Genomic DNA, 57,671 nt, shown 5'->3' with positions numbered 1-57,671 from the left:
AATGCACATCGTCTTCCAGCACGGCATCCAGGCCCAGTTTATTGCCCAACATGGCGCGGTATTTCTGCATGAACTTGGTTTCATAGGCTTCTAGTTCGGCCACCAACTGCTCAGTGTTGGGGAAGAGCGGCGCGAGGGCGCTGGCCAGGCACCCCAAATTCCACTGCCCAATGCCCGGCTGTTGTCCGAAGGCGTACCGCCGGCCCGGCAAATCTGTGGTATTGGGCGTGAACTGGGTGTCATAGTTATCTACAAATGAAAACGGACCGTAATCAATGGTGAGGCCCAGAATGGACATGTTATCAGTGTTCATGACGCCATGCACAAAGCCCACGCGCATCCATTCCACCATCAAATGCGCCGTGCGGTCCACCACCTCCCGGAACCAGACAATCACCCGGTCCTCGCCTTGGATGTGCGGATAATAGTTAGTGATGGTCCAGTCCACCAGTTGGCGCAGGTTGTCAATTTCCTGCCGGGCGGCGGGCATCTCAAAACTCCCGAACCGCAGAAAACTGGGCGCCACCCGCATGACAATAGCGCCCGGCTCGAACTCGGGGTTGCCGTTGTAGAACATGTCGCGCATGACCTGGTCGCCGGTAGAAACTAAACTAAGCGCCCGCGTGGTAGGAATCCCCAGGTAATGCATGGCTTCGCTCATCAAATATTCCCGCACGCTGGACCGCAGCACCGCCCGGCCATCTGCCCTCCTGGAATACGCCGTGGGGCCCGCGCCTTTCAGTTGCAGTTCGTACGTCTTGCCGTCGGGCGCTGGCCACTCACCCAAGGTAATCGCGCGACCATCGCCCAACTGCCCGGCCCAATTCCCGAACTGGTGCCCGGCGTAGCAGGCGGCGTAGGGGTACATAGTTTCGGTGACCAGGTTGCCGCCCAGAATGTCAATCTCGGCCTGCGTGGCTGGCTTCTGAATGCGCAGTTCCTGCGCCAGTTCCTCTGACCAGGCCAACAATTTGGGCGCTTTCACGGGCGTAGGCGCGGCCTTGCTGTAAAAGACACCGGGCGTCTGCCTGGGTTTCACATCCCCGCTGTCATCGCCGGGAAACTGGGTCACAAACTCTTTCTTATATTCTTTGGACTGTAAACTTTCCATGGGTTTCTCAATTGCCGAAAGGTTTCTTGCTGTGTAATAGAATTAAAATGCCCTTGCCAAGGCACTCTCCCCTATACGGAAAACCTTTTTTGCGGTGCGTCAAAAATTCTTGGTTCTTGCACGTACGGGAATTCAAAGGTAGGAATTGGGGAATGATGTGGGGTGGGAAATGCGGAAGACTCTTCCTCACTGGTGGGAAATTAGCTGAGGATGCATGTTAACTTCCTTTGCCCTTTCCCAAGGTGGAATATCTGAAATGCCAGGGCTAAAGGAAGCAATGCGTGGGAGACAAGGCGGTGCCTGGTCTCTACATCTGCAAAACCAGTTTCGGGTCCATTTCCAATTTAGGGCCAAAAAACAGAATTGGCGCAGACACTCGTAGGAGCTGCGCACACTACGAGGTCTTTTGAGCATCAGCAGTCTGGTCCTCCACCGTAGAGACAAGGCACTGCCTGGTCTCTACAACCAGCAACAGAATTCCAGTTTAGCCCCCAATTCCAAAACAGAGCCCGAAAACGCAACTTATAGTAAGGCTCCCCTCCTGTTTTAGGAGGGGTTGGGGGTGGTCACCATTTCCAGCCTTTCGATCGAGCGCCTAAGCAGGTTCCGTCGCCTTCAGGCGGGTGCCGAAGGCACCAGGGAGCTGATACAGCGCGAGAGGGGAAGGCGGGGCCTCGCGGCCGTGAGCGCTCGGAGCCCTGCTATGGAAAGAGCCGTCTTGTGAGGCAATGGATCAGCCGTGATTTGGAAGGAAGGCAAACTGCATGCAAAGAAATAGCAACTGGAACTGCCATCTTGGTTGTTGGTGAGAACACCAACAACGGCGAAACGTCGAAGTTATCTGTATGCACAACTCTGTAAATTGCGAAGAAGGAAAGCAGGAGTCTTCGTTAGAACCTTCAGTAGATTCGCTCGCTCTCTTCGGCTCTCCCCTCAAGAATGCTCAGGATGACCGTGATAATACTACACTACAAACTCCGGGTGAATCATGTTCTCAAATGAATAAATCTCGTCCCATTTACTCTGCGGAATTAGGGCGCGCTCCAGCACCACAATGGCATGGATGGATTTGCCCGTGGCCAGCGCTTCCTTGGCAATCTCCGAGCAGGTTTCATAACCTAAAATGGGGTTTAAAGCCGTGACAATGCCTATGCTGTTCATGACCATGGTGCGGCAGATCTCTACGTTGGCGGTGATGCCGTCAACGCATTTCTCGCGGAGCGTGTTCACCGCGTTGGTCATGTATTGCAGGGAGGTGAACAAACTGAAGGCGATGACCGGCTCCATCACGTTCAACTGCAATTGCCCGGCCTCAGCGGCCATGCCAATGGTCACATCGGCGCCCATCACGTAGAAGGCGGCCTGGTTTACTACTTCCGGAATCACGGGGTTCACCTTGCCCGGCATAATAGAAGAGCCGGGCTGCATGGCGGGCAGGTTGATTTCCCGCAAACCGGTGCGCGGACCCGAAGACAACAAACGCAAATCATTGCAGAGTTTGGAGATTTTGAGCGCACTCCGCTTGATCATAGCGGACAGCTGAATGTAGGTTCCCATGTCTGAGGTGGCCTCAATGAGGTTGGGTGCCAGCGTGATGGGCATTCCGGAGATATCGGCTAAATATTTGGTGCAGAGCAGTGGGTAGCCTTCGGGGGCGTTGATGCTGGTACCAATGGCGGTGCCGCCCATGTTGCATTCGCAGAGTTTGCGCTGAGCCTCGCGCAGCCGCAGAATGTCATCGCCAATGGTGTGCGCCATGGCCTGAAACTCCTGCCCCAACGACATGGGCACCGCGTCCTGCAGTTGCGTTCGGCCCATTTTGAGCACCTCGGCAAATTCACGGCCTTTTTTGGCGAAGGCTTTTTTAAGACCTGCCAGAGCCGTCAGGTAAAAGTCGGTTTTGAGGTGCAGGGCCATCATGAGCGCCGTGGGGTAGGCATCATTGGTGCTCTGCGCGAAGTTGACGTGGTTGTTGGGGTGCAAAAACTGGTACTCGCCCTTCTGGTGGCCCAGGTATTCCAGGCCAATATTGGCGATGACCTCGTTGGCGTTCATGTTCACCGAGGTCCCCGCCCCACCCTGAATCAAATCTGTCACAAATTGGTCCTGGTACTTACCGGCAATGAGCTCGTCGCAGGCGAAGATGATGGCCTCTGCAATGCGCGGCTCCAGCACTTTCAAATCTCGGTTGGCCATGGCGGCGGCCTTCTTCACGTAGGCAAAGGCCTGAATGAACAGCGGCTCCGTGGCCTGGGTAATGCCCGTGATCTGGAAATTCTCGGTGGCCCGCAGCGTCTGAATGCCGTAGTACACGTTGTTGGAGATTTCCCGTTCGCCTAAAAAGTCGTGCTCAATTCTGAAGGTGGTGTTCATACGCTGCGCCTGTTTGAATGGGTAGATGAAAGTGTTGCCCTACCTCTTACCGTTTTTATACGGACTAGGTTTTTCTACCGAGATGTTCGTGAATTTTCAGAAAAGTGAAGGCTGGATTTTTGGTCTGGATGAAATGAATGGTTGTGGCGAATTTTTAAAATGTAGGGGCGTATCGCATACGCCCTTTCGGTGGCTAACATAATTTCGTTTTAAATGAAATTAATAAGTGAAGATCTGCGCAAGTAATTACAAGAACGCGCCGGGCGTATGCGATACGCCCCTACATTCAAAATGCGCGACTAAGCCTTAGGATTTTTGGTAGTGGTTTACAATGTATGATGCTTTGATTTTTGGTTGTTTCGGTAGTTGAACATTAGGTTTAAGCTCGCATCATGGTTCTCCTTTTTCTTGGAGAAGCAGGTCGTTTTCCTGACCAGCCTCCTGTTCCTGGCCCTGAGGCAGGTATTTACCCCTTCTATATTTTTTGTGTAAGCCTTGCCCACCTTGTGTTTCTCTGTAGGTATCACCTGGGCGAAGGCTCTCCAATGGTCGGTGCAGTATTCTCCAATGTGTGCTTTCTCCAGCTTCTTGAGCAGCTTCCTCACAGTTGCTGCGCTCCTGGGGCCGCAACTGTAAGCCAAAACCTCATCCGTCTCGGGGCAGTAGGCATACAAAAGCCAGTACTTCCCTTTCCTGCGCCTGCCCACGTAGCTCCAGACCTCGTCTATCTGCACCGACTCGTAGCAGCGCCGCGCCGGTGCGATGCTGAGTCGGCTGCCTTGCCGGCACAGGTTGTCCAGTATGCACTTGCGGCTCACCCCCAGCAGCGCCTCTATGTCGCGGATGCCGTTGTTGCGCTCCAAAAGCCGCACCATTAGCTGCTTTGTGGCCGGATCGGCGCCTTTGTACTGGTACGTGGCCTGGAACTGCTTTCTGCAGCTGTGGCATAGCAGGTTCTGGGCACCGTTCTTTTTCTTTCCGTTTTTTACTACCTTACTGCTCTGGCAGTGGGGACAGTTTATTTTGATGAGGACTTCGAACATTCCATCATCTTAAACAACTCACTGTCAGCTTTTATCCCATCATACTTTCTAAACCACTACCGGATTTTTAACTTAGGGAAGGAGATATCATCGAAATAAAATTGAATTTATCTGCGTTGCTCGTTGCTTCGTTTTTAAAGCATTCATTTAGTTCTGCTCTAAAAAACCTAACACCCGTTTTCGGGCTCATTTCTGGAAACGAAGCCGAAAACGGGAAGTAAAAATCTGGAACGCTAACGTATTCCTTACCTTTACCAAGCCAAACGCTGGCCGCGCATACGCCTTACAAAAAGCAGACGTTGTTTCAGAAAACGCCACCAATCGGCTACCAAAACCGTTGACTTATCTATGGAGTACTTTGTTGAGAAAGATTCAATTGTGCGGCAGATCTGGGGCAAAGGCGATACCATTCTCTTCATTTTTGCCGGTTCCTCAGCCGAGTTCGCGCTCAACAAAGCTGTGGACTGGCTCTATTTCACCGGCCGCCTGCCCGCTGACCCGCTGGGCCGGCTTTTCTCTACTGTAGCGTACGCCCGGCAGATTGTGTTCTCCACCACAGAAAAAGCCAACAAAGCCATTGACGCCATGGCCCACATTCACGCCGCCGTAGAGGCCAAACGTGGCGCGGCCATCCCTGACTGGGCCTACCGCGATGTGTTGTTCATGCTTATTGACTACTCCATCAGGGCCTATGAAGTACTGGAGCGCACGCTCACGGAGCAGGAGAAAGCCGAGGTCTTTGAGGTCTTTTACCGCGTGGGTCACCGCATGGGCGTTCAAGGCCTGCCCCTCACCTACCCGGCTTGGTGCACCATGCGCGAAGAGCATTTAGCGCAAGACCTGGCCCGCAGCAAATACACCGCAGATTTGTTCCGGCAATACAAGAAACACCTGGGCACACTCCGCTACAAACTGCTGCTGGAGGCGCAGGTGTTGGTGGTGCCAGATTTGGTGAAAAAGCTGTTGGGCTTTAGGCAGTTTTCCCTGGTTACGCCGCTGCTGCAGACCTACAAAGTGAGCCGCGCGTTTAAGCTGGACTGGTTTCTGAAGTCCATCATTCTGCCCTCGGCGTACAAAAAAGAAATCAAAGACCTGGACGTACACCCCGCTTAATTCCCGTTTTAGGGCTCATTTCTGGAAATGGAGCCGAAAACAGGAATTCGTTAAGTGGCCACTTTTGAAAATGGCCATCAGAAGTTTCAGGTAAAAACCGTTATTTCGGGTTGGCCAATTTGTGCAGTACATGAACCACACGTTCCCCTTTGAGTCGAAGATCAGCCTGGACCAGCGCAAAGCCCAGCTGCAGCAGGAACCGTTGTTGGTGTGGTTCACGGGCTTGTCGGGCTCAGGCAAAACCACGCTGGCGGTGCGGCTGGCGCATTACCTTTTCAGCCAGGTTGGTACTAACTTCCGGAGAAAATAAGTAAAAATTTATACCTCTTTTGTTTTTGGCTCCGTTTCAGGAAATGAGCCCGAAAACGGGAATCACTTGCCAATTCTAGCAACCAAAGACCAAGCTCCCCCAACTGGAGATGAAAGAAATTCAGGATATTTTAGTGGCGTTCTCCCAGCACCAACGGGACAAGAAACAGACCGCGCTGGCCACTGTGGTACACGTGGAAGGCTCCTCGTACCGCCAACCCGGCGCCCGCATGCTGGTCTCAGAAGACGGCCAGCTGACCGGGGCCATCAGCGGCGGCTGTCTGGAAGGCGATGCCCTGCGCAAAGCCCGCCTCGCCATGACCCAAGGCCAAAACCTGCTGGTCACCTACGACACCACTGATGATGACGACGCCAAACTAGGCGTGGGCCTGGGCTGCAACGGCATCATCCATATCTTGATTGAACCCATTCTGGAGACAAACCCCGTCAACCCCATCCAACTCCTTAAGCAAGCAGTTGCCCATCGGCAGACGGCCGTGTTGCTCACGCTCTTCAACTGGCAAGACCGAAAACTTCCGCAGCCCGGCACCTGTCTGTTGGCCACGGCTCAAGAAATTCTAACGGCTGGTCTACCGGCTGCCATAGAACCGTACGCCCAGCTAAAAGCGCAGCAAGCGTTGGCCTCTGGGAAATCAAGCATGCAGCAATTTGAGGGGCTTTCTGGGTTTGTAGAGGTGCTGCAGCCTGCCATTTCTCTGGTGATTTGCGGCGCGGGGAACGATGTATTGCCCTTGGTACACATGGCCAACGTGCTGGGCTGGCCCACCACTGTGGTAGATGGCCGCGCTAATTACGCCACCCATGCCCGGTTCCCCAGCGCCAGTCATGTGCTGGTGGCCAAGCCCGAGCAGGTGTTGGAACAAGTGCCCCTGGACAACCGAACCGCCGTGCTGCTCATGACGCATAATTACAACTATGACCTGGCCATGCTTAGGGAGTTGCTACCTTTAGAAATACCTTATATTGGCGTGTTGGGGCCCAAGAAGAAGCTAGACCGCTTGCTAACAGAACTGCAGGAAACCGGCCTGGAAATCACGCAGGAGATGCAACAGAAACTGTTCGGGCCTACGGGGTTGGAGCTGGGCGCTGAGACCTCAGAAGAAATTGCCCTGTCTGTGCTGGCCGAAATAAAAGCAGTGTTGGCCCAGGCCAAAGGCGGATTCCTGCGGGAGAAAAATGCACCCATCCATGCCAAAGAACCTGCACTTCCCCAACATGACTGAAACCGGTATTTTGATTCTGGCAGCGGGGGCCTCGTTCAGGCTGGGCCAACCCAAACAAAACCTGGTCTACCAGGGCCAGACGCTGTTGGAACGAACCATTGAAACGGCAACACAAGCTACTCTTGGCCCAATAGTAGTGGTTTTAGGCGCAAATTCCCAGCAGATTCAATCTGACCTCACCCTTGCCGGCGTAACCGTCACCCATAACCCTCACTGGGAAATGGGCATGGCTTCTTCGCTTAAGGTTGGCTTGTCACTACTTCTGGAGCAACATTTAACGGTAAGCCAAGTGCTTATTTTGCTCTGCGACCAACCTTTGATAACCCCCCAACTTCTGCGCGAAATGGTGCAGAACGCGGCGGCAACCCCAAAACCCATCATTGCCTGTGCATACCGTGATACCGTGGGCGTGCCCGTGCTCTTCAAACAATCATTTTTCATTCACCTGAAAACCCTCACTGGTCAGGAAGGTGCGAAAAAGCTGTTGAAGCAATTTCCTGACCAGGTGCTGGCCCTTCCGTTTGAACCCGCCGCCGTGGACATTGACACCCTAGCCGATTACCAGGCCTTGCAAAACAATTGAACATAAAATCCCGGCTAAAAAAAAGACCAACTGTAGTGACGCAATACGTTGCATCTGGCGTGCACCCTTGTTCCAAGTAAACATGTTTCTTGCGCATGACAAATTTCAAGTTCCATTGAAACAAGACGCAAGGTATTGCGTCTCTACATTCGTAGAATCTTCTCTACATAATTTACCTCCCCGTTTTCGGGCTCATTTCTGGAAATGAGCCCGAAAACGGGGAGGCAGGCATTTACTTTTTCGCGGCGCGGGGCATAAATCTTTTCAATCTCGCTTTCTTCACCAACTCTCCTAAAAAGGCTTCGTAGAAATAAGGCTAGCAGAGAAATTCTCTTAGTCGGCAACAAAAGTGGGCGTGAAGGCGCAGGTGCGTGAGGTTTGGTTTGCCGCCAGCAGTTTGTTTTACCAGTTCCCCTCCAGTCTCTATGCAAGAAGAAAATCCCCGAGGAAGCGCCCACGGCCACCGGCCCACGCTTCCGGAACACAAACCTGTCACGCTCAGGGTCAACGGTACGGCCCATCAACTTTCACTCGCGCCCTGGACCTCGTTGCTAGACGCTCTTCGGGAAAACCTGCACCTCACCGGCACCAAAAAAGGCTGCGACCACGGCCAATGCGGCGCCTGCACGGTGCTGGTAGACGGCAAGCGCATCAATTCCTGCCTCACGCTGGCAATTATGCAGGAAAACACCGACATCACCACCGTAGAAGGCTTGGCCACCAACGGCCAGTTGCACCCCGTGCAGCAAGGTTTTATTGACCATGACGCGTTCCAGTGCGGCTACTGTACCCCCGGCCAAATCTGTTCAGTGGTTGGGTTGGTGAACGAAGGCAAAGCGAAATCCATAGACGATATCAAAGACCTGATGAGCGGGAACATTTGCCGCTGCGGTGCTTATGTGAACATTCTCAAAGTGGCGCAGGAAGCGCTGGAAAGGGCCAAAACTACATGAGACCGTTTACTTACGCGCAATCCCAAACAGCCGATGAAGCTGTCAAAGAAGTGACCACCACTCCCGAGGCCAAGTACATAGCCGGCGGCACCAACCTGCTGGACCTTATGAAAATTGATGTCATGCGTCCGGGGCATTTGGTCAATGTCAACCACCTGGAACATACAGAGATTAATGAAACTCCGGAAGGTGGGCTTAAGTTGGGCGCCATGGCCCGTAACGCAGATACCGCTTACCATGAACTGGTGGAAACGCGTTATCCCTTGCTGTCACATGCTATTTTGGCGGGCGCTTCGGCGCAGATTAGGAACATGGCCTCCAACGGCGGAAACCTGCTGCAACGCACGCGCTGCTATTACTTTTATGACACGCAAACGCCCTGCAACAAACGCGAACCCGGCTCTGGCTGCTCGGCTATCAAAGGCTATAACCGCGATTTAGCCATTCTGGGCACCAGCGAACAGTGCATCGCCACGCACCCCTCAGACATGGCCGTGGCCCTGACCGCCTTAGATGCCACCGTGCGCGTGACCGGTAAAAACGGACATCGGGCTATTCCTATTCTGGAGTTTCACCGCCTGCCCGGCAATACGCCGCACCTGGACACCAACTTACAACCCGACGAACTGATCACGCATATTGAACTGCCGGCTAACAACTTCGCGCAGCATTATAGTTATCTGAAACTGCGGGACCGGGCGTCGTATGCGTTTGCCTTGGTGTCGGTGGCGGCGGTGTTGGAGTTGGAAGAAGGCGAAATCAAGGAAGTACGCGTGGCCGTGGGCGGCGTGGCCCATAAACCCTGGCGAAAACCAGAGGCAGAGGCGCAACTGAAAGGCCAGCCTCCCACTGCTGAGAATTTCCAGAAACTGGCCGAGGCTTATTTAGAAGGCGCCAAAGGCTACGGCGACAATACGTTTAAAATTGAACTGGCCAAACGCGCCATTGTACGGGCATTACTAGACGCCACAGAAAGGGGGGTAAACGCATGACAGCATCTTCACACCACATAGGAAAACCGGCCAACCGCGTAGATGGCTTAGCCAAAGTGACCGGTCAGGCCAAGTACACCGCCGAGCATGACGTCCCAAATCTAGCTTATGGTGTAGTCATTAACAGCGCCATCGCCAAAGGCAAAATCACCAGAATAGATACCTCCGCGGCCCTGGCATTGGATGGCGTATTGCAGGTTTTTACCCATGAAAACCGGCCCGGCTACTCCTGGTTTGACAGCCATTACCAAGACGAGGATTCGCCGCCCGGGGCACCGTTCCGGCCTTTGAAAAGCGCTGATATCCACTTTAGCATGCAACCCATTGCCCTGGTGGTGGCCAAGACCTTTGAATTGGCGCGCTATGCCGCCCTGTTGGTACATGTAGAATATGAAGCCGAAGCGCATGACACCAATTTTGAAGCGAACCTGCCCAAGGCCTATAAACCCAAGCAGTACAAATCCACGCCCCCACCAGACCCACGCGGTGATGCAGAAAAAGGCTTGGCCCAGGCTGATGTAATGCTTCAAGAAACGTACACGCATAGCGCCGAGCACCATAACCCCATGGAAATGCACGCGGCCATTGCCATTTGGAACCCAGACGGCAGCCTGAAGGTGTATGACAAAATTCAGGGTGTGCAGAACAGCCAGAAATACCTGTCCAACGCCTTTGGAGTGCCGCAGGAGAAGGTGCAGGTGCTGTCTGAGTACGTGGGCGGCGGGTTTGGCTCCGGGCTTCGGCCGCAGTACCAGTTGTTTCTGGCGGTCATGGCGGCGCGGGAATTGAACGTGCCCGTAAAAGTGGTGTTGACCCGGCAGCAGATGTTCTCGTTCGGGCATCGGCCCAAAACTACCCAACACTTTGCCCTGGGCGCCTCCAAAGGCGGCAAATTACAGGCCGTGAAACAAGACGTATTTGCGGAGACTTCCAGATTTGAGGATTACAGCGAAGACGTGGTCATCTGGCCCGGAATTCTCTACCACAGCGACAACATAGAACTTAGCCATAAACTAGTGGCCCTGGACGTGTACACGCCCCTGGACATGCGCGCGCCCGGCGGCACCACCGGTATTTACGCCCTGGAAAGCGCCATAGATGAAATGGCGCACCAACTGCAACTGGACCCGCTCGAGTTCCGGCGCATAAATTACACAGACCGGGACCTCAACGAAGACAAGCCCTTCACCAGCAAAACCCTTCAGGAATGCTACCGCCAGGGAGCCGAAAAATTTGGGTGGGCCAAACGTTCGCCTGCGCCACGCTCCATGAAAAAAGGCCGACAACTCATTGGCTGGGGCATGGCGCAAGGCGCCTGGGAAGCCAAACAGCAGGAAGCCTCGGCCAGCGCCAAACTTTCCATAGATGGTAAACTGACCGTAAGTTCGGCTACCGCCGATATTGGCACGGGCACGTACACGGTCATGTGCCAGATTGCCGCCGAAACCCTGGGCCTTCCGCTAGAGTCGGTTACCTTCAAATTAGGTGATTCGGCGCTGCCTAAATCACCCCTGGAAGGCGGTTCCTGGACGGTTTCCAGCGTGGGTTCTGCGGTGAAACTGGTCTGCGAGAAACTGCAGGAAGAACTTCTGAAGCTCACGCAAAAACTACCTGATTCACCCTTGAAAAATGCCAAACCGGAAGACGTAACGTTCAAAGACGGCCAAATTCAACTAAAAGCAGATGCTGGCAAAACCGTCTCCTTCGCAGATGCGCTCCAGCAAAACGGCGGAAAATCCCTGGAAGCCGAAGCCACGCAGAAACCCGACAAAGAGCAGAAGCAATACGTAAGCTACGCGCACGCCGTGACCTTTGCCGAAGTACTGGTAGACGAAGACCTGGGTACCGTGAAAGTGACGCGCATTGTGTCGGCTATAGACGGAGGCCGCATCATCAACCCCAAAACGGCCCGCAGCCAGATTTTAGGAGGCGTGGTTTGGGGCATTGGCGTGGCGCTGGAGGAACACTCGGTGATGGATAACCATCTGGGGCGCTTCATGAACCATGACCTGGACAAATACCACCTGCCCGTCTTAGCCGACATTCCGGAAACCGAGGTGATCTTTGTGGAGACCGAAGACAGCATTGTGAACCCGCTGGGTGCCAAAGGCCTGGGCGAGATTGGCATTGTGAGCGTGGCCCCGGCCATTGCCAACGCCGTTTTCCATGCCACAGGCAAAAGGGTTCGGGATTTACCCATTACCTTAGATAAACTCCTGTAGCCGTTTTGGGGCTCATTTCTAGAAATGAGCCCCAAAACGCATTTGGAATTACATGCAACTTTTGCCTGCCTCCTGAAAGAACCGTAGCTTTAAGTCTTTCGCAAAAATTTACACGCAGAAATGCGGACCCAACGTTAACTGTTAGAGCTTGTTTAAAATTTGATTTTGCAAGCGAAAATTGGGAGCGAAAGGTTCTGGCGAAGCGTTTTTTGAGCAGCATAGCAGCGCTATGGTGAGAAAAAAAGGCAAAGACAAGTTCTTTTGATACCAGTTTGCAGCGCGAAAGACAAGTTTAAACATGCTCCCAAGATGAACATCTTATTATTTGGCATTACCCGTGACATAGTGGGCCAACAGCAACTTTCTGTACCTTCCGCTGAGATTCCGGCTACGGTGCATGAACTGAAAATATGGCTTGTTAAGCAGTACCCGGCCTTGCAGAATTTGAGTTCCCTGGCGGTGGCGGTGAACAATGAATATGCGCAGCTGGAAGATACCATTCCGGCCGGTGCGGAGATTGCCTTGATTCCGCCGGTGAGCGGTGGTTAAGACTTGGTTCGTTTTTAAGTTATTACGTTATCATCGGCTTTAAAAAAACACATGCACATTTCCATTGTTGAACAGGTAGACCTCAATCAAGCCTACCAACTGCTGCAGCATGACGGCGCGGGCGGCGTGAACTTGTTTGTAGGCACGGTGCGCAACCACGCGCAGGGCAAACAAGTAACCAAGCTGGTGTTTGAGGCCTACGTGCCAATGGCCCTGAAGGAAATGCAGAAAATTGCCGAGGCCGCGCAGCAGAAATGGCCCCTGGATGGTTTGGTGATGCAGCACGCCGTGGGCGAAAAAGGCATTGGCGAACCGGTGGTGATCATTGGTACCAGTTCGGCGCACCGCGAGGCGTCTTTTGCCGCCTGCCGTTTTCTGATTGACGAACTGAAGAAGACCGTGCCCATCTGGAAGAAAGAATATTACCAGGACAACAGCGTCTGGGTCAACGCGCATCCGTAACAGCAGCAGAAGAGAAATGGGACTATTGATTGATAAATACGGACGGGAATTAACCTATCTGCGGCTGAGTGTGACGGACCGCTGCAATTTCAGGTGCTATTACTGCATGCCCGAGGAAGGCATGAAATTCGTGCACCGCAGCCATTTACTTTCCTTTGATGAAATGTACCAGTTGGCTTCGCTGTTCTGCAGTTTGGGCATTTCCAAAATCAGAATCACCGGCGGCGAGCCGTTTGTACGGACGGGCATTATTCCGTTTCTGCGCAAGCTTAGCCAGTTGCCCGGCCTTGACGAAATCACCATCACCAGCAACGGCACCCTGCAACAGCGGCACATTCAGGCACTCCGCGAAATGGGCATCTCCAAAATCAACATCAGCCTTGATTCCCTGGACCCGGACCGCTTTTTCCACATAACCCGCCGCGACAGTTTTGCCACCGTGATGTCTGGTATACATGATTTAATGGACGCAGGATTCGACGTAAAATTGAACTGTGTGGTAGCCGAAAACAAGAATATTGAAGACATTCTGCCCTTCGTGGCGCTCACCAAAGACTACCCGCTGGCGGTGCGCTTTCTGGAGGAAATGCCTTTCAACGGGCAAGAAACCTTTACCGGCGCGCAATGGACCTACCGTGAGATTTACGAGCACATTTCCTCCGCGCATCCAGAGATTGAGAAACTGCCCAGCGAAGCTTCGTCCACGTCGGTCAACTATAAAATACCGGGCTACAAAGGCTCCTTTGGCATCATACCTTCGTTCAGCAGAACGTTCTGTGGCACCTGCAACCGCATCAGGTTATCGGCTACCGGTGAGTTGCGCACGTGCTTGTACGGTCCGCCGGTGACCAACTTGAAAGACGTGTTGCGGGCCGGTGCGAACGTAGAGACGTTAACCCAGGAAATTCTGGCCGCCGTGGCCAACCGCGCCAAAGACGGGTTCGCCGCGGAGGCGGGCAACACCGTCAGTCTGCATGAATCCATGTCGGTGCTGGGCGGCTAGGCAGTTGAAAAATTTCCGTTTTTGGCTTCGTTTTCAGAAATGAGCCCGAAAACGCACTTCTAATTTCATGAATTGAATGAGCATTCTTTCGCATATCAATGACCAGGGGCAACCCGCCATGGTAGATGTCTCTGAGAAAACGGTCACCACCAGAACGGCGGTGGCGCAAGGCTTGGTGGAGTTCCCGGCCGAGGTTTTCGCGCAGCTTTCGCAAGATGGTTTTCTTACCAAAAAAGGCGCAGTGCTGCAGACGGCTATCATTGCCGGGGTGATGGCGGCCAAGAAAACGTCAGACCTAATTCCGCTGTGTCACCCGTTGGCCTTGAACGCCATTAACCTGGATATTGCCCCATCCGCCACCATTGAAAACACCCTGGAAATCACCTGCACCGTGCGCTGCGAAGGCAAGACTGGCGTGGAGATGGAAGCGCTCACGGGCGTTTCTGGCGCGGCCCTCACTATTTATGACATGTGCAAAGCGCTCACGCATGACATCTCTATCTCGCAGATTACTTTACTGAAAAAGACCGGAGGCAAAAGTGACATCATCAGAAGCTAAACCACCCCTGTACGGCCTGGTGCTCAGCGGCGGCAAAAGCGAGCGCATGGGCCAGGACAAAAGCCTGCTGCCCTACCACGGCCTTCCCCAGCGCGACCATGCGCTGCAGTTATTGGGTATCGTCTGCGATAAGGTATTTTTAAGTCTTAGGCCCGGTCAACAGGAAAATCAAAACAGCAAGACAGCTTCTATTCTAGATTCACAGGAAGGGTTGCGCGGACCTTTGAACGGTATTTTGAGCGCCATGCAACAACACCCGCAAGCGGCCTGGCTGGTCTTGGCCTGTGATTTACCTTTGGTGACTGCTGCAACTTTAAAGAAATTAATTCAACACCGAAACCCTGAAAAAATAGCCACCGCCTACGCAGTGAACGGTTCTGATTTGCCCGAGCCTTTGGTGGCTATATGGGAACCTACGGCGTATGCACTAGCCTTGGCTTTCACCCAAACCGGCAAAACCTGTCCGCGCAAGTTTTTGTTAGGCCAGGACATTCAACTGGTGCACCCGGCCCACGATGAAGAACTGTTCAACGCCAATTTCCCGGAAGACGCCACCTATGCCAAAGCCAAACTAACCCATGACGCTTAACCCAAGATACAGCCGCCAGGTGCAGTTGCCCGGTTTTGGTGCCGAAGCCCAGCAAAAGCTCCAGCACGCCCGCGTGTTGGTGGTAGGCGCTGGCGGATTGGGCGTGCCGGTGTTGCAATACTTGGCAGGCATGGGCGTGGGCACCCTGGGATTTCTGGACAGCGACGTGGTGAGCCTGAACAACCTGCATCGCCAGGTCTTGTATGCTGAAGCCGATGTAGGACAACCAAAAGTAGCCGCCGCTGCTAAAAGGTTGGCTCAGTTGAACTCCGGCATCACGCTACTGCCTTTGCACCTGCAACTCAGCCCAGAAAATGCCCTGGAAATCATAGCAGCGTATGACGTGGTGGTAGACGCCACCGATAATTTTGAGGCCCGCTACCTGATCAATGATGCTTGTGTTATTCTGAAGAAACCGTTTGTGTACGGCGCGCTGCACCAGTTTGAAGGCCAGGTGAGCGTGTTCAATTACCAGGGCGGCCCCACCTACCGTTGCCTTTTCCCTTCGCCCCCGGCTGCGCATGAAATTCCGGACTGCAACACTGCCGGCGTGCTGGGCGTGGTGCCAAGTATAATTGGATCTCTGCAGGCGCTGGAGGCAGTGAAAATCCTAACAGGGGTGGGTGAAACCTTGTCGGGCATTTTGCTGGTGTATGATTTCCTGCGGAACACGCAGTTTAAAATGAAACTGACTGCCAATCCCGCCAACCGGAACATTACCCAATTGCAAGCGTCCTATTCTGGAGTTGCCTGTGCCGTTGTGCATATTGTATCTGCTCAAGATCTAAACCAATGGATCCAGGAAAACCGGGAATTGTTATTGCTGGATGTTCGGGAAAAAACCGAATTTGCTCAAGGGCATTTGCCGCAAGCACTCTCCGTGCCGCTCTCAGAATTTGAAGCCCATTTGCCCACGTTGCCGGCGCAGTTGCCCGTAGTGACCATCTGCCAGAAAGGAGCCCGAAGCCAGAAAGCCGCCGCCCTTCTGCTAGAAAAATTCCCTGCACGGGAAGTCTACAGCCTGACCGGCGGCATGGACCAATGGGCACAACACAAATCGCACGTCCCCGCATGACCACCGGCTGGAGCCAGTTGCTATGGATTGGGTTGGCGTTTTTCGCCATTGCGGCTTTGTATTCCTCGGTGGGGTTTGGCGGCGGCTCTAGTTATTTGGCCTTGCTGGCGCTGGTGCTGCCTAATTTCCTGGAAGTGAAAACCACGGCCTTGCTCTGTAATTTGGTAGTGGTGAGTGGCAGCACGTATTTGTATCTGAAACAGGGCTTGGTAGACTGGAAACAGTTTCTGCCCTTGGCCTTGTGCAGTGTGCCCGCCGCTTTTCTGGGCGCCACCATTCCGCTGACCCAACACACGTTTTTCATCTCCTTAGGCTTGGTGCTAGCTTTGTCTGGTTTGCTGTTGTTCTTACCTTTCTTCCGAAAAACCACCGCAGAAACGCAACCGATTATCAGAAAAAGGCCGTACGTGCTTTCGTTTTTACTAGGCGGCGGAAGCGGATTTATGTCGGGTTTGGTGGGCATTGGCGGCGGAATTCTACTGGCCCCGTTTCTGCATCTGTTGCGCTGGGATGCGCCTAAGAAAATCGCCGCCCTGGCCTCCTTTTTCATTCTGTTGAACTCTATATCTGGTTTGGCGGGCCTGGCGTTTGCCGGCAAGTTTGCGGTTTCGCCCATCACCACCCCTATTTTACTGCTGGCCGTGCTGGTGGGCGGACAATTGGGTGCGCGGCTCAGTTTAAACCTCTTGCCTGCCCCGGCCATTAAAGGAATTACCGGGTTGCTGGTGTTCTATATTGGTTTCAAGCTGGTGGTGCGGTATACTTGGGGCCTAGAAGTGTAGCCTATGATTTCCGTTGAAGAAGCCCTCCGCCTGGTACTGGCGCATTGTCCCACGCCCACCACAGAATTTATTCTCTTAGCAGAAGCCACGGGCAGAACATTGGCCCAGGACGTGTTCGCCGACCGGGATTTACCACCGTTTGACCGCGTGACCATGGACGGCATTGCCGTGCAGGCAGAAATATTTCAGCAGGGAATTCGGGAATTTACCGTGGCCGGCGTGCAGGCGGCGGGCGCTCCTGCCCTTTCGTTGCAAGATTCTAGCCATTGCCTGGAAGTCATGACGGGCGCCGTGCTTCCGGGCAATACCAATGCGGTGGTTCCCTATGAGCAGTGTGACATTAAGGATGGAACTGCCACCGTTCACGCCCTTGAAGTCAGGCTTGGCCAGAACATTCACCGGCAGGGCACAGACGCTACCGCCGGTGACACGTTGGTCAAAAAAGGAAACAGTATCACGCCGGCGGTGGTGGGAATTTTGGCATCGGTGGGGTTGGCGGAGGTAGAAGCTTTGCGCCAGCCTACAATTGCCATCTGCTCTACCGGAGATGAATTGGTAGACGTAGATCAAACCCCGCTACCGCACCAAATCAGAAAATCAAATGTGCACATGCTGGCGGCTGAACTTCAGGCTGAGAATATAAAAACCAACCTTTTCCATCTGCCAGATGAGCCCGAGGCCATGTTTACGGCGCTGCGGGAAATTCTGAAATCGCATGAGGTTTTGCTGCTGTCGGGCGCGGTGTCTAAGGGCAAGTTTGATTTTCTGCCGCAGGTCTTAGCTCGGTTGCAACTGAATTTGGTGTTCCATTCCATCGCGCAGAAGCCGGGCAAGCCTATGTTGTTTGGCACCTTGCCCGACGGTAAAACGGTGTTTGGTTTTCCGGGCAATCCGGTGTCTACGTTTGTGTGCTACCAATTGTATTTCAGGCCGTGGCTGCAGCAGCACCAAGGGTTACCGGCAAAGAAAGCGACTGGCGTGCTGGCGGAGTCCATTTCCTTCAAGCCCAACCTCACCTACCACGTGCCCGTGACCCTTTCCCTGGAAAACGGAATGCTCAACGCAAGGCCCATCCAAGGTTCCGGCTCCGGTGACCTGACTAGCCTTCTGCCGGCGCAGGGTTTACTTTCCTTGCCTTCAGATAAAGTGGAATTCCTGGCGGGCGAACGTTTTCCGGTGACCTTGTTTTCTTTCGCGCTCTGATTTCTGCGATTTTCCCAACTAGCCCATTCCAAGCTTTCCGTTTTCGGGCTCGTTTTCAGAAATGAGCCCGAAAACGGAAAGCTTCCCTGGAAAGGCTTTAAAGCGGGGTTTAAATAGATGAATCTAACCTCTCTGGGAAATTCGCCTGATTCTCAAACTATTCCGCCTCAGGCCACCTGCCTATCTACCACTTGAGAAGCGGCTATTATCAGAAGGCCGGGCCGTTATTAAATTTTTTTGCCTATTATTAGCCTCAGATTGCCAGAATAAGAAGCCAAAGAAGTGCAATGCGCTTTTTTCGTCTTGTTTCTTGGTGACTCAGCACCCAATGAATACTAACAAACCACAAGCAAAACCCTAAATTTTCCCACCATTTATGGAGCAAACGTCAACTAAAAGTTATGGCTCAGCCTTGTACACGCTGGCCATGGTCTTCTTTTTTTGGGGCTTTCTGGCCGCCTCTAACGGCGTGTTCATCCCCTTTTGCAAAACCCACTTCAACCTGTCGCAGTTTGAGTCGCAGTTGATTGACTCAGCGTATTACGGGGCGTATTTCATTGGCTCTTTGCTGCTGTACCTGTACTCCACCGGGGTGGGCTTTGACTTCCTGAACAAAATAGGCTACAAAAAAGGCATCATTTACGGCTTGCTCATCTCAGTGGTGGGGGCTTTGGTCATGTTGCCGGCCGTAGGCTCTGGTGAATACACCTTTATCTTGCTGGCTTTCTTCGTGATTGCGCTGGGCTTCTCTTTGCAGCAGACAGCCGCCAACCCGTTTGCCGTGGCGCTGGGTGACCCGGCCACGGGCATGCACCGCCTTAACCTCACCGGTGGCGTGAACTCGTTGGGTACCACCTTGGGGCCTATCATCATCACCTTGGTGTTGTTCAGCGCCGTGGTGGCCACACCAGAGCAGATTGCCGCCGCTGACACCAGTTCCATCAATACCTTGTACCTCATTCTGGCGGGCGTGTTCCTGTTGGTGGCCGGTATCTTCGCCATGGCTAAAATGCCCAGGGTAACCTCAGACGAAGAACCCGAGAAAAGCGGCAAAGCCACCGTGGCCTTGCTGGCCATTACGGGGGTGATCATTGCCCTTTCTATCATCGGGAAATTGCTTCCTGAAAGTGAGTCTGGCTTAACTACCTTGGTGCTGTTGTTTGCCGCCTTGTCCAGCGTGATTTTGATTTTGTTCCTGTCTAACAAAGCGGCCCAGAAAAACGGCGAAGGCTGGGGCGCCATGCGCTACCCACAGCTGACGCTGGGCATGATTGCCATCTTTGTGTACGTGGGCGTGGAAGTAACCATTCAAAGTAATTTAGGTGCTTTGCTACAGACTCCTGAGTTTGGCAGCTACAATGAGGCGCAGATTTCCCGTTACATTTCGTTGTACTGGGGAAGTTTGATGATTGGCCGCTGGATGAGTGCCGTGACCATTTTCAACGTGTCTAAAAACATGAAAACCATCTTGAGCGTAGTGGTGCCGTTCATTGCCTTCGGGGTGGTGTTGTTTGTGAATTACCTTTCCGGGAACCGTGTAGATGACCTGGCTATTTACGCCGTGTGTATTGCCATTATGATTGCGGCAAACTTCTGGTCTCAGGGCAAACCCGCCAAATTACTGATGGGCCTGGGAATTCTGGGCATGCTGGCCATGGTGGTTGGTTTGTACACCGAAGGGCAGGTAGGCTTGTTCGCGTTCATTAGCGGGGGCTTGGTTTGTTCCATCATGTGGCCGAGTATCTTCTCGTTGAGCATTACCGGTTTGGGCAAATACACCAGCCAGGGCTCTTCTCTGTTGATCATGATGATTTTGGGAGGCGCCATTATTCCGCCGCTGCAAGGCGGTATTGCAGATTTCACCAACATTCATGACTCATATTGGGTAGCGGTGGTGTGTTTTGCGTATCTGGCCTTCTTCGCCTGGAAAGTGTCTGGCATCTTGAAAAAACAAGGCTATGACATTGAAAACCTGGAGTCTGGCGGAGGCCACTAAGCCAATACCTTCTACTAAAAAACAGAGGTAGTGGTTTAGAAAGTATGATGGGATAAAAGCTGACAGTGAGTTGTTTAAGATGATGGAATGTTCGAAGTCCTCATCAAAATAAACTGTCCCCACTGCCAGAGCAGTAAGGTAGTAAAAAACGGAAAGAAAAAGAACGGTGCCCAGAACCTGCTATGCCACAGCTGCAGAAAGCAGTTCCAGGCCACGTACCAGTACAAAGGCGCCGATCCGGCCACAAAGCAGCTAATGGTGCGGCTTTTGGAGCGCAACAACGGCATCCGCGACATAGAGGCGCTGCTGGGGGTGAGCCGCAAGTGCATACTGGACAACCTGTGCCGGCAAGGCAGCCGACTCAGCATCGCACCGGCGCGGCGCTGCTACGAGTCGGTGCAGATAGACGAGGTCTGGAGCTACGTGGGCAGGCGCAGGAAAGGGAAGTACTGGCTTTTGTATGCCTACTGCCCCGAGACGGATGAGGTTTTGGCTTACAGTTGCGGCCCCAGGAGCGCAGCAACTGTGAGGAAGCTGCTCAAGAAGCTGGAGAAAGCACACATTGGAGAATACTGCACCGACCATTGGAGAGCCTTCGCCCAGGTGATACCTACAGAGAAACACAAGGTGGGCAAGGCTTACACAAAAAATATAGAAGGGGTAAATACCTGCCTCAGGGCCAGGAACAGGAGGCTGGTCAGGAAAACGACCTGCTTCTCCAAGAAAAAGGAGAACCATGATGCGAGCTTAAACCTAATGTTCAACTACCGAAACAACCAAAAATCAAAGCATCATACATTGTAAACCACTACCAAAACAGAAAAGCCCTGCACACGCGGGGCTTTTCTGTTTTCGGGCTCATTTCTGGAAATGAGCCCGAAAACGGTTTTGAAGATTTGGCTGAAATCCTTTAGCGTTTCACCACGGCCAGAAAAGCGCGCGTGATTTCCTGCTGCAGGTTTTCCCACACATCGGGGTCGCCGTCCAGGAAGAATTTCTGATTCACCTCCAGCTCAATGCCGCCGTACTGGGTTTTAGAGAACTGCTTTCTGAGGTAGGTTGGGAAACCGTCATCCACGCCCGCGTAGGGTTCATTGTCTTTCACCAGCCGTTCTGGGTTGATTTCCCGCAACTGTTGTTTGAAGGCTCGGGCAAAAGCTACTTCCAGCGGCTGGTTTGGGTCAAACAGAATGCCGATGTCCACGTTCCGGACTTCCCCATCTTTCACGGGCGTGAAGGTATGCACGGCCAGGTGCAGCACGTTTTTTCCTTCGGAAATCAATTCCTGGGCGTATTTCTCCACCTGGTCGCGGTGCGGTTGATAATAGTGGACCAGCACCTGCTGCTTTTCTTTCTCGGGGAGTTTCTTACTATAGTCAGAAAACAGATCGTCGTTGTCCAGGGAACGGTTGGGCTCCACCAACAGCCTGGTTGTGAGCGTGTAATACAAAGGCAATTCAGTGTCGCTGGCCAGCCGCTTGGCTAGCCGCAGGGCGCCGAAATCCATGCCTTGGTGGCTGTACAAGACTTCTTCATGACCCTCAAACAATTCTTGGTAAGCGGCGGGCACCTGGTTGCCGGCGTGTTCACAGGTCAGGATATAGTGCAGGTTTTGCTGTTCCATAAGTTGCGGGGTAGATTCGTGTAAAGGATGGTACGTACCACTGACCTTTGAGATGCGGGCCACGTTAGCATCGGATTAAAAACTGTTAGATGCCGTTCCCGGGCTTGAAGGTGATCTGCGAACCGCTTTCAGTGACTTTCAATTGCAGCGGCACCCCGAAGTACAAGGCCTTGTTCACCGGGCCGTGCCCCGCCGGAAACCCAAAGCAGACCGGAAAATCATAGTCCTTCACGGCCTCCAGAATAATCTCCTCGGCCTCCATCCCGAAAGGCGGGTCGTCTTCCTCAATCTCGGTGAGGTTGCCTACCACCAAGCCGCGCAGGTAATCAAACTTTCTGGCCCGCTTCAGAGACTGCAGGTAGCTGTCCACTCTATATTTGTGTTCGCTGGTTTCCTCCAGAAACAGAATTTTGCCATTGGTGTCGGTGTCGGTGAGGGTGCCTTTGGCGTTGCACAGAATACTGAGCGTGCCACCCGTAAGCGTGCCTTTTGCTTCGCCTAATCTATTGAGAGGATGTGCGGCCACAGAATATGCTAGTTTCTCCCCGAACAAGGCTTTGCGCAAGGTTTCCCAGGACATTTTCTGGTAACCAACTTCCAGGTCGGCGGCCATAGTAGCCTGCAGGGAGGCTACGTTGAGCATGCCCTGCAGGTGGCTGTGCAGAAAAGTGGTGTCACTATAGCCTATCACCCATTTGGGCTGCTTCTTGAACGCGTTGAAATCCAGGTCTTCCACAATTCTGATGATGCCGTAGCCGCCCATAGTCTCAAAGATGGCTTTGATGTCGGGGCGGTCCAGCATTTCCTGCAGGTCTTGCTGCCGCAGCCGGTCTGAGCCTGCAAAACTCCCTTGCCGCGCGCCAATGGATTTGCCCAGCACCGGTTTCAAGCCCCAGCTTTTGAGGATTTCCACCAACTGGTCAATGTACGCTTGCTCTGTGAAGTTGCTGGTACTCACCACGGCCACGCTGTCGCCGGGTTGCAGGAAGGGCGGCTGTATCATAGGTTCTTTTTCTTTGCCGCTACGCAGCCAATTGAGCCCAAGTTAACGCGCCAGAAGAATAACAGTATTTCTACGGAAGGCGTTTTGGGCCTCATTTCCAGAAATGAGCCCGAAAACGGCCCAAGCGTGTGTCAGTTTTCGGCCTTATTCCTAAATTAGCCACATGAAACAAACTACCTACAAACAAAACGTCTGGGGCAAGGCAAGCCTTCCGGCGTTGTTCCTATCCCTTTCCCTGCTTTCCGGTCCCGTGGCGCTGGCGCAGGGTCCAAACCAGGCACCGCCCAAAAACCCGGTGGTAGAAGCCATCATCAAAGAAGCCACTGAGAATTCACAACTGGAGAAACTGGCCCATGAGCTGGTGGACGTGATTGGCCCCCGCCTGGTGGGCACCCCCGAAATGCAGCAGGCCAACAACTGGGCCGTAGCCAAATACCAGGGCTGGGGCATTGCCGCCCGCAATGAGAAATGGGGCGAGTGGCGCGGCTGGCAACGCGGCGTGTCACACATTGACATGGTGCACCCGCGCGTGAAATCGCTGGAAGGCATGCAACTGGCCTGGAGCCCGGCCACGCCCAACAAAGGCATTACCGCAGAGGTCATTCTGCTGCCCGAAGGCACGGATTCTCTGGCGTTCCAGAAGTGGTTGCCCAACGTGAAAGGCAAACTGGTGATGATCTCCATGCCGCAGGCTACCGGCCGACCAGACTACAACTGGCAGGAATTCGCGACCAAAGAATCTTTTGACAAAATGAAAGCCCAGCGCACGGCCCAGAATGAGGCCTGGCGCAAGCGCATGGCCGGTTACGGTTACAGCGCCCGCACGCTGCCCGTGGCCCTGGAGAAAGCGGGTGCCGCCGGCGTGGTGATGTCAAACTGGTCTGCCGGATTTGGTGTGAACAAGATCTTCAGTGCCTATACCAAGAAAATCCCGACGGTGGACATCTCTCTGGAAGATTACGGCCTGGTGTACCGCCTGGCGGAGTCTGGCCAAAAGCCCAAGCTCTTGATCAAAGCCGATTCCAAGAACCTGCCCAACGCGCCTACCTTCAACACCATTGCCGAAATCAAAGGCACCGAGAAACCGAATGAATACGTGCTGCTGTCGGCGCACTTTGACTCCTGGGACGGCGCCTCTGGGGCCACTGACAACGCCACCGGTACCATTGTCATGATGGAGGCCATGCGTATTCTCAAGAAACTGTACCCAAATCCCAAGCGCACCATTCTGGTAGGCCACTGGGGTTCTGAGGAGCAAGGCTTGAACGGTTCGCGCGCGTTTGTGGAAGACCACCCCGAGATTGTGCAGAACCTGCAGGCCGCCTTTAACCAGGACAACGGCACCGGCCGCGTGACCAACATTTCGGGCCAGGGCTTCCTGCATGCCTATGAGTACATGGGCAGATGGCTGAGCGCAGTGCCGAGTGATATTAGAGGCCACATCCAGACCACGTTCCCGGGCACACCGGGCGGCGGAGGTTCTGACCATGCTTCCTTTGTAGCGGTAGGCGCCCCTGCGTTTTCGTTGAGTTCATTGAGCTGGTCTTATGGCAACTACACCTGGCACACCAACCGTGACACCTATGACAAGATTGTGTTTGATGATGTGCGCAACAACGCCATCTTAACCGCCATCTTAGCCTACATGGCCAGCGAAGACCCCACCAAGACCCCGCGTGAGCGCATAGTTTTGCCCATCAACCCAAGAACGGGCCAGCCATCTACCTGGCCTGCCCAGGGAAAACCCACCAGAAAAGGCGGTTTAGACTAAGGTACAGCTGAACCAAAATTCCTCCCGTTTTCGGGCTCATTTTCAGAAATGAGCCCGAAAACGGAAAATCCCCGTCCACGTTCTGTGTGGCGGGGATTTTTGGTTTAAAGGTGTCTGCCTCTACCCGCTTGCAGATCCTAGAGAAGCTGCTTAATTTCCGTTTTCAAAAGAGGCGGCAAGCCAAAACAATTAAGCGGCAGTGCCTGTTTTTATGCCGTTTGTGCACTAAGCGGATAATGCTGTAAATCTTTAAGATACAAGAAAACCTTATTTTAATTTTGCGGTAAATACGGTAGTTTTCTCCTGGGCCGTGCCCTGGACTCAGGTCTGCCTGGCATATAATTTTCAGGAAGTCCTTCGTTTTAGAAACAGCAACCCTTTGGTGGAGAAAAAGCTTTGGGAACCGAGAAAGACCTTGCCTGCTTTCCTTTGAAACCTGCCGTTATATAGTTACCGCCGCTTAGTTTTATAGTTGTATGGATACCATCAAAGCGCCCATTGACGTCACCTTAGACAAGAACTATGATTCTGCCTTCTGTGGTAGCATTCCCTTGCATTTGGTCAACCTCATTCAGCCGCACGGGGTTTTGCTCACCCTCTCCCGCCAGGACCTGGTCATTATACAGGTGAGTGAGAACGCCGCCGATGTGTTGGGAACCACTGTGGAGGCCCTTTTAGACCAACCTCTGGCTCAGTACCTGGATGATGCTTTGTTCCTGGACCTGAAAGCCAAGATCAACAGTGACAACGGGCAGGAGAAAATTCCGTTCAGCGTAACGCTTTACATCAATGGCGCGCCTCTGCATTTCATTGCGCAGGTGCATGCCCGTGACCAGCTGGTGCTGGTGGAACTGGAGAAAAGCGAACCCGCCACGGCCAACCAAAACTTTCTGGCCCATTACCAACAGATTAAATACGTGACCACGCTGCTCAAGCAGGCAGAGAACGCCCAGGACCTGGCGCAGATTGCCGTGGCCGAAATCAAGAAACTTTCGGGGTTTGACCGCGTGCTGGCCTACCAGTTTGACCCGCATTGGAACGGCATTGTCATAGGGGAAGCCAAAGAACCCGACATGGAATCTTTCCTGGGGCTTCGGTTCCCGGCTTCAGACGTGCCCAAGCAGGCCCGCGAACTGTATTTCAAAAACCCGTACCGGCTCATTCCCAACCGAGATTACACGCCCGTGCGGCTGTTGCCGGTCATTAACCCGGTCACCAACCAATTCACAGATTTATCTGACTGCAGCCTGCGCAGCGTGGCCGGCGTGCACCTGGAATATCTGGGCAACATGGGCGTGCTGGCGTCTATGTCCCTGCCCCTGATCATTGACAACCAGTTGTGGGGTTTGATTTCCTGCCACCACAGAAACCCGCTGAACCCAACCTATGAAATGCGCTCGGCGTTGGAACTGCTCTCGGGTATTATTTCGGCGCAGCTGGCGGGCAAGGAGCGGGAAAAAGCCATTTTGTTTAAGTCACAACTCCGGCACGTGTACGCCCAGTTACTGGAACAGCTGCATGGCAAACCCCACTTCATGGAAGGCCTTTTTGTCAAAGGCAAGGGCATGGAAGAACTCCTGAATCTGTCTGGTGCGGCAGTGGTGTTTGAAGGCGGCCTGTTGACCAGCGGGCAGACCCCATCGGCGCAGGAAATAAAGGAATTGGTGTTCTGGCTTCGCCGAAATAAAACCGACAAAACGTATTGCACAGACACACTACCCAGCAATTACCTGCGCGCCAAAGATTTCAAGCAGGTGGCCAGCGGCCTCATTGCCCTGCCCATCAATCCAGAGCACGGCGAATTCATTCTGGGGTTCAGGCCAGAGGTGCTACAGACCGTGAACTGGGGTGGCAACCCTAACCAGGCGGTGCAGATGGAACCAGACGGAAAGAATTATCACCCGCGCAACTCTTTCGCCCAGTACCAGGAAACGGTCAAAAACACCTCACTGCCCTGGCTGGCTGAAGAACTGGAGACCGCCGAGGCCCTGCGGAGCGCCGTGCTGGAAAAAATCATCAAAGACCGGTACTAGCGTTTTTCTGCGGGCAATAGATATTTAAAAGACTAGTCTCCTACTTCCGTTTTGGGGCTCGTTTCTGAAAATGAGCCCTAAAACGGAAATTGCCCAGGCTAGGCGCGCATTAATTACCAATTCGCCCGCATGGGCATTTTTAATTTTATTAAATTACAGCTGGCTTTCTTCTCTAGAAACGCCCGTGCACCAATCATACATCACCAATGAAGAGTACCACCGCCGCTGCCCCCATCCTCAAAACAGACCACTACCTTATTGGCATTGGTGCGTCTGCCGGGGGGTTAGAGGCCATCCATAAACTGTTTGACCATTTCCCCAGCAACTCCAGCTTCGCGTTTGTCATCATTCAGCACCTGTCGCCGGACCACAAAAGCCTGATGGCCGAACTGCTTTCCAAGCACACTAAAATGCAGGTGCAGGAAGCCGAAGACAACATGCGCACCAAGCCCAACTGCGTATATGTGCTGCCCAGCGGCAAACAACTCACGCTCCAGAACGGTCGGCTGCATTTAGTGAACCAGGTACGCAACCGGGAGCCTAACTTCGCCATAGATGTGTTTTTTGAGTCACTGGCCAAAGACCGGGGCCGCCATGCCATTGGCATTGTGCTCTCGGGCACGGGCACAGACGGCAGCAAGGGCATCAAGAAAATTAAGGCGGCGGGCGGCATGGTCATGGTGCAGGAACCTTCCTCGGCCAAGTTTGACGGCATGCCCAAAAGCGCCATTGAAACCGGCGTGGTGGACTACGTGTTTCCGCCGGAGCAGATGCCCCATGAAATCATGGAGTTTACCCGCCAGATTCCGTTGGTGAAGGTGCTTATTGACAACAGCCAGGAAGAAAAAGATGACAAGGTGCTGGACGAAATTCTGGACCTAATCTGCACGCACACCCAAGCCAATTTCAAAAACTACAAACAGGCCACCATTTACCGGCGCTTGAAAAAGCGCATGGACCAGCACAGAATCAGCACGCTGCCAGACTACCTGCATTTCATCCATGAAAACCCGGCAGAGATCAAGTTGCTGTGCCAGGAATTCCTGATTGGCGTGACCCGCTTTTTTAGAGACCCGGAGGCGTTTGCTTTGCTGGAGAACGAGGTGGTGCCAGACCTGGTAAACAGAACCCCAGAGGACCAAATCATTAAAGTCTGGGTCACGGCCTGCAGCACCGGCGAGGAAGTCTATTCCATTGCCATACTGTTCCATGAGCACCTCGCCAGAACAGGTAAGCAGACCCAGGTGAAACTTTTTGCCACAGACATTGATGACCGGGCCATTCAGGCGGCATCTAAAGGCTCGTATTCCAGTTCCTCTACCAAAGAATTATCGCCGGAGCGGCTGTCACGGTATTTCAACCAAAACAACAACCGCTACACCATCAAAGAACACATCCGGAAGATGGTCATCTTCGCGCAGCATGACCTGCAGAAAGACCCGCCGTTCAGCCGCCTGGACCTGGTCACCTGCCGCAACATGCTCATTTACCTCAACCCAGAGCTGCAGCGCAAGGTCTTGTCTATTTTTCCGTATTCCTTGAAGCTGAACGGCTATCTGCTGTTAGGCCCCAGCGAGCACATTGGCGAACTCAAGAACTACTTCGCAGAGAAAAACCGCAAGTGGAAACTCTACCAGAAAAACAAAGAAAGCCAGGGCGTACAGCACAACTACGGCCTCACCAAGCAAACCAATCTGGTGGCGCAAGACGTGCCGGCCTCGCTTAAAAACGCGCAGCTGCAGCAGTACAATGAGAAGTTCATGGATGCCGTGGCCGAGGATTTTAAAGTAACTGGCCTGTACCTGGACGAGAATTTCCAGCTGCTGCACGGCATTGGCGACTTTAACCGCTACTTAAAACTGCCTCCCAAGCGCCTGCATCTCAACCTGCTCAAGATGGTGCCCAAAGAACTGGCCGTGACCCTGAGCGTGGACATACGCAAGGTGCTCAAAAACCAGAAACCCGTGGCCCGCCAGGTCATGATGCAGCTAGACGGCGAAAACCACCTGGTGCACCTCACCGTGAAACCCATAGCGGTGGAGCAGGATCAGCCCAAGGTGTTTCTGGTGCTGCTGCAGGAGGCCGGCAAAGCCAGCCCCGCGCTTAAAGCCCTGAGTGACGCCCACCAAATCACCGAAGCAGACGCCGAGTATTTCCAGCAGCTCACCGCCATGGAAATTGAACTGAAGGAGGCCCGCGAAAGCCTTCACCTCATGGTACAGGACCTGAGCACCTCTAATGAAGAACTGCAGTCCACTAATGAGGAGCTCATGTCTTCCAATGAGGAACTGCAGAGTTCCAACGAGGAAATGCAGAGCCTCAATGAGGAATTGCACACCGTGAACTCAGAGCACCAGATTAAAATAAAAGAACTGCAGGAACTCAACGAGGACCTGGACAACTACATACGCGGCTCCAACATCAGCCAACTCTTTCTGGACCACCAGTTGGTCATCAGAAAATTCACGCCGTCCATTAAGGCCCTCATCAACATCATTGACCTGGACCTGGGACGGCCCATTCACCACATCTCCCACAACCTGCGCTACAACCGGTTCATGGAAGACTTACAGCTGGTGAACAACACGTCTGTGGAGGTAGAGCAGGAACTGGAAACCATAGACGGCAAGTATTACCTCATGCGCATTTTGCCCTACCTCAAGCATGACGGCAACAAAGACGGCGTGGTGCTCAGCTTTGTGGACGTGACCACGCTCAAAAACCTGAGCAACGTGGTACAGGGCGTGCTCAACAGCTCACTCAACAACATCATGGCGCTGCAGGCCGTGCGGGGCAGTGACAACGCCGTGACGGACTTTAAGTGGCTTTTGCTGAACAAGCAGGCGGAGCAGCTCATTGGTAAATCTCATGCCCAACTGGTGAACCAACCTTTGCAGGAAGAAGCCACATTTCTGAAGAAAAGCGGCCTGATCAAGAAGCTGGTGCACGTGCTGGATTCCGGCACCTCCCTGCATGCTGAGCAGCACCTGGACATTCACGGCCACCGGGCCTGGTATGAAGTATCGGCGGCCAAGATGGGCAACAGCATCACGCTCACCATGGCAGACATCACCGATAAGAAAATAAGCGAGGAGAAGATTCTGGTGGCCTATGAAGACCTTAAGTACGCTGAGGAAAACCTGATTAAACTGAACGGGCAATTGGAGAAACGCGTGACCGAGCGCACCCAGGAACTGAGCAACAGCCAGGAACGGTTCAAGCTGGTTTCCATGGCTACCAATGACGTGGTCTGGGACTGGGACCTCATCACCAACCATTTCTGGTGGTCCGACAGCCTGGAGCAGATTCTGGGCTATGCCCCCCAAGAAATGGGCAAAGGCATCAGCAGTTGGTTAGACAAAGTACACCCAGAAGACCAGATCCGCATCACCAAAGGCATAAACCAGGCCATTAACATGGGCAAAGACCAGTGGGTAGATGAATTCAGGATCTGCCGGGCCGACGGCGTCTATGCGTTTGTCTACAACCGCGCCTACATTCTGCAGAACGAATACAAAGTACCCTACCGCGTGCTGGGCTCATTCATTGACCTTTCAGACCTTAAGAACACGCAGGTGAAACTGGAGGAAACCAACGCCCACCTCATGCGCGTGATTGAGGATCTGGACAACTTTGTGTACACTGCTTCGCATGATTTAAAGGCACCCATCCATAACATAGAGGCCCTGCTGCGTGAACTCCAGATTGAATTGCCCAAGAAGGAATTTGAACAGGTAGACGTGAAGCAAATCATGGCCATGATGCAGGGTGCCGTGGAGCGCTTCAAAAAAACCATTTCCAACCTCACTGAAATCACCAAGCTGCAGAACGAAAACCGCACCGAAACCTCTGTGGTGGATTTGCAGGAATTAGTGGAGGAAGTAGTGCTGGACCTGGACCCGTTGGTACGTGAGGCCGATGCCCAGCTTGAGATTGAGGTGTCTGGCTGCCCGGAGGTTTCCTTCTCAGAGAAAAACCTAAGAAGTATTATCTACAACCTGCTATCCAACGCCATTAAATACCGCTCCCGGGAGCGGCAACCGCTGGTGCAGGTAAGCTGCCACCGCGAAGGTTCCTATGCCGTGCTCACTGTCACTGACAACGGCCTGGGCATGAACCCCGAGCAGGAAGAGCAGCTTTTCTCCATGTTCAAACGGTTCCATGACCACGTGGAAGGCTCTGGCATTGGCCTGTACATGGTCAAGAAGATTGTGCACAACGCCGGCGGTGAGTTGGAAGTGACCACCAAATTAGGCGAAGGCTCTTCGTTTAAAATCTACCTCAAACAAGATACCGCAGAGGCTTAGGCTTTTCCGTTTTCGGGCTCATTTCTGAAAATGAGCCCGAAAACGGAAAAGCCATTCTTATTTCTTTGGCAGCAGCAACACAAATTCCTTGCCCGGCGCCACGGTTAACTTGTAGTCTTTGATCCAGGGGTTGAGCAGCCTTAAAGTCTTGTAATTGGTATGTTGCGCCAGGGCAAACGCCGGGAGGTCTGGTATGGTGCTGGTCACGTTCACGGTTCTGGCCGCCAACGGTTGGTAACCCTGTTCTGCAGGCAGCACAAACCCATATCTTTCCGGGTTACCCAACACTTCCTTGAGCGCCAGAATCCGGAACAGGTACCTGGAGGTTTCATCGTTTAAATAGAGGTCATAGAACGAACCTACTTTCTGCTTCTGCAGGGCCCGGTCCAGGCCGTTCATGCCCCGGTTGTAGGAGGCGGCCGCATTGGTCCAGGAGCCAAACCGTTTCTTAGCCGATTTCAAATACCGGGAGGCAGCTAACGTAGCTTTCTGCACATGGAACCGTTCATCTACCTCGCTGTTGACTATGAGGCCGTAGCCGCGGGCCGTGTCGGGCATTAACTGCCAAAACCCAGCAGCGCCCGCCGGCGAGGTCACCTGGCTAAACAAACTCTCGGCCAGCGACAGGTACACAAAATCTTCGGGTATGTCATTTTCCTTCAGGAGTTGCGTGATTTCAGGCAGGTAGCGTTGCATGCGTTTGAGGCCCAGCAAGGTGCTGGTGTGCAGGTACGAATTGATGAGGAGTTCGCGGTCCAGGCGTTCGGCCACATCTGGCACCTCCAGCGGCACGGGTTCCCCCGCAAATGACATAGCCGATGGCAAGGTGGGCGCTTTGATGACCCTGCCGCCCAAATCCAGTTTACCGCCGTTTTCATTTTCTGCCGTGGGCGCCGTCTGCTGGCTGCATAAATGCACCGTGAACAGTAAAGCCACCGCCACAGCCAAGAATTTCCAAAGTTGATTTGTCATGGTTCGCTCCTTTTCTACACGTCTTTCAAGAGTAAAACCCCAAAAAACGTGTTTTAGTCTGTACGGGAAACCACACTTTTGTTTTCCGTTCCCTCCTGTGCCGGCCTACACTTTTATCAGACAGCATTTAAAGTAACACCTGAATCACCCAACGTTTTATCAGCCAGGACTTCCTTTCTCACAGGCAAAATACACGTGCCTCTTACTAAAGGAAATCCTGGTCTGCAACAATAATATCCGTTTTCGGGCTCATTTCCAGAAATGAGCCCGAAAACGGAGGTCTTTTGATGCTCGTGTTTTTTTTCTGAACCTAAGATTACTTCGCCGAGGCTATGTATTTCTCTTCCAGGCCAACCAACTTCTTCAGCAAAGAAAGCGTCACTGTACCTGGCTTGCCAATACCAATAATTTGGTTGTCTACTTGTACAATGGGTAGCAGGCGTTTGGTAGTACTGGTCATGAACGCTTCTTTGGCGGTGGCAAGCTCCTGCAAAGTGATGGGCCGGACCTCGGTTTTGTAATGGCCTTGCGCCAGTTCCAGTACATTTTTGCGGGTAATGCCTTGCAGCACGTTCAGCTCTGGCGTCACCAGCGTATTCTCTTCCGTGACCATGAAAATATTGCTTCTGGGGAATTCAGACACCACGCCGGCCTGGTGGTACAGCACGTCATCGGCATTTTGGGCTCTTACCTGCTGAATCAACTTGATGCCCACTATGTAATTGATGGTCTTGGCCGCTGCCAGTTCCCGCACGTATTCATGCGTGATGACCTTGATACCAGTGGCAATCTGCGCCTCTGAGGGCAGCGTGAGCGCATGCTGCGTGATAAGAAAGTTTGGCGTGGCCGGGTCATACCCGTTTTCTGAGTAGCCGCCGGTCAAAATCATTTTAATTCCTGCTTCGGTCTGGCCATTTTTCTGAAGTAACGCTTGAATGATAGAAGTCAGCTCTTCTTCTGAAACCGGCACGGGCAAACCCATCAGCATGGCCGAGGCATAAAACCTGTTCAGGTAATCTGGCAAAAACAGCGGTTGCCCCTGTTGCACTTTAAAGAAGTCAAAAATGCCGTAGCCCCGCTGAATGGCCAAATCACTGACGTGCAGAAAAGCGTTTTCCAGAGGAAGAAATTCCCCGTTGAGGTAGGCAATGAAAGAAGAATTACCGGACATGGTGTTTTTTAAGAATTTCAAGGGTTTTGTCTAACGGAAGCGCGGGAACCACGGTTTTGTCTTTGCCCACCATAGTTTCGGCCATAAAAAGTGAGTTGATGATGGCCTCCTCCGTGGCTTCAATGGTGGCCAGAAACAAGGGTGACATTTCATCGTTTCTCAACACTGAGATTTGCTGGGTTTTGTCTTTGGATGTGTGCGGAATCCGGAGGCCGGGGTTGGTGGAAAACGAAAGCACGTAATCGCCGCTGCCGTTAGAGGCGATGCCGCCGGTTTTGGCCAGTCCCAGCATGGCGCGTTGGGCCAGGCGTTCCAAATTACGGGCGTCTACGGGCGCATCGGTGGCCACCACAATCATGCAGGAACCGTCGGCTTTTTCCAGAATCTGCTGCCGGAAGGAGAAACGTTCCAGGGCCTCGCCCACCGGCGCGCCGTCAATCTGCAGTACGCCCCCAAAATTGGTCTGCACCAGCACGCCTACCGTGTACCCGCCCAAACTGGCCGGCAGTTTCCTTGACGAGGTCCCAATGCCGCCCTTAAACCCGAAACAGACCGTGCCCGTTCCTGCGCCCACATTTCCTTCCTGCACCGGACCGGTTTTGGCCTGGGTGATGGCTTCCAGCACATGTTCTTCTTTCACAGGTCTGCTTCTGATGTCATTGAGGCCGCCGTCGTTGGTTTCGCCTATGACCGCATTCACCGATTGCACCGTTTCATTGCCCGGTTGCCGAAGCGTAAAATCCACCACCGCGTTCAGGGCCGTGCCCACCGCCAGCGTATTGGTGAGAACAATAGGTGATTCCATATTGCCTAACTCCTTGATCTGCGTGCTGCCCGCCAGCTTCCCGAAGCCATTGCCTATAAAAACCGCCGCCGGCACTTTGTCCTGAAACAAGTTGCCGCCGTGCGGAAGAATGGCCGTAACGCCCGTCCGGATGTCCTGGCCCTGCACCAGGGTCACTTGCCCCACTTTCAGGCCTGCCACGTCTGTGATCGCATTGAGCGGACCAGTGGGCAGCACGCCAATCTTCACGCCGTATTCGCGGGCGCGCTTACGGGTTTGGGCATTGCTTTGGAGGCAGAAACTTAACAGAAAACAAAGAAAAAGCAGGTTTCGCATGGGCAGGCAACAAGTTTTAAGCGCCTAAATGTATCTTTTTCATTTGAGAACCAGATAGCCTGCGGGTAAATTTCCAGGAATTACTTCTGCAGAAATTCAGGAGTTGGGCCATTTTCAATTTGTTGCGCAATGCCTATCTTTCTAGCAAATCCAAACCACCCATGAACAGACGAAACTTCCTTAGAACCGGCTCTTTGGCCAGTATTACCTTATCGGCCTTTGGCCTGGGCGCGTGCAGCACTGCCGCCACGGGCAGCCGAACCACTAAAAGCACCGCTACCCTAGACTCCGGCCCCGCACCCGATGCCTTTCAATTAAACGAACTCACCATCCGGGATTTGCAGGTGCAGATGCAGAACGGCAAAATGTCTTCCAGAGACATCACCAAACTGTATTTAGACCGCATTCAGGCCATTGACAAAAGTGGTCACAAATTGAATTCCGTAATTGAGGTAAACCCAGACGCCCTGCAGATTGCCGAGGCCATGGACCGCGAGCGAAAAGCCGGAAAAGTGCGTGGCCCCATGCACGGCATTCCGGTTTTGATCAAGGACAACATTGACACCGCAGATAAGATGTCCACCTCGGCGGGCACGCTGGCGCTAGCCGATAACAAAGCGAGCAAAGACGCTTTCATTGTGCAGAAACTCCGTGAGGCAGGCGCCGTGCTCTTAGGCAAAACCAACCTCAGCGAATGGGCGAATTTCAGATCCACCAAATCTACCAGCGGTTGGAGCGCACGCGGCGGACAGACTAAAAACCCGTATGTGCTGGACCGTACCCCCTGTGGTTCCAGTTCGGGTTCTGGCGTGGCGGTGGCGGCTAATTTGTGCGCTGTGGCCATCGGGACGGAGACCAACGGTTCTATTGTGTGTCCGGCGGCGGTGAGTGGCGTGGTGGGTTTCAAACCCACGGTGGGCACGACCAGCCGAACAGGCATCATTCCTATCTCGCACACGCAGGACACCGCCGGGCCCATTGGCAGAACCGTGACCGATGTAGCTATTCTGTTGGGCACCATCACCGGGATTGATGCCGCAGACGCGGTGACTTCTGAAAGCAAAGGCAAAACCCAAGCAGACTACACCCAGTTTTTAGATGCCAACGGCCTGCAGGGCAAGCCCATTGGCGTGGAGAAATCTTTCCTGCAGTCCAACGCAGACATTGACCTGCTGCTCCAAAACGCCTTGGCCGTGCTCAAAAGCAAAGGCGCCACCATTGTGGAGGTGGAAGTGATGAAGGAAATCAGGAAAGTCTCCGGCTCCAGCTTCAAGATTCTGCAGTACGAATTCAAAGACGGCGTGAACAAGTACCTGTCAACGGCCAACGCCAAAGTAAAAACCCTGAGTGACGTGATTGCCTTCAACAAGCAGAACGCGGCGCAGTCCATGCCCTATTTTAAGCAGGAAATTCTGGAGATGTCAGACAAACTAGGCGACCTCAACACCAAGGAATACAAAGAGATTATTGAAAAGCAGGTGACCGGTTCGCGCGAGGCTATCAACAAAATCATGCAAGACAACAACCTGGACGCCATCACCGGTCCCACCTACGGCCCGTCTTGGTGCATTGACCTGGTAAACGGCGATTCTTTTACGGGTTATGGTTTGTCTACCCCGGCGGCTATCTCCGGCTTCCCGCACATCACGGTTCCCTTCGGGCAGGTGCAAGGCTTGCCAATCGGCCTTTCGTTTTTTGGTAAGGCGTACGCTGACGGTGAGATTTTAAAGCTGGCCTACGCTTATGAGCAAGCCTCTAAAATGCGCAAGGCTCCTACGTTTTTGAGAACTACTATTCCTAGTTAAGGAGATTCCCATTTTCGGGCTCGTTTTCAGAAATGAGCCTGAAAACAGGAATGTTGATCAGATACTTTAGAGACAAGGCAGTGCCTGGTCTCTACATAAATACCTCCCGCAAGTTACGCATTTCGTCCCCCTTTGAAGGGGGTTGGGGGATGATAAGGTCCGGTAAAAATGCATCAACTAATGAAATGCAACAAGTAAAATTGATTCTCGGAAATGCGATTATCAGCAAACGTCATCATCCCCCTACCCCCTTCAAAGGGGGACGAAATGCGTCATTCTAAAAACCCGTTTTCGGCTCCGTTTCCAGAAATGAGCCCGAAAACGGGAACCACTTCTATGTAAACCTGAACCCACTTTTAAATCCTCCAAACGGTGCCTACTTTAGAGGCCAAATCCTTTCATAACTATGTTGAAAAAACTTCTATACACGGGTGCGTTGCTGGCGATTTCCGCCGGTGGGGCAAGCGCCCAGAATTCCCCCACGTGGCTGCGCTATCCGTCTATTTCACCAGATGGGCAGACCATTGTGTTTACCTACAAAGGCGACCTGTACCGCGTGCCGGCCAACGGCGGAAATGCCATTCCGCTCACGGCGCATGAAGCGCATGATTTCATGCCGGTGTGGAGCAAAGACGGCAAGAGCATTGTGTTCGCGTCTGACCGTTACGGCAACTTTGACTTGTTCCAGATGCCCGCCACGGGCGGCGAGGCGCAGCGCATGACTTTCCATTCGTCTAATGAATATCCGTATGAATTCAGCCCAGACGGCAAGACGGTGTATTTTGGGTCTACGCGCCAAGACTTAGCCAGCAACCGGCAGTTTCCTACGTTCTCCATGCCTGAGCTGTACAAAGTAGGGTTAGGTGGTGGTCGTGTGCAGCAAGTGTTTACCACGCCCGCCGAGGATGTGAAGTTCAGCCGCAACGGCGAGGTCATGCTGTACCAGGACAAAAAAGGCGGCGAAAACCAGTGGCGCAAACACCATGTGTCATCGGTGGCGCGGGACCTGTGGAGCTTTGACACCAAAACCGGCAAGCACACCAAAATAACCAACTTCGGCGGTGAGGACCGCACCCCGGTGTTCGCCGACAATGACAAAACCATCTATTACCTGAGCGAGGAAAGCGGCACGTTCAACGTACACCGCATGGCCGCCGATAAGCCCGGCACCGCCTCTACCCAGGTCACAAAATTCACCAAGCATCCGGTTCGGTTTTTAACAGCATCCAACAATGGCGTGCTGAGCTTCGGGTTTGACGGCGAGTTGTACACCATGCAGCCCAACGGCGAACCCAAGAAAGTGAAGGTGATTATTGCCGCCGATGCCAAGACCAACAACGAACGCATTGTGCCCGTGGCCGGCAGTGGCGTGCAGAATTTGGTGGTGTCGCCAAACGGCAAGGAAGTGGCGTTTGTGTACCGCGGCGAGGTGTTCGTGTCGGCGGTGGAAGGCAACGTGACCAAGCGCATCACCAACACTCCGGAGATGGAGCGCCACGTGAGCTTTTCGCCCGATGGCAAATCGTTGATCTATTCCAGTGAGCGCGGCAAAGGCTGGAAAATTTACCAAACCCGCATCGCGCGCGCCGAGGAACCGTATTTCTACGCCTCTACCCTGCTCAACGAAACGGCCTTAATCACCAACGACAAAGACAATTACCAGCCCCAGTTTTCGCCAGACGGCAAAGAGGTGGCTTTTGTGGAAGACCGCATGAACCTGAAAGTGTACAATTTGGCCACCAAGCAGGTGCGTACGCTGCTCACCACCAATGAACTGTTTTCCATGGGCGAAAACGACCAGTACTTCACCTGGAGCCCAGACGGAAAATGGATTGCGTTTGAATTCTCTGAACCCGGTTATTGGAACGGCGAGGTAGGCTTGATTTCGGCGGATGGTAAAGGCAAGAAAATCAACCTCACCGAGAGCGGTTACCAGGACGGCTCGCCCCAGTGGATGATGGGTGGCAAACTGCTGATCTGGCAAAGTACCCGCGAGGGCATGCGCGCCCAAGCCAACAGCGGCGGTGCGCAGACAGACGTGTTTGGCATGTTCATGACCCAGGGCGCGTATGACAAATTCAGGTTGAGCAAAGAAGATTTCGCGTTGATCAAAGAGCAGGAAGAAAAAGCCGCCAAGGAGAAAGAAAAGGAAAAAGAGAAGGAGAAAGACAAGAAGAAAAAGCCGGAGCCTGAGAGCATGGCCATTGATTGGGAAGGCCTCAAAACCCGCAAGGCGCGTTTGACCTTGCATTCTTCCAGCCTGGGCGATGCCCTAGTGTCGAAGGATGGTGAGACCTTGTATTACTTGGCCCGTTTTGAGCGCGGTTTCAATCTCTGGAGCACCAACCTAAGAACCAAGGAAACCAAAATGGCCGTGACCTTGAACGCCAACCGCGCCAGCATGGACTGGGACAAAGACCAGAAAAACCTGTTCCTGCTGGCAGATGGCCGCGTCATTAAACTGGACCCCGCCACCAGCAAGCAGGAGAACGTGAGCGTGGGCGGCGACATGAACCTGAACGTGGCCGCCGAGCGCGCCTTCATGCTGGAGCACGTGTGGCGTCGCACCCAGAAAACCTTCTACACCGCCGGATTCCACGGCGCCAACTGGGAAGCGCTTAAGCCAGATTATGAAAAATACTTGCCCCACGTGAGCAACAACTATGAGTTCTCTGAACTGCTGAGTGAGTTGCTGGGCGAGTTGAACGTGTCGCACTCCGGTTCCAGCTTCTCCAACGTGCCGGCTAACGCCGATGCCACGGCTTCTCTGGGTGTTTTCTTCGACCAAAACTATACTGGTGACGGCATGAAGATAGACGAAGTGATCCTGGAAGGTCCGCTGCAGAAAGCTGGTCTGGACGTGAAAGCAGGCATGGTCATTGAGAAAATTGACGGAGAAACCCTGAGCCCCGACAGAGATTACGCGCAATTCCTGAACCGCAAAGCCGGTAAGAACACGCTGCTCACCATCTATGATCCGGCCACCAAAAAACGTCGTGACATCACCGTGAAACCCATCTCGGCGGGTGAAGAAAACGGACTTTTGTACAAGCGCTGGGTGCGCCGCAATGCGGACGAAGTTGACCGTTTGAGCAATGGCCAACTGGGCTACGTGCACATACCAGGCATGAATGACGGTAGCTACCGCACCGTGTATGAAGACGTGATGGGCAAGTACGCCAACCGCAAAGGCATGGTGGTAGACACCCGCAACAACGGCGGCGGTGACCTGGTAGCCGATTTGGCTATGTTTCTGAGCGGCAAGATGTTCCTGAACTACACCACAGATTCACGTTCCATTGGTCTGGAGCCTTCTTTCCGATGGACCAAACCCAGCATTGCGCTGGCCAACGAGGCCAACTATTCAGACGGCCACTGCTTCGCTTTCTCTTATCAGGATTTGAAGCTGGGCAAACTGGTGGGCATGCCAGTGCCGGGCACCTGTACCTTCGCAGGTTGGGAAACGCTTTCTGACAACAGCGTGCGCTGGGGCGTTCCACCGCTGGGCGTAAAAGACGTGCAGGGCCGTTACCTGGAGAACCTGCAAACCGAGCCAGACGTGAAAGTGATGAATGCATACGAACTGGTAAGCAAAGGCAAAGACCAGCAGTTGGAAGCGGCTGTGGTGGAGTTGCTGAAGGAAGTGAAGTAGAAGTTTCTTATTTGAATTTTAGAGGAGTCTGGCTAAAAGCCAGGCTCCTTTTTTTATGGTCATCCTGAGCATTCTTGAGGCGAGAGCCGAAGAGAGCGAGCGAAGCTACCAAAGGATCTAACTAAGACTGTTTGATGAAGCTCGCAATTCCCTTCGCCGTTGTTAGTGTTCATAGGGGCCAATTACCCAAACTGCGTTTCTAGCTGCTTTTGTGCACGCAGTTTGCTTTCCTTGCAAAGTTCCGCTGATCCCTTGCCTCACAAGACGGCCTTTTCCATAGCCGGGCTCCGAGCGCTCACGGCCGCGAGGCCCCGCCTTCCCCTCTCGCACTGCCCGTCTTGGCCATAACCGATATTTGTTTCATAGCCTCAGCCTTACAAGGCCAACCCGCGAGGCGCTCGATGGAAAGGCTGGAAAAGGCGCGTGTTGATTGGCAGTCTGCGTTTTTAGAACCGAGATGATAGCGTTTTTGGGCTTTGTTTTGGAAATGGAGGCTAAACTAGAAATAGTTTGCAGGTTGTAGAGACCAGGCACTGCCTTGTCTCCAACGGTTGAGGTCACAACAGACGCCTGCTCAAAAGACCTCGTAGTGCGCGCAGCTCCTACGAGTGTCTGTGCCAATTCCGTTTTTAGCCTCGTTTTCAGAAATGGGCCCGAAAACAGGAAGTTTCTTACCTTCTTTATAGTTTTAATTTAATATTGGCGCGCGTGCTTTTGAATTGAAGTAAACCAGCTAACAGTTGCTTAGGCTATTTAGCACTATCCAACCCCTATTTTGACTAACCGCAACACAATTAACCAAAAGTTTTATTACCTTTTCATGGCATATACACAACAGTGGCCCCGAATTCTAAGTAAAAATATATTTTTTGAAGAAGAACAATTCTCGGCAAAGCTTTAGTATATTATAAAATAATCCGTATTTATACGGAATACATTCACGATTTTGTCTTACTTTTACTTTAGTTTGCTTCTCCCCAATTGGCAAGGCTTCAAGAATAGCGCCCCACTGTTCTTCTTGTTTTTATCCAGTATCAAGGCAAAACTCATGTAAAGGGACTATTTTATAAACCCTACAAAAGGCTCTGCCTGCAGCATACGTATATGGACCAACCAAATTCTGCCTTCAATGGAGAGGAAAAAGCAAGCCTCACCTCAGCGCTCCTTTCGGCCAACAAACAATTGGCGCTCCAGAACGCTGAGATTGAAAGCCGGGCGGCAGAATTGATAGAAGCCAACCGGGAACTCGCTTTTCAGATACAGGAGAAAGCCAAAAGAGCAGCAGAGTTGGAGGCCGCCAATAAAGATTTAGAGTCGTTCACGTATTCGGTGTCGCATGATTTACGGGCACCGCTGCGGGCTATTAATGGTTTTGCACAGGTGCTGGCAGAAGATTTCGGGGAGCAGCTGGCGCCAGAGGCGAAGGAGCTTTTTGAGGAAATAATCGCCAACGCCAAGAAAATGGGCCAACTGATTGACAACCTCCTTGATTTTTCAAGATTAGGCAAGCAACAGGCATCAATAGGCGAAGTGAGTATAGAAAAACTGGTAAGGCAGGTAATCTCGGAGCTTCAGGTGCTGGAACCCGATATAAAACCCTCCATTACGGTTCACCCCCTGCCCAATATTCCCGGTGATCGCAACATGCTCTACCAAGTTTTCCTGAACCTGGTGTCCAATGCCTTTAAGTATTCCAGCAAAAAAGATAATCCCCAGATAGAGATAGGTCATTACACAGAGCCAGCGGCCGTGGTCTACTATGTAAAAGACAACGGCGCGGGCTTTGACATGCGCTACTCTGACAAGTTGTTTGGCGTGTTCCAGCGGCTCCATAGCAGCCATGAATTTGAAGGCACCGGTGTTGGGCTGGCCATTATACAGAAAATAGTCTCTAAACACGGCGGCAAGGTGTGGGCAGAGGGTCAGGTAGACCACGGGGCCACTTTTTACGTGGCCTTGCCCCTTGCCTCACACTAAGAAAAGTAGAAAACATGAACAACGCAGATATTCAGATTCTTCTGGTGGAAGACAACAAATCAGACGCCATGCTCACCATACGGGCCCTCAAAAAGCATAACCTGGCCAACAACCTCATTCACCTGGCCGACGGGGCGCAGGCCCTGGACTTCATTTTTGGAACCGGGGAGTTTGTGGGCAGAAACATTGACCAAAAGCCTAAAGTCATTTTCCTGGACCTTAAAATGCCCAAGGTTAGCGGCTTAGAGGTGCTGCGTATTATTAAAGGCGATGACCGCACCAAGTTGATTCCGGTGGTCATGATGACTTCGTCCAAAGAGGAGCGCGACATTATTGAAAGCCATCAATTAGGAGTCAACAGCTACGTGGTCAAGCCTGTGGGTTTTGAGAACTTCTCTAAAACCATTGCAGATCTGGGCTTTTACTGGCTGGTGGTGAACCATACGCCGCACGTGTAAAAACCATTTGGCCCCGTTTTGCGCCTCATTTAGAAAACAGAGGCCAAAAACGCCCCCTAAAGCGGCCAGGCTTTTTGCTTTGCCAAAGTTATCGCCAGCCCCCAGGTGAATTAGTGCCATGAATGTTGTGACAAGCCAACCTACCCAAAGCCCTACAATATGCCTGCTCCCTTAAAGATTGTCCATCTGGAAGATTCGCCCAGTGACGCGGCCTTGATCTGGCGGGTGCTTAAAAAAAGTGGGTTAGTGTTTGAGGCGCTGCTGGTAGACACCAAAGAAAAATTCATCTCCGCGTTAGAGACGTTTCAGCCAGACTTGATCCTGGCAGACCATTCCTTGCCTTCTTTCAACTCTGAGGAAGCCCTGGAATATTACCATGCCTCCGGCACCACCACTCCTTTTATATTGGTCACGGCCGCCATGACAGATGAATACGCCGTGAGCATGCTCAAAAAAGGTGCCGATGACTACATCCTGAAAGACAGGCCCGAACGATTGCCCATGGCCATTGAAAACGCCTTGGCCAAACACCTGCTGGAGAAAGAGCGCCAAAACCACTTACAGGAACTGATCAGCAATGAACATAAATACAGGAGCCTGATTGAAAACGGCGGCGATGTGGTGGTGATCTTGAACCAAGAGTTCACCCCTACCTATGTGTCGCCGTCTATTAGCCATGTGCTGGGATATTCTGAACAGGAAGCCTTACTATTGAACCTCCAGGAAATCATTCACCCCCAAGATGTGGAGGTGGCCATGCATACCATGCAAAAATGCCTGTCACAACCGGGCGTCCCCATGAAGGGGATGGATGCGCGCCTGCGGCACAAAAATGGCTCCTGGCGCTGGGCCGAGGCCACTCTCACCAACATGCTGCATGACCCCGCCATCAAGGGCATTGTAGATAATTTCAGGGATATCACGGAACGTAAAAACGCCGAGGATGAAATAAAACAGTCTGAGGAGCAGTACCGGCAACTCTTTAATTGCAGCCCGCTGCCCAAACTTATTTTTGACCCGCAGACCTTCAAGATTCTTGACGCTAATCAAGCAGTTGTTGACCACTATGGTTATACCCGGTTAGAATTGTTGCAAATGACCTTCTTAGACCTGTTGCCAGAACAGGAAGCCGTTCGCACCAAAGCTACCCTTCACCAGTTATCCTCAGAAAATGGCACGCTGAATTACGGGGCTTTTGAAAACACCACTAAAAACGGCACCCCACTTAAAGTAGAAATCTCTGGGCACCACTTGCTGTATAAGCAAACCAATTGCCTCATGGTAGTTTGCCAAGACATAACAGAGAGGGAAAAAGCAGAGCAGGCCCTGCTGCAAAGCAACGCGCGGTATGAACTGGTCTCTAAAGCTACGTCAGACGCCATCTGGGACTGGGACCTTAACACAAATGATTTCTACTGGAGTGAAGGCGTGGAATACCTGTTCGGCTACAACGTCAAAGAGCTAAACCAGTCCCAGCGCACATGGTCTAGCAACGTGCACCCCGCAGATTTATCCCAAACCAGAGCCCATATCAATGCTGCGCTCAAAAGCGAAGACACCCACTGGGAGGCAGAATACCGGTTCAAAAAAGCCAACGGAGATTATGCCTTTGTCTCAGACCGGGGCTTTATCATCAGAGACACGCAGCAGAACCCTGTTAGGATGGTGGGCGCCATGCAAGACATCACCAAACAGAAACAGTTGGAGAAGCTGCTCAAAGAAGCCTCGGTGCTGGCCCGCATTGGTACTTTTGAGGTAGATATGACCACCATGGACGTTTTCTGGTCAGACATTACCAAAGAAATACATGACGTGCCCCAGGACTTTACGCCAGACGTGGCCACGGGAATCAACTTCTACAAAGCCGGTGCAAACCGAGAAATCATTTTCAACGCTTTAGAAGCCGCCTTCCAGAAAGGTACTCCCTTTGACCTGGAATTGCTCATCACCACCGCCACCGGCAAAGACCGCTGGGTGCGCATAATTGGTCAGACAGAAATCATTGACCAAAAAGTTACCCGTTTCTACGGCAGCATTCAGGACATAGACGCCATGAAAAAAGCCGAACTGGAAATGCTGGAGGTGTACAAAGAAAAAAACGTGATTCTGGAAAGCATTGGCGATGCTTTCTATGCGCTCACCAAAGAGTGGGTAGTCACCTACTGGAACCAGCAGGCAGAGAAGCTCCTGGGCCGCAGCAAAGAAGAGATGAAAGGACACAACCTGTGGGAAAAATTTCCAGACGTAGTAGGCACCCCTTTCTATGACTACTATCAAAAGGCGATAAACGAAGATAAAATCCAACATTTTGAGGCCTTTTATGACAAGGCGCAGTGTTGGTTCAGTGTCACGGCCTACCCTTCGGGCAGCGGGCTTTCTGTCTATTTTAAAGACGTGACCGAACGTAAGCAGAAAGACCTGCACCTACTGGAACTCAACGAAAACCTGCACACGTATACTGAAGAATTGATTGACGCGAACAAAGGCCTGGAGCAATTCTCATACATTGTGTCACATAACCTGCGGGCGCCGGTGGCCAATATCATGGGGTTGGTAGATTTAATGGATCTTCCAAACAACCCCCAAGAAGCCAAAGACAATCTTCTCAATGCCCTCAAAATCAACATAAAGCGTCTGGACAGCGTGATTATTGATTTGAACACCATTCTCACGGTCAAAAAAGACATCGCTGAAAACAAGGAGTCTATAAATCTCACGGACCTAGTGGTGGGCATTACGTCCAGCATTCAGCACCTCATTACCCAGGAAAATGTAAAGATTAGCACTGATTTTTCTGAGCACCCAGAAATTGTGACGGTCAAAAGTTACCTGCACAGCATTTTCTACAACCTTATTCTAAACAGCATTAAATACCGCCAGCCCGGCCTTCCGCCGCACATAGAAATAAAAAGTGCCCGAGTGAAAGACGGCATGCACCTAACCTTTAAAGACAACGGCCTGGGAATTGACCTGGTCAAAAAGAAAGATCAGCTGTTTGGCCTGTACAAAAGGTTCCATTACCACGTAGAAGGCAAAGGACTTGGTCTGTTCATGGTCAAAACGCAGGTAGAGGCACTGGGTGGCAAAATTTCGGTTCAAAGCGAAGTAAACCAAGGTGTGGAATTCACCATCTTATTCAAAAGCAACGTTTCAAGTAAAGCACGCACACATGAGCACGCCTTCCACCTACATCATAGTTGACGATGACCCTACCAACAACATGATCTGTGAGTTCATCATTCAGCGGTTTAACTCCAAGGCACAGGTCACTTCTTTTCTGGAGCCCGAGGCCGCCCTGGCTTACATTTCACATCCTGATGCAGTTGATACGCAGCAAACCATCATGTTTCTGGACATCAACATGCCGTCCATGACGGGCTGGGAATTTCTGGAATTGTACCAAAGCTTTAGTGAAGACCTCAAGAAGAAATTCACCATTTATATTTTATCATCGTCCCTGGAAATCTTAGACAAGGAAAAGGCCGCCAACAACCCATGGGTGGCCGGGTTTCTATCTAAACCGCTAGAGTTTAATTGCCTGCAAGAAATCATGGACAACCGCTAATTATTTGCAAGGCAACCTAGATCTAGTAATGTCAACCCGATACTTTGCTGTAGCATAGTGCTGGCAACGCTGCCTGATTCAGCTTACTGGATTAAACTTCCGTTTTCGGCTTCATTTCCAGAAATGAGCCCGAAAACGGGACCATTCCTCAATTGGTTTCCTAACGAAACAGGGATTGTCAGTAAAGTTCTGGATTCTGGAACGGCACCAAAGCCAATACCACCGCCTGCTCGTAGAGTTCTTTCCGGCCCAGGGCGCCGTGACTCAGAATACCAATGGCCCCGCCTTTTTGCTTGGAGTTGACCTGGCTGAAAATCTGGTCGTTGGCCGGGCCCAGTTCCACGCCCTGGTTCACCAAGTCGGCTACTTTCTGGGGCAGGAAAAACGTGCCTGACCGGGCTTTGCCCCACGTGGTACCTGCCTTCACCACTACCCAGGCAAAAGAGGCCAACTCATGGTGAACCTGCTCCACACCGCCTTCCAGACCAATCCAAAAATCAGCCTCCGGTCTTTGCGTAAATGCATTTTCTACCCGGTTAAGGGCGCCTTGCAGCGTTTCCTGGTCGGTCATGGGTTGGTCGGCCACGCCGGAGGGCACTTCTAGCGGTACGGCTTCAAACTGGTCATGCGGGAACATGCGCTGCAACCCGGCCAGGGCGGCCTGTACTTTCACGGGATTGGCAGACGCCACCACCACTTTTTTGCTGGACATAGCAGGTTTTTTTTAGGAGATTGAATTTCCGTTTTCGGGCTCATTTCTGGAAACGAAGCCAAAAACGGAAACCGCTTGCAACCGGCTTATTTCTGCTGCGCAAGTAAGGATACTTTTGTCAAGCATGAAAACAAATTAAGCATCTCTTCTTCGGTTTAAGTTGATTTTTTAATTCTAAAAAGAAATAGGTAACCAGAATTCGACCTTAAATTAATGCGTTGGTCCGCCAAAAGCTACAGCGCTATATTCACTTGCGTTTTGGGGCTCATTTCTGGAAATGAACCCCAAAACAGACATTTGCCTGCGCTGCCAAACCTCACCCAAAAATAAATTTCATTTCCCGTGCAACGAATCAGGGGCTCAGTAGTCTTTTCACTACAAGCCCCTACACCAACACTTCTTACAACGCCTACCACACTTTCTTATGAAAAAAAGAGCCCTCTTTTTGCTGGGATTGCTATGCCTTTGCCTTTGCGTGATTTGGCCAGGGCAGGCGCAGAACACGACGTCGGCTGTAGTGCCCTCCCCTGCCGCCACCGGCAAAATCACCGGGCAGCTGCTGGATTCGCTTACGGGCAAACCCATTGAGTACGCTACGGTGGCGCTGCTGCCCAAAGGTTTAGTTAAAGCCCAGGACGGCACGCTTACCAACGCCCAGGGCCAGTTTTCCTTCAACAACGTGCCGTACGGGCAGTACACGCTTTCCTTCAGTTTTATAGGCTATGACACCAAGCAGAGCAATCTGGTGGAAGTCAGCGCCCAAAATCCTGTCGTCACCGCCCCAACTATGCGCTTGGCCACTTCCTCCACCAAACTGAAAGAAGTGACCGTGACCAGCCTTCGGCCCACTATTACCTATGAAGCCGATAAAATGGTGGTGAGCGTGGAAGGCACGGCCCTGGCCGCCGGACGGACTGCGTTTGACGTGCTCTCACGGGCGCCGGGCGTGTTTGTGGACCCTGAGGGCAACATTCAGCTCAACGGCCGAGGCGGCATTACGGTCATGCTCAACGGTAAACTCACCTATATGTCTGCCATTGACTTGCGCAATATGCTGGAAAGCATGTCGGCGGAAAACATCAAGAACATTGAGATTATGACCAACCCCTCGGCCAAGTTTGACGCCGAAGGTTCTTCCGGTATTTTGAACATCAACTTAAAGAAAAACGAGATCAGGGGCATTAATGGCAGCGTGCAGGCGGGCGTGAACACAAATTTCAAGCAGGTGGGCGGCAACGTGGGCGGCAGCATTTACCACCGGGCGGGCAACTGGAATTCGTTTTTGATCACAGACCTGCCGCGCCGCGTGAACAACCGCGAAGGCGTTTTCACCCGTGTGTTTGACAGCAAAGACGGCCTTGTCTTTATTGACCAAGACACCAAAGGCCAGAGCAAAAACCTGGGGCCACCTAATTTCAGGGTGGGCACCGATTATAGCCTCACAGACCAGCACAGCGTGGGCACGGTCATAAGTTTCAACCGGAACACCGCCTGGTCAGATTTCCTGTCAGACAGTTATTACGGCACCACCGCCGGGCAGCCTTCCAGCCTGGTAGACGCTGACAATTACACCACCAACACGTTCACCAACTTCAACACCAACGTGCATTACACCGGCAAGCTGGACACCGTAGGCACCACGCTTTCCGCGGATTTGGACTTTGTGAAAATTGCCAACTACGGGGCTTCCAACTTCTACAATTACACCACTTATTACACCGCGGGCAAAGCGCCTGAGCAGGATTTTCTGTACACCAACACAGAAAACGGTTTCAATATTTATTCGGCTAAGGTAGATTATGCCCAAAACCTGTTTGGCAAAAGCAAACTGGAATTGGGCGTGAAGGCCAGCCGCGTGGAATCTGACAATGACTCTAAATTCTATTTCAACAACACCGGCCTGGTGCTGGACAAAAACAGAACCAACCACTTTATCTATGATGAAAACATTTACGCCGCCTACGCCAACTGGAACTCCACGCTGAGCCCGCGCTACATCCTGCAACTGGGCCTCCGGGCCGAAGGAACGCAGTCGCGCGGTGAATCTCTGACCACCAAGCAGGTGACCAACCGCGAGTACCTCAACTTCTTCCCCAGCTTCTTTTTGCAGCAGAAACTCTCTGAGAACTACCACGTGAATTACAGCTACACGCGCCGCATACAGCGTCCCAATTACGGCAACCTCAACCCGTTCATCATTTACCGTGACCCGTTCACCGTCACGCAGGGCAACCCTGGCCTGCGGCCGCAATTCACGCACGCGCTGTCAGTCACGCAACGGTTCTTTAAAGACTACAGCCTGGTGTTCAATTACCAATACATGCAAGATGTGATGTCTGAGTTGCCCATTCTGGACGTGGAGAAGGCGCTTACCATTTACACCACCGGCAACGTAGATGATTCCTATAATTTTAGCTTTGTGGGCATTGCGCCGTTCCAGATTTCCAAGAAATGGGACACCAACAACACGCTCACCGTGGCCTACAATGAATTCAGAATTACCGCGCTGGGCGAACGGCAAATCAATGCGCAGGTGTTGTATGCATTCCAAACCACCCACAATATTTTACTGCCCAGCGACTTTAAGCTGGAAATAAACGGCACCGCCCGCGGCCCGGGAGCGTCTGGCTTGTACAAGGTGGGGGCTATGTGGTGGGTGCATCTGGGCCTTAGAAAGAGTTTCCTGAACAAGAAATTGGACCTGACGGTGAACCTGAATGATGTGTTCAGGTCTTACCGCCTGCGCTTTGACACCAGAATTGGCAACAACGTCAATGACTTTGACCAGTACCTGTACATGCAGAACCTGGGCTTTTCACTGCGGTACAATTTCAGCAGAGGCGCCAAGTTTGACCCTAAAAAGAGAAACAACAACCTGGAGGAATTGAACCGCACCTAAGCTCCGTTTTCGGGCTCGTTTTCAGAAATGAGCCCGAAAACGGGTTCCGTGGAAAGGTGGATTATGATGGCTGAAATTGTCTAGATGTAGAGACGCAATACCTTGCGGCTCCAACGCATTTCTATCGCCTTGCACCTTTCTTGTTTCATGGAGAAAAGACGCAAGGTATTGCGTCTCTACAAAAAAAGGTCTTCCCGTTTTGGGGCTCATTTCTGGAAATGAGCCCCAAAACGGGAAAACCTTTTTTAATTGAAATATATTGCTTCTTACGAGGTTACCAATTTCAGTTCCAAGAGTTCAGCTTCCAGTTCAGAGGCGGCCAGGGCGCAGACGTCTTCTATTTTGGCGAACAAAGTGTAGAGCATGTTCATGGTTTCGTCGCTGGCTTCCTCGCCGGTTTCAATGGTCATCTGGTTGGCGGCCAGGGCCTGAATGGCTTTGGCGATGTCCTCAAACTCTGGGTTGATGCCCATGGTGGAGAACGTGGGAATGATGGAGTGCGTGGCGTTGCGCAGAATGATCCAGTTATGGCCGGCAATGGCTTTTTTCATGGTCTGCACCAACCCCGGAATCTCCTGCAGGTACAGCTGAATCATCTCCACCATGCGGTCTTTGTTTTTGGTGATACGCTTGAGGTATTCAAAGTTCACGCAGCGCAGCGGCTGGTTCTGCAAATCTTCAGGCTCCGGTAGTTCCAGGTTTTTGGCCAAGTCTGGGTTTTTAAGGTACTTCACAATTTTGGCGTAAAGCAACTTGTCATCAACGGGTTTGGAGATGTAGTCATTCATGCCCACAGCCTTGCATTTCTCCACGTCCACGGTGGTCACGTCGGCGGTGAGGGCAATGATGGGCACTTTGAGTTTGAGCTTGTTCCTGATGTAGGTAGTGGCTTCAAACCCGTTCATCACGGGCATCTGCAGGTCCATCAAAACCACGTCATAGGTGTTGGTCTTCAGTTTCTCAATGGCAATCTCGCCGTTGTTGGCCACTTCCATCTCAAACCCGAAGTCCTCCAGCAAAGTCTTCATCAACAACTGGTTCAAGGCAATGTCCTCCACCACCAGAATTTTCACGTCTTTCAGACCGGCTTCCAGTTCAATGTGCAGGCCAAGGTCGGCGGCGGCTTTTTCTTCTGTTTTGTTGAAGCTCAGAATGAAACTGAACGTAGAGCCAACGCCTTGCTTGCTTTTCACGGAAATGGTGCCGCCCTGCGGTTCCACCAGGTTTTTCACAATGGCCAAACCCAGGCCGGTGCCGCCGTACAACCTTGACGTGTCACTGGTAGCCTGCTGGAAATTATCAAACACGGTGCTCAGTTTTTTCTCTGAAATACCAATGCCGGTGTCTGTGACGGCGAATTCCAGAATCACTTTTTGCTCGTCTTGCACCAGCAGGCGTACGCCCACGGTAATGGTGCCTTGCGTGGTGAATTTCACGGCGTTGCTCACCAAATTGAGAATAATCTGGTGCAGCCGCACGGGGTCGCCCACCAACACTTCCGGAATCTTGGGGTCATATTCCATGACCAACTCCAGGTTTCGTTCCTGAATCTTGGTCTCAAACAGATGCACCATGGCAAAAATAGAGGCCGAAAGCTTAAACGGTATCTGCTCAAACGTCATCTTGCCGGCATCTACCTTGGCCAAGTCCAGAATGTCATTGATTAAAACAATCAGGGCGTCGCCGCTGAGTTTGATGGCGTTCAGATATTCGCGCTGTTTCTCGGTGAGTTCGGTTTTGAGCACCACTTTGGTAAACCCGATGATGGCGTTCATGGGCGTTCTTATTTCGTGGCTCATGTTGCTCAAAAACTGCTGCTTGGCTTTCACAGCGTCTTCGGCAATTTGGGTGGCCAGTTCGGCTTTGGCCTGCGCCATCTCAGCTTGTTCGGTGGCTGATTCTGCGGCGACTTTGGCTTCAATCAGTTCAGTGGCAATGCGTTTCTGGTCGGTTACGTCACGCGCCACCACCACCACACCCAACACCTTGCCTTTGTCATTGCGGTAGACAGAACCGTTGAAGAGCACGTCGGTGAGTTTGCCGTCTTTGTGCTTGAGCGTGAGCGGCGAATCTGCCACGGCGCCCTTGGCGAATACTTCCTGGTACACTTCCCGCGCCATTTGGGGCTCCGTGAAATAGGTGAAGAAGTCTGAGTCTATCAACTGTTCGCGGTCCCAGCCGGTGACTTTCACGGTGGCCTGGTTCATGTCAGTGATTTTGCCCTCGGGGCTGATGGTCACCAACGGGTCCAAACTGGCCTCAATCAACCCACGGGCATAATTGGCCACCCTGAGTTCGGCGGCGCGCTTTACTTTTTCGTCATTCTGGAAAGCCAGTTCTTTGTTTGCAATGACTAGCTCCGCGGCGCGTTTTTCTTTTTCCTCGTTCTGGAACGCGAGTTCAATGTTGGCGATGCTTAATTCTGCGGCCCGTTTTTCTTTTTCATCGTTCTGAAACGCCAGCTCTTTGTTAGCGATGCTCAGTTCCTGGGCCCGCTTCTCTTTCTCATCGTTCTGGAACGCCAATTCTTTGTTGGCGATGCTCAGTTCCTGGGCGCGTTTTTCTTTCTCGTCGTTCTGGAACGCGAGTTCCGTATTGGCGATGCTCAGTTCCTGCGCGCGTTTCTCTTTCTCATCGTTCTGGAACGCTAATTCTTTGTTGGCGACGCTTAACTCCGCGGCACGTTTCTCTTTTTCATCGTTCTGGAACGCCAGTTCAATGTTGGCAATACTTAATTCCGCGGCGCGCTTTTCTTTCTCGTCGTTTTGGAACGCCAACTCGGTATTTGCAACGCTCAATTCCTGCGCCCGCTTTTCTTTTTCATCGTTCTGGAACGCCAGTTCAATGTTGGCAATGCTGAGTTCGGCGGCCCGTTTTTCTTTTTCGTCGTTCTGGAACGCGAGTTCTTTGTTGGCCACGCTCAATTCCTGGGCACGCTTCTCCTTCTCGTCATTCTGGAAGGCTAACTCATCATTGGCAATGCTCAGCTCGGCGGCGCGTTTTCCTTTTTCATCGTTCTGGAAGGCTAATTCCTCATTGGCGATACTAAGTTCATCGGCGCGTTTTTCTTTTTCATTGTGCTGAAAGGCCAGTTCTTTGTTGGCAATGCCCAGCTCAGTGGCCCAGTTGCGGTCCCCGGTTTCGCGGCCCACAATCACGGCGCCCAACGTGGTCCCCTGCTCATCTTGATAGACTGAACCCACAAAAGAGATATCAATAAGAGAACCGTTCACATGCTTAATGCTCAAAGGCACATCTACCACTGCGCCTTGCGCCATAACTTCTTTGAACACGAGGCGCGCGGCCTCTGGGTTAGAGAAAAACGGAAAGAAATCTGCCCCCAGCAGTTGGCTATGCTCCACCCCGGTAAAGGTGGTGGTGGCTTCATTGGCGTCAATAATAATGCCTTCCTGGTTCACGGTCACCAACAAGTCAAGGCTTGCTTCAATCAGCCGACGGTATCTTTTTTCACTCTCTTTCATGGGCGTAGGGTTAATGGCAAAACTGTGGGGAAATGAAAGAGGCATCTCGGCTTAAGGCTTATAAAAGCGCCAGGGGAAAGTATTCTCGCCAAGTATGTAATTGTCAGATTACCAGTTTGATGTAAGGTACACCTTTCTAGCCACATTAAATTTTATTATTTTTTAAAGACGGCGGGCCAGGGAATACAGCTTTCCGTTTTCGGGCTCGTTTCTGGAAATGAGCCCGAAAACGGAAACTGGTTTAAAGAAAATTGTGGCTGAATGGCAAAAGAAAAGCCCCTATGCAAGAACACAAGGGCTTTCCTCCGAATAATATAAAGGGATGTTATACTTGCTTAGTTTTCCACTTGCCGCGTTTAAACAATACAATGCTAACCAGTGTAATAGCCGTTTCTGCCACCGGAATGGCAATGAATACGCCCAGCGGACCCAAGGCAAAAGTAGTAGCCAGCACATACGCCAACGGAATCTGAAACAGCCAAAAGCCGCCTAAATTAACCCAGGTGGGCGTCCAGGTGTCGCCTGCCCCGTTGAACGCATTGATTAATACCATGCCAATGCCGTAGAACACGTAGTCCACACTCATCACCCTGATAGCCAGCACCGCCACTTCCTGCACCTGCGGGTCATTGGTAAAAAACGAAGCCAGGAACTCAGCGCCTGCCAGACTAATCACCGTGACCAAAGCCATGAAAATAACGTTGTACTTGGCGGTTTTCCGGACGGCCTGCTCGGCGCGGTCCAGCTTCTGGGCACCCAGGTTCTGGCCCACCAGCGTGGCCGCCGCGTTGCTCAAACCCCAGGCCGGTAAAATGAAAAACATCAATAACCGCAGCGCCGTCTGGTAACCCGCCGAGCCATGGTCTCCGCCGGTGGTGGCCACCAGCTTCGCCAGGAAAATCCAACTGCAGGAGGCAATCACAAACTGCAACACCGCCGGGGCCGCAATTTGGGCCAGCGCTTTCATTTGGGTAAAATCTGGTAAGAAATGTTGGAGCCTGACTTGCAGTGAACTGTTCCCCTTGGCAAGGTGGTAGATTTGGTAGGCCACGCCCAGGCCCCGGCCCAAAGTAGTGGCCATGGCAGCGCCCGTTAACCCAAAGGCCGGCACCGGACCCCAACCATTGATAAAAATAGGGCACAGAATGATGTTGGCTACGTTGGCCACCCAAAGACTTTTCATAGCGATGGCCGCGTTGCCCGCCCCCCTGAAAATACCATTGATCAGGAACAGGAGCATGATAAACAAACTGCTGCCCATCATGAGCTGCATGAACGGTGAGCCCATCTGGGCAGAGGCCGCCGAGGCGCCCATCAAGAGCAGAATCTCAGTGGCGAACACCACGCCTAAAACGCTCAACACCAACGTCACGGCTCCGGCAATCAAGATGGCCTGCATACCCGCTTTGGTGGCTGCTTCAGGGTTTTTCTCGCCTATGCGCCGCGAAACCACGGCCGTAGCGGCCATGCTGATGCCAATGGCCAGGGAGTAAATCACCGTAAGCACCGACTCAGTAAGCCCCACCGTTTGAATGGCGTAGGAACTGTTGTGCAAATGGCCCACAAAATACAGGTCCACCAGTGCGAACACCGATTCCATGATCATTTCCAACATCATGGGAATGGCCAGCAGAATGACAGACCGCCTGATGCTGCCCGTGGTAAAATCCAGTTCTTCGCCGCGCAAGGCCTGTTTGATAAGGGAAAATATAGAAGATACTCTTCCTGGGGAAGAAGATAATTGGACCATGATAGAAAGAAAATAAGTCAGACAGAAACCAGAAACGGCTCAGGGCGAGCGTCTGGTAGAACTAAGAAGAAAGGAATGGTGCCCTTTTTATCTGAGGCGGGCAGCTGCAACAATCATGGACAAAATCGTCTTACGGAGCTGCAAGTATATACATTTTTGGCATTTTCTTGCAAAAATTCATCATTTTTTTGATAGCAGCTTTTTTGCTTCGTTCTCCTTAGTTGGTTTTCTATTAAGGCTATTATTCTTTTCCTACATTTCCGTTTTCGGCTCCGTTTCCGGAAATGAGGCCAAAAACGGAAAGTCTGTCTGGTTGATGAACCCCCGCTGTTTTTGGAAGCTTGCCACTTCAATGACGTATCTTTGCCCAGGAAAATTACCGGCCCTTCTATGAAAACCCTCACGACTTCGCTTCAGTATTTTGTGGTGCAGAAAGCCGGCCTGTCTAACAAAGATGCGGTGGCCCACATTTTAAGCGGGCGGGTGCTAGTGAACGGGCAGAAAGGACAACTAACTCAGAAACTACTGCCCGCAGATGAGGTGACCCTGGACGGAAAGGTGATTAAAACCACTACGGAATTCCTGTACCTGGCTTATTATAAACCACGCGGCGTGGAGTCCACCCTCAACCAAGGTATAGAAAACAACCTGGCAGAAGCGCTCCACCTCCCCCACCGCGTGTTCCCGGTCGGCCGGCTAGACAAAGAATCTGAAGGTTTGTTGCTGCTTACCAATGACGGCCATTTTTACAACCAGATAAATCCCGCAGAAACCCATCAGGAGAAAGAATACCGTGTTACCGTAGACAAACCGCTCACCGCAGAAATGTTGGCTGCCATGGCCGCCGGCGTCATCATTATGGGCAAAATCACGCGCCCGGCCCAGGTGACGCAGGTAGATGAGGTCACGTTTGCCATTATTTTAACGCAGGGCCTTAACCGCCAGATCAGGCGCATGTGCTATAAACTGGGGTACGCGGTGGAACGACTGGTGCGGGTGCGGGTGGTTTCTGTGGAACTGGGAGATTTAAAGCCGGGCACGTGGCGACACCTCACCAGCGCAGAAATGGAAAAGCTGAAGACCCAGCTTCAGCTTTCACCAAATTCATAAGTAAAACTCCGGGTTTCCTTAGGCCTTTTTCTTGAACAGCTTCTTGGCCAGCACCACCAGTTTCTCAATAAAAAAGCCAATTACCAGGCCGCCCAAAAAGCAGGCAAACGCTTTCGCGAACCAAGCCAGGGCCGGAATGTGGGCCAAAGCGAGTTCTATGTCATGCAACAGGTGACTGGTAAACGGAATGCCGTGTGCAATGATCTCTGCGCCCACCCACAGCATGGCCGCCGTGCCCACGTAGCCCAGAATTTTGAGAAAATGCGGCATGAAGTTAACAATGCCCCGCCCAAACCGCTGTAGAGCCGGGCTGTTCTTCTTGGCCAGGTGCACGCCCACGTCATCTGCTTTTACAATGAGGCCCACAAAGCCGTACACCGCCACGGTAATGAAAATAGCCACGGCAAACATGACCACAATCTGGTTCAGCAAGTTGGTTTCGGCCACGGTGGCGTAGGTGATGGCCACAATCTCGGCAGACAGGATCAGGTCTGTCCTGATGGCGCCAGAAATTCTTTCCTTCTCCAGTTCCTCGGGGGTAATGACTTCCAGGTTTTGGGTTTCGCCGGCCGGGTCATGGTGCGGGGCAAACATGGAATGCACTTTTTCATACCCTTCAAAGCACAGATACGCCCCGCCCAACATTAGTATAGGCGGAATGGCCCACGGCGCGAAGAACCCCAGAATTAAGGCCGCCGGGCTCAGCAAGAGCACTTTGTTAATCAAAGACCGCTTGGCAATCTGGAAGATGATGGATAATTCCCTGGCCGGGTCCAGGCCCACCACGTATTTGGGCGTCACGGCAGTGTCATCTATCACAATACCAGACACTTTTCCGGTGGTCTTGGCCACCTGGGCTGGTACGTCATCTAAACTGGCCGCGCTCACTTTCACCAGTGCCGCCACATCATCTAATAAGGCAAGTAAACCTGTCGCCATTGAATCTTGATATCTTAAAGTAAAACCGCTTCTTCCTGTTAGAGCTTGTTTAAATTTTGATTTTGCAAGCGAAAACAGGGAGCGGAAGGTTCTGACGAAGCGTTTTTTGAGCAGCATAGCAGCGCTATGGTGCGATAAAAAGGTAAAGTCAGGTTCTTGCGATGCCTGTTTGCAGTGCGAAAGACAAATTTAAACATGCTCTTATGAAGGGGCAGTGAAACAAACTTACGAATAAGAATTTGGGATGGTAGTGCCACAGGCAAAAATGTAGCGTCTAAAACCTAGTTTTCCATGAGGCGCCGGTTACTTCTCCCGTGCGTAAAAACTTCTGACAACTTTCTGTTTTAGGGCTCATTTCTGGAAATGAGCCCTAAAACAGAAAATCATGGTCCATTCCCGCGATTCTACCCAGGCCGTTTTGGCCGCCCCGCACATTATTTGCTATCTTTCGTTGTAAAAACCATTCCAGTGAGAGACCAGGACCCGCCGGCAAAACATAATAAAGCAAGCACCATTAAATGGGAGAAGTTTGGGGAAGTGTGCCCAGACCTCATTTGTACGTTTGACGGGGATGGGTATTACACCTTCGCCAGCCAGGCCAGTTTGATGGTGCTGGGCTACACCAGCGCAGAAATGATAGGCAAGCATTTCTCAGATTTCCTGCACCCAGATGATGTAAACCTCACCCATGACATCGTCAAAGTCATTAAGCAGGGAGCCCATCTGCGCAATTTTGAAAACCGTCTTATACACAAAGATGGCCGGGTGATTCCCTTGTTATGGTCGGCGTCATGGGCCGAGGAAGACAGCCTGATCTACAGTGTGGCCCGTGATATTTCTGAGTTGGTGACCACGCGCCAGCAGCTCTCTGAACGCGAGCAGCGGTACAAGGCGCTTTTCCAGAACAACCCAGACATTGTGTTCCTGGAGGACCGCAACGGCCTGATCACAGAAGTAAACCAAGGCTTCTGCCAGGCTTGGAACGTTACCCCGGAAGAGGCCATCCACCAGCCCGCATCAGCCTTCTTTCCCCCAGACCTTAGACCCAGAGTAGAGCATATTATCAAGGAGGTACTACAGGGCAAGGCCTTCCGGAAGGACCTTAAAATTGAGGTACAGGGCGAGCAGCGCATTTTTGACACCCTTAAATTCCCCATTGT

Annotated in this window: 41 protein-coding genes (2 of these 41 cut by a window edge); 29 read left to right on the top strand and 12 right to left on the bottom strand. The window is 52.3% G+C overall.

Annotated elements, in window-relative coordinates; genetic code table 11:
• From IMY23_RS01595 to IMY23_RS01585, 3 genes are all read right to left on the bottom strand, one after another.
• A protein-coding gene (locus IMY23_RS01595; protein WP_192820418.1) for a YdiU family protein crosses the window boundary here: on the bottom strand, positions 1-1,111 show its 5' portion. It extends 449 nt beyond the left edge of the window; 1,111 of the gene's 1,560 nt are visible here — the first part of the coding sequence; it begins with the start codon at positions 1,109-1,111; its stop codon lies beyond the left edge, outside the window.
• 963 nt (positions 1,112-2,074) lie between these two features.
• Entirely contained in the window at positions 2,075-3,484 is a 1,410-nt protein-coding gene (gene aspA, locus IMY23_RS01590) for an aspartate ammonia-lyase (RefSeq protein WP_192820417.1), read from the bottom strand.
• Between the two features lie 326 nt (positions 3,485-3,810).
• Positions 3,811-4,527, bottom strand: a complete 717-nt coding sequence (locus IMY23_RS01585) for an IS1 family transposase (protein ID WP_192820093.1) — start codon at positions 4,525-4,527, stop codon at positions 3,811-3,813.
• 348 nt (positions 4,528-4,875) lie between these two features.
• On the opposite strand from IMY23_RS01585, the gene IMY23_RS01580 reads away from it, so the two are divergent.
• The 17 genes from IMY23_RS01580 (at position 4,876) to IMY23_RS01500 (ending at position 20,965) form a co-directional block, all read left to right on the top strand.
• Entirely contained in the window at positions 4,876-5,640 is a 765-nt protein-coding gene (locus IMY23_RS01580) for an oxygenase MpaB family protein (protein WP_192820416.1), read from the top strand.
• A gap of 130 nt (positions 5,641-5,770) precedes the next feature.
• Positions 5,771-5,950 carry an adenylyl-sulfate kinase gene (locus IMY23_RS01575; RefSeq protein ID WP_192820415.1) on the top strand — a complete coding sequence of 60 codons (180 nt, stop codon included), beginning with the start codon at positions 5,771-5,773 and terminating at the stop codon, positions 5,948-5,950.
• A 109-nt stretch (positions 5,951-6,059) separates the two neighbouring features.
• Entirely contained in the window at positions 6,060-7,193 is a 1,134-nt protein-coding gene (locus tag IMY23_RS01570; protein WP_192820414.1) for an XdhC family protein, read from the top strand.
• A complete protein-coding gene (locus IMY23_RS01565; protein ID WP_192820413.1) occupies positions 7,159-7,776 on the top strand; it encodes an NTP transferase domain-containing protein in 618 nt (205 codons plus the stop codon). Before IMY23_RS01570 ends, IMY23_RS01565 begins: the two co-directional genes overlap by 35 nt.
• A 425-nt stretch (positions 7,777-8,201) precedes the next feature.
• On the top strand, positions 8,202-8,729 hold the full coding sequence (locus tag IMY23_RS01560) for a (2Fe-2S)-binding protein (RefSeq protein WP_192820412.1): 528 nt from the start codon (positions 8,202-8,204) through the stop codon (positions 8,727-8,729).
• Positions 8,726-9,721, top strand: a complete 996-nt coding sequence (locus tag IMY23_RS01555) for a xanthine dehydrogenase family protein subunit M (RefSeq protein ID WP_192820411.1) — start codon at positions 8,726-8,728, stop codon at positions 9,719-9,721. The genes IMY23_RS01560 and IMY23_RS01555 overlap by 4 nt, the downstream gene beginning before the upstream one ends.
• Positions 9,718-11,943: a xanthine dehydrogenase family protein molybdopterin-binding subunit gene (locus tag IMY23_RS01550; protein ID WP_192820410.1), complete on the top strand. Its 2,226-nt coding sequence runs from the start codon at positions 9,718-9,720 to the stop codon at positions 11,941-11,943. Before IMY23_RS01555 ends, IMY23_RS01550 begins: the two co-directional genes overlap by 4 nt.
• A 309-nt stretch (positions 11,944-12,252) precedes the next feature.
• The gene (locus IMY23_RS01545; protein ID WP_192820409.1) at positions 12,253-12,492 is read left to right on the top strand and encodes a MoaD/ThiS family protein; all 240 of its coding nucleotides are present in this window, start codon (positions 12,253-12,255) and stop codon (positions 12,490-12,492) included.
• 51 nt (positions 12,493-12,543) lie between these two features.
• A complete protein-coding gene (locus tag IMY23_RS01540; protein ID WP_192820408.1) occupies positions 12,544-12,954 on the top strand; it encodes a molybdenum cofactor biosynthesis protein MoaE in 411 nt (136 codons plus the stop codon).
• A 16-nt stretch (positions 12,955-12,970) separates the two neighbouring features.
• Positions 12,971-13,957, top strand: a complete 987-nt coding sequence (moaA, locus tag IMY23_RS01535; RefSeq protein WP_192820407.1) for a GTP 3',8-cyclase MoaA — start codon at positions 12,971-12,973, stop codon at positions 13,955-13,957.
• Between the two features lie 76 nt (positions 13,958-14,033).
• The gene (gene moaC / locus IMY23_RS01530) at positions 14,034-14,516 is read left to right on the top strand and encodes a cyclic pyranopterin monophosphate synthase MoaC (RefSeq protein WP_192820406.1); all 483 of its coding nucleotides are present in this window, start codon (positions 14,034-14,036) and stop codon (positions 14,514-14,516) included.
• Positions 14,497-15,105 (top strand): NTP transferase domain-containing protein, encoded by a 609-nt coding sequence (locus tag IMY23_RS01525; protein WP_370589777.1) that lies wholly within the window; start codon positions 14,497-14,499, stop codon positions 15,103-15,105. Before moaC ends, IMY23_RS01525 begins: the two co-directional genes overlap by 20 nt.
• A complete protein-coding gene (locus IMY23_RS01520; protein WP_192820405.1) occupies positions 15,095-16,180 on the top strand; it encodes a HesA/MoeB/ThiF family protein in 1,086 nt (361 codons plus the stop codon). Before IMY23_RS01525 ends, IMY23_RS01520 begins: the two co-directional genes overlap by 11 nt.
• Entirely contained in the window at positions 16,147-16,962 is an 816-nt protein-coding gene (locus tag IMY23_RS01515) for a sulfite exporter TauE/SafE family protein (RefSeq protein WP_225986375.1), read from the top strand. Before IMY23_RS01520 ends, IMY23_RS01515 begins: the two co-directional genes overlap by 34 nt.
• A gap of 3 nt (positions 16,963-16,965) precedes the next feature.
• Positions 16,966-18,165 carry a molybdopterin molybdotransferase MoeA gene (locus tag IMY23_RS01510; protein WP_192820404.1) on the top strand — a complete coding sequence of 400 codons (1,200 nt, stop codon included), beginning with the start codon at positions 16,966-16,968 and terminating at the stop codon, positions 18,163-18,165.
• A gap of 376 nt (positions 18,166-18,541) precedes the next feature.
• Positions 18,542-20,161 (top strand): MFS transporter, encoded by a 1,620-nt coding sequence (locus IMY23_RS01505; protein WP_192820403.1) that lies wholly within the window; start codon positions 18,542-18,544, stop codon positions 20,159-20,161.
• Positions 20,162-20,248: 87 nt separating this feature from the next.
• The gene (locus IMY23_RS01500; RefSeq protein ID WP_192820093.1) at positions 20,249-20,965 is read left to right on the top strand and encodes an IS1 family transposase; all 717 of its coding nucleotides are present in this window, start codon (positions 20,249-20,251) and stop codon (positions 20,963-20,965) included.
• A gap of 106 nt (positions 20,966-21,071) precedes the next feature.
• Here IMY23_RS01500 and IMY23_RS01495 read toward each other — a convergent pair whose 3' ends face one another.
• Together IMY23_RS01495 and IMY23_RS01490 are read right to left on the bottom strand one after the other, a co-directional pair.
• Entirely contained in the window at positions 21,072-21,785 is a 714-nt protein-coding gene (locus tag IMY23_RS01495; protein ID WP_192820402.1) for an N-formylglutamate amidohydrolase, read from the bottom strand.
• 85 nt (positions 21,786-21,870) lie between these two features.
• Complete coding sequence (locus tag IMY23_RS01490) at positions 21,871-22,788, bottom strand: LD-carboxypeptidase (protein ID WP_192820401.1); 918 nt, start codon at positions 22,786-22,788, stop codon at positions 21,871-21,873.
• A 163-nt stretch (positions 22,789-22,951) separates the two neighbouring features.
• Between IMY23_RS01490 and IMY23_RS01485 the strand changes: the two genes are divergently transcribed.
• The 3 genes from IMY23_RS01485 (at position 22,952) to IMY23_RS01475 (ending at position 30,899) form a co-directional block, all read left to right on the top strand.
• Complete coding sequence (locus IMY23_RS01485) at positions 22,952-24,559, top strand: M20/M25/M40 family metallo-hydrolase (RefSeq protein ID WP_192820400.1); 1,608 nt, start codon at positions 22,952-22,954, stop codon at positions 24,557-24,559.
• 476 nt (positions 24,560-25,035) lie between these two features.
• Positions 25,036-26,592, top strand: coding sequence for a GAF domain-containing protein (locus tag IMY23_RS01480; protein WP_192820399.1), 1,557 nt, complete (start codon positions 25,036-25,038; stop codon positions 26,590-26,592).
• Positions 26,593-26,798: 206 nt separating this feature from the next.
• Positions 26,799-30,899, top strand: a complete 4,101-nt coding sequence (locus tag IMY23_RS01475; protein WP_192820398.1) for a chemotaxis protein CheB — start codon at positions 26,799-26,801, stop codon at positions 30,897-30,899.
• A gap of 57 nt (positions 30,900-30,956) precedes the next feature.
• Here IMY23_RS01475 and IMY23_RS01470 read toward each other — a convergent pair whose 3' ends face one another.
• The 3 genes from IMY23_RS01470 to IMY23_RS01460 all read right to left on the bottom strand — a co-directional run bounded on the left by IMY23_RS01470 (position 30,957) and on the right by IMY23_RS01460 (position 34,162).
• Positions 30,957-31,871: a lytic transglycosylase domain-containing protein gene (locus IMY23_RS01470; RefSeq protein WP_192820397.1), complete on the bottom strand. Its 915-nt coding sequence runs from the start codon at positions 31,869-31,871 to the stop codon at positions 30,957-30,959.
• 316 nt (positions 31,872-32,187) lie between these two features.
• A complete protein-coding gene (locus IMY23_RS01465) occupies positions 32,188-33,063 on the bottom strand; it encodes an aminotransferase class IV (protein WP_225986374.1) in 876 nt (291 codons plus the stop codon).
• Positions 33,032-34,162: a P1 family peptidase gene (locus tag IMY23_RS01460; protein ID WP_192820396.1), complete on the bottom strand. Its 1,131-nt coding sequence runs from the start codon at positions 34,160-34,162 to the stop codon at positions 33,032-33,034. Before IMY23_RS01460 ends, IMY23_RS01465 begins: the two co-directional genes overlap by 32 nt.
• Before the next feature lie 161 nt (positions 34,163-34,323).
• On the opposite strand from IMY23_RS01460, the gene IMY23_RS01455 reads away from it, so the two are divergent.
• The 6 genes from IMY23_RS01455 to IMY23_RS01430 all read left to right on the top strand — a co-directional run bounded on the left by IMY23_RS01455 (position 34,324) and on the right by IMY23_RS01430 (position 45,619).
• Entirely contained in the window at positions 34,324-35,967 is a 1,644-nt protein-coding gene (locus IMY23_RS01455; RefSeq protein WP_192820395.1) for an amidase, read from the top strand.
• Between the two features lie 406 nt (positions 35,968-36,373).
• Positions 36,374-39,619: a S41 family peptidase gene (locus IMY23_RS01450; protein ID WP_192820394.1), complete on the top strand. Its 3,246-nt coding sequence runs from the start codon at positions 36,374-36,376 to the stop codon at positions 39,617-39,619.
• 1,104 nt (positions 39,620-40,723) lie between these two features.
• A complete protein-coding gene (locus IMY23_RS01445; RefSeq protein ID WP_192820393.1) occupies positions 40,724-41,596 on the top strand; it encodes an ATP-binding protein in 873 nt (290 codons plus the stop codon).
• A gap of 14 nt (positions 41,597-41,610) precedes the next feature.
• Positions 41,611-42,054 (top strand): response regulator, encoded by a 444-nt coding sequence (locus tag IMY23_RS01440; RefSeq protein WP_192820392.1) that lies wholly within the window; start codon positions 41,611-41,613, stop codon positions 42,052-42,054.
• Between the two features lie 159 nt (positions 42,055-42,213).
• Positions 42,214-45,255, top strand: coding sequence for a PAS domain S-box protein (locus tag IMY23_RS01435; RefSeq protein WP_192820391.1), 3,042 nt, complete (start codon positions 42,214-42,216; stop codon positions 45,253-45,255).
• Positions 45,224-45,619 carry a response regulator gene (locus IMY23_RS01430; protein WP_192820390.1) on the top strand — a complete coding sequence of 132 codons (396 nt, stop codon included), beginning with the start codon at positions 45,224-45,226 and terminating at the stop codon, positions 45,617-45,619. The genes IMY23_RS01435 and IMY23_RS01430 overlap by 32 nt, the downstream gene beginning before the upstream one ends.
• Before the next feature lie 178 nt (positions 45,620-45,797).
• Here IMY23_RS01430 and yjjX read toward each other — a convergent pair whose 3' ends face one another.
• Entirely contained in the window at positions 45,798-46,331 is a 534-nt protein-coding gene (yjjX, locus tag IMY23_RS01425) for an inosine/xanthosine triphosphatase (protein WP_192820389.1), read from the bottom strand.
• A gap of 424 nt (positions 46,332-46,755) precedes the next feature.
• Here yjjX and IMY23_RS01420 point away from each other — a divergent pair, with 424 nt between their 5' ends.
• Positions 46,756-49,230 carry a TonB-dependent receptor domain-containing protein gene (locus IMY23_RS01420; RefSeq protein ID WP_192820388.1) on the top strand — a complete coding sequence of 825 codons (2,475 nt, stop codon included), beginning with the start codon at positions 46,756-46,758 and terminating at the stop codon, positions 49,228-49,230.
• A gap of 266 nt (positions 49,231-49,496) precedes the next feature.
• On the opposite strand, the gene IMY23_RS01415 is transcribed toward IMY23_RS01420, so the two are convergent.
• The gene (locus IMY23_RS01415; protein ID WP_192820387.1) at positions 49,497-52,712 is read right to left on the bottom strand and encodes a PAS domain S-box protein; all 3,216 of its coding nucleotides are present in this window, start codon (positions 52,710-52,712) and stop codon (positions 49,497-49,499) included.
• A gap of 325 nt (positions 52,713-53,037) precedes the next feature.
• The gene (locus tag IMY23_RS01410) at positions 53,038-54,462 is read right to left on the bottom strand and encodes an MATE family efflux transporter (protein WP_192820385.1); all 1,425 of its coding nucleotides are present in this window, start codon (positions 54,460-54,462) and stop codon (positions 53,038-53,040) included.
• 390 nt (positions 54,463-54,852) lie between these two features.
• Between IMY23_RS01410 and IMY23_RS01405 the strand changes: the two genes are divergently transcribed.
• On the top strand, positions 54,853-55,572 hold the full coding sequence (locus IMY23_RS01405; RefSeq protein WP_192820383.1) for a pseudouridine synthase: 720 nt from the start codon (positions 54,853-54,855) through the stop codon (positions 55,570-55,572).
• An 18-nt stretch (positions 55,573-55,590) separates the two neighbouring features.
• Here the strand turns inward: IMY23_RS01405 and IMY23_RS01400 are convergent, their stop codons facing one another.
• Positions 55,591-56,511: a DUF808 domain-containing protein gene (locus IMY23_RS01400; protein ID WP_192820381.1), complete on the bottom strand. Its 921-nt coding sequence runs from the start codon at positions 56,509-56,511 to the stop codon at positions 55,591-55,593.
• A 468-nt stretch (positions 56,512-56,979) separates the two neighbouring features.
• On the opposite strand from IMY23_RS01400, the gene IMY23_RS01395 reads away from it, so the two are divergent.
• Positions 56,980-57,671, top strand: partial view of a PAS domain S-box protein gene (locus IMY23_RS01395; protein ID WP_192820379.1) — the 5' portion only. 1,510 nt of this gene lie beyond the right edge of the window; 692 of the gene's 2,202 nt are visible here — the first part of the coding sequence; its start codon is at positions 56,980-56,982; its stop codon lies off the right edge, out of view.

This window comes from Rufibacter sp. LB8 (genome assembly GCF_014876185.1).
Lineage (GTDB): Bacteria > Bacteroidota > Bacteroidia > Cytophagales > Hymenobacteraceae > Nibribacter.
The sequence above is the reverse complement of the archived record's forward strand: the minus strand, read 5'-3'. Positions and strand labels throughout refer to the sequence as shown.

Coding starts and splice junctions, on each gene's coding strand:
- IMY23_RS01435 (WP_192820391.1), top strand. CDS start 42,214: ATGCCTGCTCCCTTAAAGATTGTCCATCTGGAAGATTCGCCCAGTGAC.
- IMY23_RS01420 (WP_192820388.1), top strand. CDS start 46,756: ATGAAAAAAAGAGCCCTCTTTTTGCTGGGATTGCTATGCCTTTGCCTT.
- IMY23_RS01510 (WP_192820404.1), top strand. CDS start 16,966: ATGATTTCCGTTGAAGAAGCCCTCCGCCTGGTACTGGCGCATTGTCCC.
- IMY23_RS01440 (WP_192820392.1), top strand. CDS start 41,611: ATGAACAACGCAGATATTCAGATTCTTCTGGTGGAAGACAACAAATCA.
- IMY23_RS01520 (WP_192820405.1), top strand. CDS start 15,095: ATGACGCTTAACCCAAGATACAGCCGCCAGGTGCAGTTGCCCGGTTTT.
- IMY23_RS01580 (WP_192820416.1), top strand. CDS start 4,876: ATGGAGTACTTTGTTGAGAAAGATTCAATTGTGCGGCAGATCTGGGGC.
- IMY23_RS01550 (WP_192820410.1), top strand. CDS start 9,718: ATGACAGCATCTTCACACCACATAGGAAAACCGGCCAACCGCGTAGAT.
- IMY23_RS01480 (WP_192820399.1), top strand. CDS start 25,036: ATGGATACCATCAAAGCGCCCATTGACGTCACCTTAGACAAGAACTAT.
- IMY23_RS01470 (WP_192820397.1), bottom strand. CDS start 31,871: ATGACAAATCAACTTTGGAAATTCTTGGCTGTGGCGGTGGCTTTACTG.
- IMY23_RS01495 (WP_192820402.1), bottom strand. CDS start 21,785: ATGGAACAGCAAAACCTGCACTATATCCTGACCTGTGAACACGCCGGC.
- IMY23_RS01430 (WP_192820390.1), top strand. CDS start 45,224: ATGAGCACGCCTTCCACCTACATCATAGTTGACGATGACCCTACCAAC.
- IMY23_RS01445 (WP_192820393.1), top strand. CDS start 40,724: ATGGACCAACCAAATTCTGCCTTCAATGGAGAGGAAAAAGCAAGCCTC.
- moaA (WP_192820407.1), top strand. CDS start 12,971: ATGGGACTATTGATTGATAAATACGGACGGGAATTAACCTATCTGCGG.
- IMY23_RS01490 (WP_192820401.1), bottom strand. CDS start 22,788: ATGATACAGCCGCCCTTCCTGCAACCCGGCGACAGCGTGGCCGTGGTG.
- IMY23_RS01560 (WP_192820412.1), top strand. CDS start 8,202: ATGCAAGAAGAAAATCCCCGAGGAAGCGCCCACGGCCACCGGCCCACG.
- IMY23_RS01475 (WP_192820398.1), top strand. CDS start 26,799: ATGAAGAGTACCACCGCCGCTGCCCCCATCCTCAAAACAGACCACTAC.
- IMY23_RS01450 (WP_192820394.1), top strand. CDS start 36,374: ATGTTGAAAAAACTTCTATACACGGGTGCGTTGCTGGCGATTTCCGCC.
- IMY23_RS01545 (WP_192820409.1), top strand. CDS start 12,253: ATGAACATCTTATTATTTGGCATTACCCGTGACATAGTGGGCCAACAG.
- moaC (WP_192820406.1), top strand. CDS start 14,034: ATGAGCATTCTTTCGCATATCAATGACCAGGGGCAACCCGCCATGGTA.
- IMY23_RS01505 (WP_192820403.1), top strand. CDS start 18,542: ATGGAGCAAACGTCAACTAAAAGTTATGGCTCAGCCTTGTACACGCTG.
- IMY23_RS01555 (WP_192820411.1), top strand. CDS start 8,726: ATGAGACCGTTTACTTACGCGCAATCCCAAACAGCCGATGAAGCTGTC.
- IMY23_RS01410 (WP_192820385.1), bottom strand. CDS start 54,462: ATGGTCCAATTATCTTCTTCCCCAGGAAGAGTATCTTCTATATTTTCC.
- IMY23_RS01515 (WP_225986375.1), top strand. CDS start 16,147: ATGGGCACAACACAAATCGCACGTCCCCGCATGACCACCGGCTGGAGC.
- IMY23_RS01455 (WP_192820395.1), top strand. CDS start 34,324: ATGAACAGACGAAACTTCCTTAGAACCGGCTCTTTGGCCAGTATTACC.
- IMY23_RS01415 (WP_192820387.1), bottom strand. CDS start 52,712: ATGAAAGAGAGTGAAAAAAGATACCGTCGGCTGATTGAAGCAAGCCTT.
- IMY23_RS01575 (WP_192820415.1), top strand. CDS start 5,771: ATGAACCACACGTTCCCCTTTGAGTCGAAGATCAGCCTGGACCAGCGC.
- aspA (WP_192820417.1), bottom strand. CDS start 3,484: ATGAACACCACCTTCAGAATTGAGCACGACTTTTTAGGCGAACGGGAA.
- IMY23_RS01585 (WP_192820093.1), bottom strand. CDS start 4,527: ATGTTCGAAGTCCTCATCAAAATAAACTGTCCCCACTGCCAGAGCAGT.
- IMY23_RS01460 (WP_192820396.1), bottom strand. CDS start 34,162: ATGCGAAACCTGCTTTTTCTTTGTTTTCTGTTAAGTTTCTGCCTCCAA.
- IMY23_RS01485 (WP_192820400.1), top strand. CDS start 22,952: ATGAAACAAACTACCTACAAACAAAACGTCTGGGGCAAGGCAAGCCTT.
- IMY23_RS01500 (WP_192820093.1), top strand. CDS start 20,249: ATGTTCGAAGTCCTCATCAAAATAAACTGTCCCCACTGCCAGAGCAGT.
- yjjX (WP_192820389.1), bottom strand. CDS start 46,331: ATGTCCAGCAAAAAAGTGGTGGTGGCGTCTGCCAATCCCGTGAAAGTA.
- IMY23_RS01400 (WP_192820381.1), bottom strand. CDS start 56,511: ATGGCGACAGGTTTACTTGCCTTATTAGATGATGTGGCGGCACTGGTG.
- IMY23_RS01570 (WP_192820414.1), top strand. CDS start 6,060: ATGAAAGAAATTCAGGATATTTTAGTGGCGTTCTCCCAGCACCAACGG.
- IMY23_RS01405 (WP_192820383.1), top strand. CDS start 54,853: ATGAAAACCCTCACGACTTCGCTTCAGTATTTTGTGGTGCAGAAAGCC.
- IMY23_RS01565 (WP_192820413.1), top strand. CDS start 7,159: ATGCCAAAGAACCTGCACTTCCCCAACATGACTGAAACCGGTATTTTG.
- IMY23_RS01540 (WP_192820408.1), top strand. CDS start 12,544: ATGCACATTTCCATTGTTGAACAGGTAGACCTCAATCAAGCCTACCAA.